At 68.9% G+C, this 57671-nt stretch carries 53 protein-coding genes (1 of these 53 running past the window's edge); 21 read left to right on the top strand and 32 right to left on the bottom strand.

The genetic code is table 11. The features are described from left to right. Nucleotides 1–38: 38 nt before the first annotated feature. A complete protein-coding gene (locus APZ21_RS25020) occupies nucleotides 39–1175 on the top strand; it encodes a serine/threonine-protein kinase (RefSeq protein WP_054815803.1) in 1137 nt (378 codons plus the stop codon). Between the two features lie 3 nt (nucleotides 1176–1178). On the opposite strand, the gene APZ21_RS25025 is transcribed toward APZ21_RS25020, so the two are convergent. Further along, complete coding sequence (locus APZ21_RS25025) at nucleotides 1179–1814, bottom strand: response regulator (protein ID WP_054815804.1); 636 nt, start codon at nucleotides 1812–1814, stop codon at nucleotides 1179–1181. A 140-nt stretch (nucleotides 1815–1954) separates the two neighbouring features. Next, on the bottom strand, nucleotides 1955–3331 hold the full coding sequence (locus APZ21_RS25030; RefSeq protein ID WP_082393440.1) for a PspC domain-containing protein: 1377 nt from the start codon (nucleotides 3329–3331) through the stop codon (nucleotides 1955–1957). Nucleotides 3332–3548: 217 nt separating this feature from the next. On the opposite strand from APZ21_RS25030, the gene APZ21_RS25035 reads away from it, so the two are divergent. From APZ21_RS25035 to APZ21_RS34400, 3 genes are all read left to right on the top strand, one after another. After that, complete coding sequence (locus tag APZ21_RS25035) at nucleotides 3549–5120, top strand: PspC domain-containing protein (RefSeq protein ID WP_054815735.1); 1572 nt, start codon at nucleotides 3549–3551, stop codon at nucleotides 5118–5120. Beyond that, a complete protein-coding gene (locus tag APZ21_RS25040) occupies nucleotides 5113–5307 on the top strand; it encodes a hypothetical protein (RefSeq protein WP_054815736.1) in 195 nt (64 codons plus the stop codon). The genes APZ21_RS25035 and APZ21_RS25040 overlap by 8 nt, the downstream gene beginning before the upstream one ends. 83 nt (nucleotides 5308–5390) lie before the next feature. Beyond that, a complete protein-coding gene (locus tag APZ21_RS34400) occupies nucleotides 5391–5549 on the top strand; it encodes a hypothetical protein (RefSeq protein ID WP_156371322.1) in 159 nt (52 codons plus the stop codon). Between the two features lie 40 nt (nucleotides 5550–5589). On the opposite strand, the gene guaA is transcribed toward APZ21_RS34400, so the two are convergent. After that, on the bottom strand, nucleotides 5590–7161 hold the full coding sequence (guaA, locus tag APZ21_RS25045) for a glutamine-hydrolyzing GMP synthase (protein ID WP_054815737.1): 1572 nt from the start codon (nucleotides 7159–7161) through the stop codon (nucleotides 5590–5592). A 133-nt stretch (nucleotides 7162–7294) separates the two neighbouring features. On the opposite strand from guaA, the gene APZ21_RS25050 reads away from it, so the two are divergent. Further along, nucleotides 7295–8155 carry an alpha/beta fold hydrolase gene (locus tag APZ21_RS25050; RefSeq protein ID WP_082393441.1) on the top strand — a complete coding sequence of 287 codons (861 nt, stop codon included), beginning with the start codon at nucleotides 7295–7297 and terminating at the stop codon, nucleotides 8153–8155. On the opposite strand, the gene APZ21_RS25055 is transcribed toward APZ21_RS25050, so the two are convergent. Both APZ21_RS25055 and guaB read right to left on the bottom strand, forming a co-directional pair. Next, complete coding sequence (locus tag APZ21_RS25055; protein ID WP_054815738.1) at nucleotides 8139–9326, bottom strand: GuaB3 family IMP dehydrogenase-related protein; 1188 nt, start codon at nucleotides 9324–9326, stop codon at nucleotides 8139–8141. The genes APZ21_RS25050 and APZ21_RS25055 overlap by 17 nt on opposite strands. A 406-nt stretch (nucleotides 9327–9732) precedes the next feature. Further along, the gene (gene guaB / locus APZ21_RS25060; RefSeq protein ID WP_082393442.1) at nucleotides 9733–11277 is read right to left on the bottom strand and encodes an IMP dehydrogenase; all 1545 of its coding nucleotides are present in this window, start codon (nucleotides 11275–11277) and stop codon (nucleotides 9733–9735) included. A gap of 239 nt (nucleotides 11278–11516) precedes the next feature. Between guaB and APZ21_RS25065 the strand changes: the two genes are divergently transcribed. Next, on the top strand, nucleotides 11517–11927 hold the full coding sequence (locus APZ21_RS25065; RefSeq protein WP_040704598.1) for a DUF5319 domain-containing protein: 411 nt from the start codon (nucleotides 11517–11519) through the stop codon (nucleotides 11925–11927). Between the two features lie 183 nt (nucleotides 11928–12110). On the opposite strand, the gene APZ21_RS25070 is transcribed toward APZ21_RS25065, so the two are convergent. The 3 genes from APZ21_RS25070 to APZ21_RS25080 form a co-directional block, all read right to left on the bottom strand. Next, nucleotides 12111–13190, bottom strand: a complete 1080-nt coding sequence (locus APZ21_RS25070) for an anti-sigma-D factor RsdA (RefSeq protein ID WP_082393443.1) — start codon at nucleotides 13188–13190, stop codon at nucleotides 12111–12113. Further along, entirely contained in the window at nucleotides 13183–13761 is a 579-nt protein-coding gene (locus tag APZ21_RS25075; protein ID WP_054815807.1) for a sigma-70 family RNA polymerase sigma factor, read from the bottom strand. Before APZ21_RS25075 ends, APZ21_RS25070 begins: the two co-directional genes overlap by 8 nt. 143 nt (nucleotides 13762–13904) lie before the next feature. Beyond that, nucleotides 13905–14828, bottom strand: a complete 924-nt coding sequence (locus APZ21_RS25080) for a hypothetical protein (RefSeq protein WP_054815740.1) — start codon at nucleotides 14826–14828, stop codon at nucleotides 13905–13907. 626 nt (nucleotides 14829–15454) lie between these two features. Here APZ21_RS25080 and APZ21_RS25085 point away from each other — a divergent pair. The 3 genes from APZ21_RS25085 to APZ21_RS25095 all read left to right on the top strand — a co-directional run bounded on the left by APZ21_RS25085 (nucleotide 15455) and on the right by APZ21_RS25095 (nucleotide 17032). Next, nucleotides 15455–15748, top strand: coding sequence for a WhiB family transcriptional regulator (locus APZ21_RS25085; RefSeq protein ID WP_054815741.1), 294 nt, complete (start codon nucleotides 15455–15457; stop codon nucleotides 15746–15748). A 482-nt stretch (nucleotides 15749–16230) separates the two neighbouring features. Continuing rightward, on the top strand, nucleotides 16231–16794 hold the full coding sequence (locus tag APZ21_RS25090) for a sigma-70 family RNA polymerase sigma factor (RefSeq protein WP_174553578.1): 564 nt from the start codon (nucleotides 16231–16233) through the stop codon (nucleotides 16792–16794). Between the two features lies 1 nt (nucleotide 16795). Continuing rightward, nucleotides 16796–17032, top strand: a complete 237-nt coding sequence (locus APZ21_RS25095) for a hypothetical protein (RefSeq protein WP_054815743.1) — start codon at nucleotides 16796–16798, stop codon at nucleotides 17030–17032. Between the two features lie 121 nt (nucleotides 17033–17153). Here the strand turns inward: APZ21_RS25095 and groL are convergent, their stop codons facing one another. Continuing rightward, nucleotides 17154–18764, bottom strand: coding sequence for a chaperonin GroEL (gene groL, locus APZ21_RS25100; protein WP_054815744.1), 1611 nt, complete (start codon nucleotides 18762–18764; stop codon nucleotides 17154–17156). A gap of 109 nt (nucleotides 18765–18873) precedes the next feature. Further along, nucleotides 18874–19176: a co-chaperone GroES gene (gene groES / locus APZ21_RS25105; RefSeq protein WP_040704586.1), complete on the bottom strand. Its 303-nt coding sequence runs from the start codon at nucleotides 19174–19176 to the stop codon at nucleotides 18874–18876. A 690-nt stretch (nucleotides 19177–19866) separates the two neighbouring features. On the opposite strand from groES, the gene APZ21_RS25110 reads away from it, so the two are divergent. Next, complete coding sequence (locus APZ21_RS25110) at nucleotides 19867–21462, top strand: DUF7159 family protein (protein ID WP_156371323.1); 1596 nt, start codon at nucleotides 19867–19869, stop codon at nucleotides 21460–21462. On the opposite strand, the gene tsaD is transcribed toward APZ21_RS25110, so the two are convergent. The 7 genes from tsaD to APZ21_RS25145 form a co-directional block, all read right to left on the bottom strand. Then, nucleotides 21450–22493 (bottom strand): tRNA (adenosine(37)-N6)-threonylcarbamoyltransferase complex transferase subunit TsaD, encoded by a 1044-nt coding sequence (gene tsaD / locus APZ21_RS25115; protein ID WP_054815745.1) that lies wholly within the window; start codon nucleotides 22491–22493, stop codon nucleotides 21450–21452. The genes APZ21_RS25110 and tsaD overlap by 13 nt on opposite strands. Beyond that, the gene (gene rimI, locus APZ21_RS25120) at nucleotides 22490–23014 is read right to left on the bottom strand and encodes a ribosomal protein S18-alanine N-acetyltransferase (RefSeq protein ID WP_054815746.1); all 525 of its coding nucleotides are present in this window, start codon (nucleotides 23012–23014) and stop codon (nucleotides 22490–22492) included. Before rimI ends, tsaD begins: the two co-directional genes overlap by 4 nt. A gap of 5 nt (nucleotides 23015–23019) precedes the next feature. Continuing rightward, entirely contained in the window at nucleotides 23020–23715 is a 696-nt protein-coding gene (gene tsaB / locus APZ21_RS25125; protein ID WP_054815747.1) for a tRNA (adenosine(37)-N6)-threonylcarbamoyltransferase complex dimerization subunit type 1 TsaB, read from the bottom strand. Between the two features lie 111 nt (nucleotides 23716–23826). Further along, nucleotides 23827–24270 (bottom strand): tRNA (adenosine(37)-N6)-threonylcarbamoyltransferase complex ATPase subunit type 1 TsaE, encoded by a 444-nt coding sequence (gene tsaE / locus APZ21_RS25130; protein ID WP_054815808.1) that lies wholly within the window; start codon nucleotides 24268–24270, stop codon nucleotides 23827–23829. Between the two features lie 78 nt (nucleotides 24271–24348). After that, nucleotides 24349–25440 (bottom strand): alpha/beta fold hydrolase, encoded by a 1092-nt coding sequence (locus APZ21_RS25135; RefSeq protein WP_054815748.1) that lies wholly within the window; start codon nucleotides 25438–25440, stop codon nucleotides 24349–24351. Between the two features lie 79 nt (nucleotides 25441–25519). After that, nucleotides 25520–26659, bottom strand: coding sequence for an alanine racemase (alr, locus tag APZ21_RS25140; protein WP_082393444.1), 1140 nt, complete (start codon nucleotides 26657–26659; stop codon nucleotides 25520–25522). Nucleotides 26660–27029: 370 nt separating this feature from the next. After that, complete coding sequence (locus APZ21_RS25145; protein ID WP_054815750.1) at nucleotides 27030–28487, bottom strand: NAD(P)H-hydrate dehydratase; 1458 nt, start codon at nucleotides 28485–28487, stop codon at nucleotides 27030–27032. Between the two features lie 115 nt (nucleotides 28488–28602). Between APZ21_RS25145 and APZ21_RS25150 the strand changes: the two genes are divergently transcribed. Beyond that, complete coding sequence (locus tag APZ21_RS25150) at nucleotides 28603–29037, top strand: plastocyanin/azurin family copper-binding protein (RefSeq protein ID WP_054815751.1); 435 nt, start codon at nucleotides 28603–28605, stop codon at nucleotides 29035–29037. Between the two features lie 301 nt (nucleotides 29038–29338). Continuing rightward, on the top strand, nucleotides 29339–30196 hold the full coding sequence (locus tag APZ21_RS25155; RefSeq protein ID WP_054815752.1) for a dienelactone hydrolase family protein: 858 nt from the start codon (nucleotides 29339–29341) through the stop codon (nucleotides 30194–30196). Between the two features lie 10 nt (nucleotides 30197–30206). Here APZ21_RS25155 and APZ21_RS25160 read toward each other — a convergent pair whose 3' ends face one another. The 5 genes from APZ21_RS25160 to APZ21_RS25180 all read right to left on the bottom strand — a co-directional run bounded on the left by APZ21_RS25160 (nucleotide 30207) and on the right by APZ21_RS25180 (nucleotide 33718). Then, on the bottom strand, nucleotides 30207–30590 hold the full coding sequence (locus APZ21_RS25160; protein WP_054815753.1) for a hypothetical protein: 384 nt from the start codon (nucleotides 30588–30590) through the stop codon (nucleotides 30207–30209). Nucleotides 30591–30630: 40 nt separating this feature from the next. Next, entirely contained in the window at nucleotides 30631–32478 is a 1848-nt protein-coding gene (locus APZ21_RS25165) for a hypothetical protein (protein WP_054815754.1), read from the bottom strand. 49 nt (nucleotides 32479–32527) lie between these two features. Continuing rightward, nucleotides 32528–32860, bottom strand: a complete 333-nt coding sequence (locus APZ21_RS25170) for a hypothetical protein (RefSeq protein WP_156371324.1) — start codon at nucleotides 32858–32860, stop codon at nucleotides 32528–32530. Between the two features lie 246 nt (nucleotides 32861–33106). Continuing rightward, the gene (locus APZ21_RS25175; protein WP_054815756.1) at nucleotides 33107–33412 is read right to left on the bottom strand and encodes a DUF6802 family protein; all 306 of its coding nucleotides are present in this window, start codon (nucleotides 33410–33412) and stop codon (nucleotides 33107–33109) included. A gap of 114 nt (nucleotides 33413–33526) precedes the next feature. Beyond that, nucleotides 33527–33718, bottom strand: coding sequence for a PspC domain-containing protein (locus tag APZ21_RS25180; protein ID WP_054815757.1), 192 nt, complete (start codon nucleotides 33716–33718; stop codon nucleotides 33527–33529). 175 nt (nucleotides 33719–33893) lie between these two features. On the opposite strand from APZ21_RS25180, the gene APZ21_RS25185 reads away from it, so the two are divergent. After that, the gene (locus APZ21_RS25185; RefSeq protein ID WP_054815809.1) at nucleotides 33894–35534 is read left to right on the top strand and encodes an ABC-F family ATP-binding cassette domain-containing protein; all 1641 of its coding nucleotides are present in this window, start codon (nucleotides 33894–33896) and stop codon (nucleotides 35532–35534) included. Here APZ21_RS25185 and APZ21_RS25190 read toward each other — a convergent pair. The 7 genes from APZ21_RS25190 to APZ21_RS25220 all read right to left on the bottom strand — a co-directional run bounded on the left by APZ21_RS25190 (nucleotide 35452) and on the right by APZ21_RS25220 (nucleotide 45053). Continuing rightward, entirely contained in the window at nucleotides 35452–36255 is an 804-nt protein-coding gene (locus tag APZ21_RS25190; RefSeq protein ID WP_054815758.1) for a hypothetical protein, read from the bottom strand. The genes APZ21_RS25185 and APZ21_RS25190 overlap by 83 nt on opposite strands. Before the next feature lie 100 nt (nucleotides 36256–36355). After that, nucleotides 36356–37678 (bottom strand): cryptochrome/photolyase family protein, encoded by a 1323-nt coding sequence (locus tag APZ21_RS25195; RefSeq protein WP_054815759.1) that lies wholly within the window; start codon nucleotides 37676–37678, stop codon nucleotides 36356–36358. A gap of 394 nt (nucleotides 37679–38072) precedes the next feature. Further along, entirely contained in the window at nucleotides 38073–39449 is a 1377-nt protein-coding gene (glmM, locus tag APZ21_RS25200) for a phosphoglucosamine mutase (RefSeq protein WP_054815760.1), read from the bottom strand. 153 nt (nucleotides 39450–39602) lie between these two features. Continuing rightward, a complete protein-coding gene (gene rpsI, locus APZ21_RS25205) occupies nucleotides 39603–40118 on the bottom strand; it encodes a 30S ribosomal protein S9 (RefSeq protein ID WP_054815761.1) in 516 nt (171 codons plus the stop codon). Beyond that, complete coding sequence (rplM, locus tag APZ21_RS25210; protein ID WP_054815810.1) at nucleotides 40115–40558, bottom strand: 50S ribosomal protein L13; 444 nt, start codon at nucleotides 40556–40558, stop codon at nucleotides 40115–40117. Before rplM ends, rpsI begins: the two co-directional genes overlap by 4 nt. Before the next feature lie 144 nt (nucleotides 40559–40702). Then, entirely contained in the window at nucleotides 40703–42331 is a 1629-nt protein-coding gene (locus APZ21_RS35795) for a hypothetical protein (protein WP_054815762.1), read from the bottom strand. Nucleotides 42332–42404: 73 nt separating this feature from the next. After that, a complete protein-coding gene (locus APZ21_RS25220) occupies nucleotides 42405–45053 on the bottom strand; it encodes an FHA domain-containing protein (RefSeq protein WP_054815763.1) in 2649 nt (882 codons plus the stop codon). 109 nt (nucleotides 45054–45162) lie between these two features. On the opposite strand from APZ21_RS25220, the gene APZ21_RS25225 reads away from it, so the two are divergent. Continuing rightward, the gene (locus APZ21_RS25225; RefSeq protein ID WP_054815764.1) at nucleotides 45163–46608 is read left to right on the top strand and encodes a neutral zinc metallopeptidase; all 1446 of its coding nucleotides are present in this window, start codon (nucleotides 45163–45165) and stop codon (nucleotides 46606–46608) included. Nucleotides 46609–46620: 12 nt separating this feature from the next. Here APZ21_RS25225 and APZ21_RS25230 read toward each other — a convergent pair whose 3' ends face one another. Beyond that, nucleotides 46621–47925, bottom strand: a complete 1305-nt coding sequence (locus tag APZ21_RS25230; protein ID WP_054815765.1) for an FHA domain-containing protein — start codon at nucleotides 47923–47925, stop codon at nucleotides 46621–46623. Nucleotides 47926–48105: 180 nt separating this feature from the next. On the opposite strand from APZ21_RS25230, the gene APZ21_RS25235 reads away from it, so the two are divergent. The 7 genes from APZ21_RS25235 (at nucleotide 48106) to APZ21_RS25265 (ending at nucleotide 55823) form a co-directional block, all read left to right on the top strand. Then, on the top strand, nucleotides 48106–49311 hold the full coding sequence (locus APZ21_RS25235; protein ID WP_054815766.1) for a DUF7373 family lipoprotein: 1206 nt from the start codon (nucleotides 48106–48108) through the stop codon (nucleotides 49309–49311). Between the two features lie 170 nt (nucleotides 49312–49481). Further along, on the top strand, nucleotides 49482–50678 hold the full coding sequence (locus APZ21_RS25240; RefSeq protein ID WP_156371325.1) for a DUF7373 family lipoprotein: 1197 nt from the start codon (nucleotides 49482–49484) through the stop codon (nucleotides 50676–50678). Further along, complete coding sequence (locus tag APZ21_RS25245) at nucleotides 50671–51870, top strand: DUF7373 family lipoprotein (protein WP_156371326.1); 1200 nt, start codon at nucleotides 50671–50673, stop codon at nucleotides 51868–51870. The genes APZ21_RS25240 and APZ21_RS25245 overlap by 8 nt, the downstream gene beginning before the upstream one ends. Nucleotides 51871–51911: 41 nt before the next feature. After that, nucleotides 51912–53129 (top strand): DUF7373 family lipoprotein, encoded by a 1218-nt coding sequence (locus APZ21_RS25250; protein ID WP_239476804.1) that lies wholly within the window; start codon nucleotides 51912–51914, stop codon nucleotides 53127–53129. 59 nt (nucleotides 53130–53188) lie between these two features. Continuing rightward, nucleotides 53189–54757, top strand: a complete 1569-nt coding sequence (locus tag APZ21_RS25255; protein ID WP_054815769.1) for a serine/threonine-protein kinase — start codon at nucleotides 53189–53191, stop codon at nucleotides 54755–54757. Nucleotides 54758–55163: 406 nt separating this feature from the next. Further along, a complete protein-coding gene (locus APZ21_RS25260; protein ID WP_054815770.1) occupies nucleotides 55164–55493 on the top strand; it encodes a WXG100 family type VII secretion target in 330 nt (109 codons plus the stop codon). Nucleotides 55494–55532: 39 nt separating this feature from the next. Beyond that, nucleotides 55533–55823 carry a WXG100 family type VII secretion target gene (locus APZ21_RS25265; RefSeq protein WP_054815771.1) on the top strand — a complete coding sequence of 97 codons (291 nt, stop codon included), beginning with the start codon at nucleotides 55533–55535 and terminating at the stop codon, nucleotides 55821–55823. A 65-nt stretch (nucleotides 55824–55888) separates the two neighbouring features. Here the strand turns inward: APZ21_RS25265 and APZ21_RS25270 are convergent, their stop codons facing one another. Both APZ21_RS25270 and eccCa read right to left on the bottom strand, forming a co-directional pair. Beyond that, the gene (locus APZ21_RS25270; RefSeq protein WP_054815772.1) at nucleotides 55889–57325 is read right to left on the bottom strand and encodes a type VII secretion-associated protein; all 1437 of its coding nucleotides are present in this window, start codon (nucleotides 57323–57325) and stop codon (nucleotides 55889–55891) included. Next, nucleotides 57325–57671, bottom strand: the 3' portion of a protein-coding gene (eccCa, locus tag APZ21_RS25275) for a type VII secretion protein EccCa (RefSeq protein WP_054815773.1). The gene runs 3697 nt beyond the window's last position; 347 of the gene's 4044 nt are visible here — the last part of the coding sequence; the start codon falls outside the window, past its right edge; its stop codon occupies nucleotides 57325–57327. The genes APZ21_RS25270 and eccCa overlap by 1 nt, the downstream gene beginning before the upstream one ends.

Consider the following 57671-nt stretch of genomic DNA (forward strand, 5'->3'; position numbering starts at 1 on the left):
GAGACACAGCCAATGCAGATTCCGATACCCTGCATGCCATGATCGATCGCCCTCGTCCCAATGTCGGCCCCGAATATCTGGTCGCAGGCCGCTACCGCCTGAAGTCCAAGCTCGGCGGCGGTGGTATGGGCGCGGTGTGGCTCGCGCACGACCGCCTGCTCGATCGCGAGGTCGCTATCAAACAGGTGCTGTCCACCGCCGATCTGCCCGAGGCCGAGGCGGCTCGGGTGCGCGATCAGATCATGCACGAGGGCCGGGTCGCGGCGAAGCTGTCGCACGATCACGCCATCGCCGTATACGACGTGGCGCTGGAGGCGGGTGAACCCTGGCTGGTCATGGAGCATTTACCGTCGCGAAGTGTGGCGCGGGCGCTGGGGCTGGTCGATACATTGCCCGTGATCGAGGTCGCCCAGATCGGGGCGCAGGTCGCGGACGCGCTGGCGGCGGCGCATTCGGTCGGCATCGTGCACCGCGACATCAAGCCGGGCAATATCCTTGTCGCCGACCGCGGTCCGGGTGTCGGTCTGGCCAAGCTGAGCGACTTCGGTATCTCCCGGGGTGCGGGCGATCTGTCGGAGGAGCCGGACGGCGTCATCACCGGTACGCCCGCCTATCTGCCGCCGGAGGTGGCGCGCGGGGGGCGGCCGACCGAGGCCAGCGACGTATTCTCCCTGGGCGCGACGCTGTACACCGCTATCGAGGGGCAGCCGCCGTTCGGGCTGGACGAGGACAGCGATGTCCTGGTGCAGCGGGCGGCCATGGCGCAGATCATCCCGCCGACCCGCAGCGGCGTGCTCACCAATGCGCTGCTGCACATGATGGAACCCGCGCCGCAGCGCAGGCCGACGATGGCCGAGGCGCGTGACGAGATCCTCACCGCCGCTTTCGGTCCCGGTACCGGGCCCTATATTCTCGGCGCGCCGGTGCGCACCGAGGACGGCACGATTCCGGCGTGGGCGGCCCGCAATTCGGCGTCCGGTCTGCGCAGCCCGCATTCCGCGCCGCTGCCACGCCCGCAGCGTCAGCAGCCCGCGCGCCCCGCCGCCGCGTCCGTCGCGCGGCAGCTCGGTCAACGCGCACAGGGCGATTCGTCGAGCAACGCGCCGTTGGCCATCGCCATCGGCCTGCTCATCGGACTGGTCATCGTCATCGCGATCCTGGTCGCGGTGATGTAGGGCTCAGTCGATTCGGCGGCGGTGTGCCCAGCGGGTCAGCGCATTTCGATTGGACTGCTGGGTCTTGCGCAGCACATTGGAGGCGTGGGTCTCCACGGTTTTGACCGAGATGTAGAGGTTCTCGGCGATCTCGCGGTAGGTGTAGCCGCGCGCGAGCAGCCGCAGCACCTCGAGTTCGCGGGGTGTGAGCGAATCGAGTTCGGGGTCGAGCGGCGGTTCCGGCGCCGGTGAGCGCCCGGTGAAGGAGTCGAGGACGAATCCGGCCAGGCGCGGACTGAACACCGCGTCACCGCCCGCGACGCGGCGGATGCCGTCGGCGAGTTCGGATCCCGAGATCGTCTTGGTGACGTAGCCGCGCGCGCCCGCGCGGATCACCGCGATCACGTCCTCGGCGGCGTCGGACACGCTCAGTGCCAGGCAGACCGGTCCGTCCTCGATTCCGTAGAGCACCGCGACCCCGCCGCCGTCGGGCATGTGCACATCCAGCAGCACCACATCGGGCCGCGCCGCCGCGATACCCGCGATGGCCTCGGCCACCCCGCCTGCTTCGCCGACCACCTCCATATCGGGTTCACGACTCAGCTCCGCTCGCACACCCGACCGGAACACGGCGTGATCATCGACGAGAAAGACCCGCACGCTCACCTACTTCTCCTTACTTCGGTGGATCTCGTCCACCCGGACCCGCGACCGCCCGCGGACGATCGCACACCATCGGTATCACACCCGACGCGCCCGCCGCCCGTCTCGATCCGCCTCCCGTCCCCCACGGGTCACGATCAGGGGCGAACCGGCTCCGGTTCCACCGCGGCGGTGTCGGCCGGGGCGGCGGCGTCGGCGGCGTCGGTGCGCGGCATGGTGATGCGCACCTCGGTGCCGCGGCCGGGGGTGGACAGGATCTCGACCTGTCCACCGCGGCGTTCGATGCGGCCGCGAATGGATTTGGACAGGCCCTGGCGGTCGTGGGGGACGGCGTCGAGGTCGAAACCCGCGCCGCGGTCGCGCACGAAGATGCTCACCTGATGCGGTTCGGCCTCGGCGAACAGGTCGATATTCGGCACGCCCGCGTGTTTGGCCGCGTTCACCATCGCCTCGCGACTCGCGCCGAGCAAGGCGGTGAAATGCTCCTTGGGTAGGCCGCTGCCGGTGTCACCGGTATCCATGGACACATCGCCCACGGTCACGGGCGTGACCTGCACGCCGTGCTGATCCTCGACCTCGCCCGCGATGGTGCGCAGCGCCGCGGCCAGACTCGACTGGGCCGGACCCGCGTCTTCGAACAGCCATTTGCGCAGTTCACGCTCCTGACTGCGGGCCAGCCTTGTCACCTCCTGCGGATCATCGGCCTGCCGCTGGATGAGCGCGAGCGTCTGGAGGACGGAATCGTGCAGGTGCGAGGCGATCTCCTCGCGCTCCTCGTTGCGGATGCGGGCGGCCCGTTCGGCGTTCAGCGCGCGCACCATGCGCAGCCACAGCGGCACCGTCAGCAGTCCCGCCCCGACCAGCGTGACACCCACCGCGACCAGCGCGGACCCGAGCGATCCCAGATCGATCCTGGCCAGCACCACCACGCCGAGTCCGAGCACGATCATGGTGGCGCCCGCGACGATGCGGGCCCATGTCACCACCGACGGCCGCGCGGGCAGACCGAGCAGCGACCGCGGGCCGTCGGCGTCGTATTCGCGCCAGACCAGCGCCGCGCCGAGAGCGACCACCACGATCGGGACGATGATCTTGGCCGCGACTGTCCCGCTCATCAGCCACGACACCGCCACGGCGAGTCCGAGTCCGAGCAGCGCCAGACCTACCGCCTGCCTGCGCTCGGCGGCCGAGGCGCGCGCCGAATCGGTGCCGCCCGGTGTGAAGATCCACAGCAGCGCGTAGGCGGCGATACCCGCGCCCGCCAGCGCCGATAGCAGCACGAAGACCATGCGGACGGTGAAGACGTCGAGTCCGAGATGGTCGGCGACACCGCCCGCGACACCGCCGACGATGCGCCCGCCCGATCGCCGGACCAGCCGCACCTGCGGCTGCGGACCCAGATCCAGCACCGGCGCCGTCCCGCGCGCGGGGCCGAACCCGAATATCGTCCCCGGATCGGGCCGCGGCCCCGCCGGCCCGCGGGCAGCGTCGGACACAGGAACAGTCGGGTACATATCTCCGATACTGGCACGTCCGGCATCCGGGGGGCATCAGGATTCACCCTGAACTCGCCGCGTGCCGCGACCCGCTGTCCTCGTCGCCGATCCGGTCGAGACTGGCCCTGACGTCCACGCCTGCGTCATCTCCTCCGACTCGGCCGGACCCCGCCGGGCGTATCGGGAGCGGAATCAGGGTTCCCCCCGATGCGCATCGGCGCGTTTTCGGCCGACCATGGAGACCATGACGAGAACGAGCTTCGGCGATCAACTCCAGCAGATGTGGCACACGCGGCCCGTCCGGTTGCCGCGGCAGGGACCGGTCGCGGGTGTCGCGGCCGGTTTCGGCAGGCGTTACCACATCGACCCGGTCCTGATCCGGGTCGCCTTCGTGGTCTCGACGCTGTTCGGCGGAGCCGGAATCGTCCTGTACCTGCTGGCGTGGCTGCTGCTGAGTCAGGCGGGCGACGAGAATTCGGCGGCGGAATCGCTGTTCGGCAAGGGCGGCAGTTCGCAGTCGCCGACCAAGACCATCGTGCTGATCGTGGCGCTGGCCATCGCGGTCACCACGATGGGCCCGGTCGGCATGGGTCTGGCCGGATCCGGCGCGATCAGCCTCGCGCTCATGCTCGCGGGCTGGTGGATGCTGCACATGCGCACACCTCAGCCGCCGCCCGGCACCAGTCAGCTCGACAACGACACGGGCTTCGGCGGCCTCGGCTCCGACAGCGGCAGCTTCGACGGCGGACTCACCGCCACCGGATATCCGGGCGCGGTCTTCCCGTCCGGCACCGCGGGCAGCTTCTACGCACCGGACAATCCGATCTCGCCCGTGTACACGCCCTATACGAAGTTGCCGGACACCTACGTCCCGGACCCCGCGCCCCCGGCGACCGAACCGGCCACCGATACCGCGGCGCACGCATCACAGCCGACCGTCGATCTACGGAAGGGCGACGCCGCCACCGTGCTCGAACCAGGAGACTCCGCTCCCACGGAAGCCGACGAGGACCGTTCTGCCGAATCCTCCGACTCCGCGGCGCGGACCGCCCCGCCGGACGACGGCCCCGGTGGCGCGCCGTCGGTGGTCGAGGCCGCACCGCCGCGCACCGGCCACATTCCCGTCATGGCGGGCACGACACCGCCGTCCTGGGATCCGCTCGGTGTCGCCCCGCTGGCCTGGGATCTGCCCGAACCGACCCCGGCGCGCACGGTCGTCGCGCCGCCACCCGAACGCCCCCGCTCCCGCTACACCCCGGTCGTCATCGGCCTGGCCATCCTCGCCGCGGCCTGCGCGGGCGCGGCGGCCGCGTCCGGCGTCGAATGGATGACACCCGCCCGGATCGCCGCGGTGGCGCTGGCGGTGGTCGGCGTCGGACTCGTCGCGGGCGTCTTCCTGCGCCGCGGCGGGGGTTTGCTCGTGGTCACCGCGCCGCTGGCCGCCTTCGCCGTCGCCGCCTCGCTCATCGGCCCCATCGAATTCGACCGGACCGCGATGGGCGACCGCACCTGGACCCCGGCCACGATGGCCGACCTCGAAACCGACTACCACCTGTCCATGGGATCGGGAACACTCGACCTGCGGTCACTGCGCCTCACCGAGAACCGCACGGTGGACCTGTCCATCCGCATGGGCGAGGCCAGGGTGCTGCTGCCCGCCGATATGACCGTGCGCACCGTCTGCACGGTGAGCATGGGCGATCAGACCTGCCCCACCGGCGTCAGCGGTCCGAACACACCGGGCGCGCCGGTACTCGACCTGAACGTCGACGTCCGCATGGGAGAAGTGAGGGTGGAACGTGGCTGAGAACAAGCGCGGCCTGTCGATCTCGCAGCTGATCATCGGGTTGCTCGCCGTAGGGGTGAGCGTCTGCGTCCTCGCCGGATCCGGCACCGTCTCCGCGGTCGCCGCCCTCCCGCTCGGCTGGATCGTCGTGGTCGTCGCCATCGTCATCGGCGGCGCACTGGTGATCTCGCCCCGCGGACGTCGTTGACCCACGCGATATTTCGCTTCGACCTGCCATGACCCGCCCGACGCCGGACGGGTCACCCGCATCCGACAGCACGGAGATCCACGATGGCCGCACCGCAATCCGACCGCGACGACACCGAACCCCGACCGCGGCGGCCGACACCGCCGCAGCCGCCCCGGCTCGGCGGCATCCTGCTCGGCCAACTGGTCCTCGGCGGGACGCGGTCGCCGCGCCGCGAACCGGTGCGGCCCGCGCCCGAATGAGCCTGCGGCACAATCTATCCCGGAGCGCGCCTGCCGCGTGTCACTCCCATTCGATGGTGCCCGGCGGCTTGCTGGTCACATCGAGCACCACGCGGTTCACCTCGGCCACCTCGTTGGTGATACGGGTGGAGATGCGCTCGAGCACGTCGTAGGGCAGGCGGGTCCAGTCCGCGGTCATGGCGTCCTCACTGGACACCGGACGCAGCACGATCGGGTGACCGTATGTGCGGCCGTCGCCCTGCACGCCGACACTGCGCACATCGGCCAGCAGCACCACCGGGCACTGCCAGATCTGGCCGTCCAGATTCGCCGCCGTCAACTCCTCGCGGGCGATGGCATCGGCCTGGCGCAGGGTCTCGAGCCGATCACCGGTCACCTCGCCGACGATGCGGATGGCCAGCCCCGGGCCAGGGAACGGCTGGCGCGCGACGATCTCCTCCGGCAGACCCAGCTCGCGGCCGACCGCGCGCACCTCGTCCTTGAACAGCAGCCGCAGCGGTTCGACGAGTTCGAACTCCAGATCCTCGGGCAGACCGCCGACATTGTGGTGCGACTTGATATTCGCCGTCCCGGCACCGCCGCCGGACTCGACCACATCCGGATACAGCGTGCCCTGCACCAGGAATTCCACCGATGCGGCGGCATCGCCTTGTTCGGCCACGACCTCGCTCACCGCGTCCTCGAAGGAACGGATGAACTCGCGGCCGATGATCTTGCGCTTCTCCTCGGGATCGGTGACGCCCTTCAATTCACCGAGGAACTTCTCCACCGCGTCGACGGTCACCAGCTTCGCGCCGGTCGCGGCGACGAAATCCTGCTGCACCTGCTCGCGCTCCCCCGCCCGCAACAGACCGTGGTCGACGAAGACGCAGGTCAAACGGTCGCCGATGGCGCGCTGCACCAGGGCCGCGGCGACCGCGCTGTCCACACCGCCGGACAGACCGCAGATCGCGAAACCGTCGCCGATCCGCGCGCGCACCGACTCGACCAGCGACTCGGCGATATTGGCCGGGGTCCAGGTGGCGGGAATGCCCGCGATCTCGTGCAGGAACCGGCTCAGCACCTGCTGACCGTGCGGCGAATGCAGCACCTCGGGGTGGTACTGCACACCCGCCAACCGCCGGGCGCGGTCCTCGAACGCGGCGACCGGGGCGCCCGCGGTGGTGCCGGTGACCTCGAACCCGGCGGGCGCGTCGGTGACCGCGTCACCGTGACTCATCCACACCGGCTGAATGGTCGGCAGACCACCGTGCAGCACACCGCCGTCGATATTGAGTTCGGTACGGCCGTATTCGCGGGTGCCGGTGTGCGCGACGGTGCCGCCGAGCGCCTGCGCCATCGCCTGGAATCCGTAACAGATGCCGAAGACCGGCACGTCGATATCGAAGAGCCGCTTATCCAGCTGCGGCGCGCCCTCGGCGTACACGCTGGCGGGACCGCCGGACAGAACAACCGCGAGCGGCTGTTTCTCCTCGATCTCCTCGACCGTCATGGTGTGCGGGATCACCTCGGAGTAGACACTCGCTTCACGAACCCGCCGAGCGATCAGCTGGGCGTATTGAGCGCCGAAGTCGATGACGAGGACCGGTCTCTGGGATTCTGCCACCGCCATAGTCTAGTGAGCCGACCCGGCGCTCGATCAGCGGGCACGAGCCCGGTGACCTGGGCGCGAACGCCGACGGAAAACCTGAGCGAGCCGGCGAATCCCGCGGCGCGCGCCCGCGCCGCTCGTTATCCTCGAGCACGTGCCATTCGCCCGCGCGATCGACGCCGACATCCACTTCGAGGACAGCGGCGGAGACGGCCCCCCGGTGCTACTGGCGCACGAATTCTTCATGGACCGCACCATGTTCGCCTCGCAGATGGCCGCGCTCGCGCCCGATTACCGCATCGTCACCTGGGACGCGCGCGGCCACGGCCGCACCAAGGACCAAGGGCTGCCTTTCACCTACTGGACCGCCGCCCGCGACGCGCTGACCATCCTCGACCACCTCGGCGCCGAACGCGCCGTCATCGGCGGCACCGCCCAGGGCGGATTCACCGCGCTGCGCGCCGCGCTCATCGCACCGGAACGGGTCTCGGCGCTCATCCTCATCGGCACCGAAGCACACGGCCCGACCAGCGAGCAATCCGCCGCGACCCAGGAATTCCTCGACGAGTGGTACGACGACGAATCCCGCCGCGACGCGGTGAAACGCTTGGCGCACTGGCTGATCGGCGACGACGATTGGTACTGCGGCATCTGGACCAGACGGTGGATGCGGCGCGAACCCGAGAGCATCGAAGTCGCGGCGGGCTGTCTGCTCAGCCGCGAATCCGTCCTCGACCGCCTGCGCGAGATCACCTGCCCCGCGCTGGTCATCCACGCCACCGACAGCGGCATACCGCATGAACGCGCCCACCGGCTGGCCCAGGGATTACGCGCGGCCACCTACGTGGAGATCGCGGGCGCGCGCCTGGCCGCGACCATGACCCACCCGGAACCGGTGAACCACGCCATCCGAGAATTCCTGCGCGACAACGTCGCATCCGACCGCCCCGCCGCCAAACGCGCGACGGTCAGCGCGCACCGGCGCGGCGACGATACCGTCAAGCGCGGACGCTGAGCCCCACCTTCTGGAACTCCTTCAGATCCGAATAGCCGGCCTTGGCCATCGAGCGCCGCAGTCCGCCAACCAGATTCAACGAACCGAACGGATCGTCGGACGGCCCGAACAGCACCCGCTCGAGATTCGGCCGTACCGGCTCACCGGCGCTCTCACCGCCAAGATCCCACGGATCATCGACATGCAGCATGGAACCGCGCGGCACCGACGGATGCGCCGCCGCCGAGGGCCAGTACCAACCCCGGCCCGGGGCCTCGGCCGCCACCGCCAGCGGCACGCCGAGCATTACCGCGTCCGCGCCGCAGGCGATCGACTTCGCCAGATGACCCGAAGTCGCGACATCGCCGTCCGCGATCACGTGCACGTAACGGCCACCGGTCTCGTCCAGGTAGTCGCGCCGCGCCGCCGCCGCATCCGCGATCGCCGTCGCCATCGGCACCCCGATACCCAGTACCTCACCGGTGGTCGTCGCACCCGGATACGAGCCGTAACCGACGATCACACCCGCCGCGCCGGTGCGCATCAGATGCAGCGCGGTGCGGTGATCGCTCACCCCGCCCGCCACCACCGGCACATCCAACTCGGCGATGAAGGTCTTCAGATTCAGCGGCTCGCCCTCGGCGCCCTCCGCGGCATTCGAGGCGCTCACATGTTCGGCCGAAATGATCGTGCCGTGCACCACCAGCAGGTCGATGCCCGCCTGCACCAGTGCCGGCGTCAAGGTGCGGGCATTCTGCGGACTCACCCGCACCGCCACCGTCACACCCGCGGCACGCACCTCCGCCACCGCGGCGGCCAGCAGATCCGGCTGCATCGGCGCGGCGTGCAACTCCTGTAGTAACGCGACCGCACGCTCGTAGCCACCCTTGCCGACCAATTCCAGCAACTGGTCGATCTTGCCCTCGACGTCGGCGTGCCGCGCCCACAGGCCCTCGCCGTTGATCACGCCCAAACCACCAAGACGTCCCAACTCCACGGCGAACCGAGGCGAAACCAGCGCGTCGGTCGGATGCGACAGGAACGGAATGTCGAACCGGTAGGCATCCAACTGCCAGGACAACGACACCTGCTTCGACGAGCGGGTACGCCGCGACGGAACGATATCGACATCGTCCAGTTCATAGGTCCGCCGAGCGGTCCGGCCCATGCCGATCTCGACCATGTCGCGCACAGTGTCCTCCTGTATCTATGGCGGCGCCTTCGGCGCCGCGGGTTCGCGGCCCCTTGTGTCTCGCGTCCGAGGGGCCGCGACTCGTGACTGCGTCACATGGTCGCGGCTCCTCGGACGCGAGACGGCCGCGAACGGTCGCTCGTAAGGCTCGCTCCGTGCGGGGCCGGGTTCGTGGGGGGATGTCGCGTGTTCGGTTACCCCGGGTGGGCGAGACGGTTGCTTGTCGTTCTCGCTCCGGGCGGGGCTCGGTTGGGGGCGCGCCGGAACGCACAGAGTCAATAATGCACCGGGCCGGGGTGCCTGTACACGCAGGTGAGCCGCTCGAGTGTCGCAAAGGGGCGACCGCGTGTACGGGCACCGAAGGATCGCCTCCTGGGCGTTCCGAGCGTGTTCGGAGGCGGACCCGTCAGCCTCGGCCGGTGTAGTTGGGGGCCTCCACCGTCATGGTGATGTCGTGGGGGTGGCTTTCCTTCAGGCCCGCGGCGGTGATCTGGACGAACTGGGCCTCTTGCAGATGGGGGATGTTCTGCGAGCCCGTGTAGCCCATGGCGGCGCGCAGACCGCCCACCAGCTGGTGGATCACCTGGTTGACGGGACCGCGGAAAGGCACGCGGCCCTCGATGCCCTCGGGGACGAGTTTGTCCTCGGCCAAGACGTCGTCCTGGAAGTACCTGTCCTTCGAATACGACTTGGCCTGGCCGCGGCCCTGCATGGCCCCGAGCGAGCCCATACCCCGGTAGCTCTTGAACTGCTTGCCGCCCACCAGGATCAATTCGCCCGGCGACTCCGCGGTGCCCGCCAGCAGGGAACCGAGCATGACGGTGGACGCGCCCGCGGCGATGGCCTTGGCGATATCGCCGGAGAACTGGATGCCGCCGTCGGCGATCACGGGGACGCCGTGCGGCTTACAGGCGGTCACGGCCTCGAGGATCGCGGTGATCTGGGGGGCTCCGACGCCGGCGACCACGCGGGTGGTGCAGATGGAGCCGGGGCCGACACCGACCTTCACCGCGTCCGCGCCCGCTTCTATCAGCGCGAGAGCGCCTTCGCGGGTGGCCACATTGCCGCCGACGATCTGGATACGGTCGCCGACCTCGGTCTTGACCTTGGTGACCATTTGCAGCACACCGACCTGATGGCCGTGGGCGGTATCGACGACCAGCACGTCCACGCCCGCGTCGGCCAGATTCATGGCCCGCGACCAGCTGTCCTCGCCGACGCCGATGGCCGCGCCGACCAAAAGACGCCCGTCGCGGTCCTTGGTGGCGTGGGGATACTGATCGGTCTTGACGAAATCCTTGACGGTGATGAGGCCGCGCAGCCTGCCGTTGCCGTCGACGATGGGCAGCTTCTCCACCTTGTGGCGACGCAGCAGGCCGAGGGCGGCCTCGGCGGTGACGCCCTCCTGAGCGGTGATCAACGGCGCCTTGGTCATCACGTCGGCGACGCGGCGGTTCTGGTCGACCTCGAAACGCATGTCGCGGTTGGTGATGATGCCGACAAGCGCGCCGGTCTCGTCGACCACGGGCAGACCCGAGATGCGGAACCGGGCGCACATCGCGTCGACCTCGGCGAGCGTGTCGGTGGGGCGGCAGGTCACCGGATCGGTGACCATACCCGCCTCGGAACGCTTCACCGTCTCGACCTGCGCGGCCTGATCCGCGGCGGCGAGATTGCGGTGCAGTACGCCCATACCGCCCGCGCGCGCCATGGAGATAGCCATCCTGGCCTCGGTGACGGTGTCCATCGCCGAACTCACCAGGGGGGTGCGCAAACGGATCTCCCTGGTCAGCTGACTCGAGGTGTCCACCGAACTGGGGATGAGATCCGACGCGGCGGGCAGCAGCAACACATCGTCGAACGTGAGGCCGAGCATGGCGATCTTGTTCGGATCGTCGCCACCCGTATGGGGGCGGACTGCGATTCGTTCGCCCGTTACGGGATTACTCATTCGGATCGACCCCTCCTGGACTTCCAAAGCGAGAGACGCCGGAAGGACCGGCGTCGCGCACGAACTGACGGGATGAAACGGCGGCGGCGACGACAAGTGTGTCGAACACTGGGCGGTGCCTGTGTCAATGGTATCTGGCCCGCAAACTCGGTCTCGACCGCGCCTCGGTGGCGCCCCGACGCGAAACTGGCACACCGCATCGCTGGCGCAGAGCGCCCTTTTCTGCGTACCGTGGGTGTGTGCGTGACCATCTACCACCTGGCTTGCCGCCGGATCCGTTCGCCGGAGACCCCTCCGACCCGTCCGCCGCGCTCGATGCCATCGAGCCCGGCGAACCGCTGGATCCCCACGAGCGCCTCGCGGTCGAGGAGGATCTCGCCGATCTCGCTGTCTACGAGGCGCTGCTGGCGCACCGCGGAATCCGCGGACTCGTGGTCAGCTGCGAGGACTGTAGGCAGGATCACTATCACGATTGGGACATGCTCCGGGCCAACCTGCTCCAATTGCTGGTCGACGGAACGGTCCGCCCACACGAGCCCGCCTATGATCCGACGCCGGAAGCCTATGTCACCTGGGATTACTGCCGGGGCTACGCGGACGCGTCGATGAACGAGGCGTTCCACGGCGACGGCTTCGACGGCTTCGACTGACATCTCCGCACCAGCGCGCTCTTCGGGCTTCGGGCTTCACTCCCGAACCCGGCGAACCCCGTGCAACCGGCGCGGCGTCCACCACGCACACCGAACCGCCGCCCCGAACGCGAGGGTTTCCCGTGACAAAGAAAAACCGATCGCCGTTACGGCGATCGGCGCTTTGTGCCCGCGAGCGTCGGTTCAGCTCGGCTTGCCGGGAAGGGTGAACGGGATCGACGGAATCGGAATCACGGTATTGGGAACCTGATTCGTGGGCGGGTTGGGAATCTCGGCACCACCGGTCGGCACGATCACCGTGGGCGACGTCACGGACGACGGCGGCTCCTGGGTGGGCGGTTCCTGGGTGACCGGCGTCTGCGTCGTGGCCGGTTCGGTGGGTTGCTGCTGTGTCGGGGACTGCGCGGAGGCCGTCGGCGGCTTGGGCGCCCCCGAGGTCTCGAGCGGAGCCTGCATGATCGACGGGCTCACCGTGGACTGACTCGCCGGTTGCGAACCGGGGGTGGTCGGCGTCGTGGTTCCGCCGCTGGAACCGGGAGTCGGCTTGGGTTCGGCGGTCTTGGTCATGGCCTCGATCTGATCGGCCAGTCCCGAATCCTTGGCGCGCAGCGCGGCGACCAGACGCTGCCAGTCGCTCTGCAACTTGGCGCGCTTGTCCTGATCGGTGACCTGGTCGACATTGGCCTGCGCCGCCTCGAGCTGCGCCTTCGCGGCGACCGGATCACCCTTGGCCAGCAACTGTTCGGCCTGGTCCATCTGAGTGTCGGCGCGGTTCACCACCGTGGTCTGGGCCTGTTCGCTGAACACGACCTCTTTGACCCGCCATAGCGGATTGCCGGGCTCGGCATTGTAGGAGAACGCCGTCAGGCCGCCGACGACCAAGGCCAACGCCGCGGCCGTGCCGAGGATCGGCCGGACCAGCCGCAATCGGCGGCTGCCATTGGCGCCCGCCCTGATATTGCGCGCGCCGATCTCCTGATTGACCGCGGCCACGACCGCGTCGAGATCGGGACCGCCCGGCAGCGCGGGTTCGATGAGTTCCGCACGCCAATCCGCGAGCAGTGCCGCGAGCTGGAACTCCTCGGAGGACTCGGTCTGCACCGGCCCGTCACTGGAGATGGCATCGATGAGCGCATCGTCACGACGAACCGCCGCGATGTCCACCGGCCCGGTATCACCGGAATCCCCGGCGTAGGGACCGCTGTTCCGCGATCCACGTTGCGCATTCCAGTCGCCTCGACCGCGCTCGCCATCCCTAGCCATACATTTCACCTGCCCTCGCCACTTGTGACTTGAGTTTCGCGAGTGCCCTGTGCTGGGCGACCCGTATCGCACCCGCCGTACTGCCCACGGCGACCGCGGTTTCTTCCGCTGACAGACCCATGACCAAGCGCAGAATCAAGATTTCCCGATGCTTTTCAGGAAGCGTGGCGAGCAGGCGATTCATCTGCCTGCTCGTTTCGGATTCGAGAGCTCTTTGTTCCGGCCCCTGGTCGGTGGATATGACATCTGGTACTTCGGACATCGCCTCCGCCTTGTTACGGGCGGCGTTTCGATGCGCGTCTGCGACCTTGTGCGATGCGATTCCGTATACGAAGGCCATGAAAGGCCTACCCTGGTCCTGATACCTGGGTAGGGCCGTCATCACGGCCAGACATACCTCCTGCGCAACGTCATCGGCGGAGAGCTGCCCACGCTCCGCCGCTCCGATTCGCGCGCGGCAGTATCGGACCACCAACGGGCGGATCAGCTCCAGTACCTGAGCTAAAGCGGATCTGTCGCCCTGCGCTGCGGCAGCGACGGCGAGGTCCAACTCTTCGCCCGTGTTCGTCATCGTCAGCGAGATTCCCGGCGTTACAAGTGACACAAGCCCGATGACCTGTGCTTCCGCCCGAGGACGGAACGGCTCTAACAATAGCGACACCGGCCACAACACTGGGCAAGACGGTCTGTTGTGGCTGCGACCTGCCCGTCCGCTCAGACAGAGCCCGCAGGTCGGAAGTGCCCGCCCCGTCCGGCAATCAATTCGCCACACGCCGCCGCCTCGGCCGCGGCGTCGGGGTCGGCGAGCCCGGCGCGCAGCATCGCGCACGCCCAGGCGAGCGGCATCAATTCGTGTTCCCGACACTGCCGGGCCACGCTGTCGGCGTATTCGGCCGCCTCGTCGAGGTCGCCACACGCCATCGCGGCCGCGGCGACGAGCAGGGCCGATTTGACGCGGTGCCGTACCGAGGGACAACGTTCGGCGAGATCCAGCGCGGCGCGGGCGCGCGGGCGCGCGTCCGCGGGTCTGCCCGCCGCCAAGGCGGTTTCGGCGCTCACCCAGTGCTCGCGGATCGTCGCGCGCGGACGTCCGACGGCGAACGGGCCGACACGGTCGAGCAGACGTTCGGCCAAGGCGATGCGGCCGGTGCCGATGGCGTCGGCCGCCAGACCCGTCAGCGCGTCGCACACCGCGTCGGTCGCGTCGGGCGGGGCGGCGAATTCGGCGAGGGTTACCGGTGACTCGGGTGCGCCGGGTGTCTTGGTTGAGACATCAGGGGCCGCGGGGGGCTCAGCAACCATCCGGTCGGTGAACGATCGGGGCGGCAACAAGGCCAGGGCGCGACCGTCGTACACTGCCGCCGCGGCGTGTCGCCCCAGTTGGCGCAACAACGATCCCTGGGCGCTGGCCGATAAGGACAACAGAACGGGATCGGCGGTCTCGGCCGGAATTCGCCGCAGTTGCGCTCGGGCGGCCGCGTAGAAACCCTGACCGCCCAGCACCACCGCCCGCAACCATCGATCGTGGGCGCCGCGCGCGGGCGGCAACTCGGCAGCGGCGATACCGGGCAGGTCCCCGAAGGCCGCCGCGAGCAGCGTCTCGCTACGGGCTTGTGGGAGCAGAGCTGGCACGAACACGGCGGCACTCTATACGGAGGCAGGCACCGCCGAGCCGGGACCCCGGGACCCCGAGACCGGCGAGCAACCTCGCAGCAGTTGTGGCGCGGATCGCGTGTTTCGATCAGGTAAATCTCGCGCGGGGATTGGCGGAGCTGCATCGATGCGAATTCACACGCGTTTCGCGCAATTAACCTGCACGCCCCGCTTCCGCCATCTGAGACGCACCAGATGGAAGCTTCCGCCGCGACCGCGGAGTAGCCCGACACCGCCCCGCTACCGCCCCAGCAATCGCGGTACTCGCCAGTATTGTCGCCACTACCTGCGGAAACACAATCAGGCTCAGGCCAGATTAGATCCCGCCGCCCATGAGTCAATCGACCAGTATTACCGGAGTCACCGTAAAAAGTAAACAGCAGGTAGGTTAAATCTCGCTGTTGAATATTTGGAAAACCGGTGCGTCGAACTATTGACGGAATTTCGCGGCCGGCCCTAACGTAGCTCATCGCCACGGTCGGCGCCGCGCGAAATTGCAGCGATCGAGAGGGGCGAGCCTCGGGCCGACCGCCGAACCGGCCGCGGTCCGATGATTTTGCAGAACCGACTGCTCGACAACGCTGACGAGCTCGCATCACGAGGAGTTCACCATGCCCATGCCGACCCACCTCCCCGGACCGAACGCCGATGTCTGGGATTGGCAGATGCGAGGCTCATGCCTCGGGCAGGATTCCGCGGTGTTCTTTCATCCCGACGGCGAGCGCGGCCGAGCCCGCACCGCCCGCGAGATGCGCGCCAAGGAGATCTGCCGCAGCTGCCCCGTACTCATGCAGTGCCGAAGCCACGCGCTGAAAGTCAGCGAGCCCTATGGCATCTGGGGCGGCATGTCGGAGACCGAGCGCGAGATGCACGCCCGGCGCAATCGGCGCCGCATGGCCGTGTAGAGCGCTTTTCGAGGAATCCGCCCATCCGTACGGAGCGGCGCGCCGAATGCCTAGCAAACAACCGGCCACTGAAATAACACCGAGCGAACACACCGGATAGCCCTCGAGAACATCACCGGCCGAACCTCCGGCGGCGCATCGGCGCCGGTTGTTCGAATCCGGCGCCGGCGCGCGAGCCACCACGGTCACCTCCGCGAACCCGCGCGTCGGCGGACACGAACCGCCGATATTCGATCCGACGTTCTCCACTGCCGTCAAGGCTTCACGGCGTGTCATCCGTGCCGCACACGGCGTGTCATCGATTCTCCAGGAAGTTGCTGAGCCACAGTCGGTTTGCTGACACCCCACCCGGAGGGAGGCGATAGCGGCGCGCTACGGTAGTGACCGATGACACAGAATGGAGCGTTGTGACAACGCGGTGGCCGGCCGCAGAGGGCGACTCGTTCCGTAGGGAAGCCATCCCACCGAGTGTGGATTCTGCGATGTCGGCTCGCGCCGCCGAAAGTATCGAGCTCGCCGCCCTCCTGCATCGTTGCGGTCGGGCCGACCAGCAAGCTTTCGCCGAACTGTACGACCGGACGTGCGCGCGCGTCTTCGGTCTGGTGCTCCGGGTCCTGCACGATCCGGGGTACGCGGAGGAGACCACCCAGGAGGTCTACCTCCAGATCTGGCGCACCGCGGCCAGCTTCGATCCCGCCAAGGGTTCCGCCGTGACGTGGCTGATGACCCTGGCCCACCGCCGCGCCGTCGACCGTGTCCGCGCCGAGCAGGCGCACACCCAGCGCGAGGTCGCCTATGGAATTCGGGTGCTTGGCAACGAATTCGACGAGGTCACCGAAGAAGTCGAGCGCAGACTCGAACAGGAGGCCGTCCTCGACGGTCTCGGAACCCTGACCCATACCCAGCGCGAGGCCATCTCGCTCGCCTATTACGGCGGGCGAACCTACGCTGAAGTAGCGACCTATTTGGGCGTTGGATTACCGACCGTTAAGTCCCGAATTCGGGACGGATTGACACGACTGAAGAAAAGTTTGGGGGTGACGTGAGATGAACGAAGCCATGATCGATCTCGCGCACGCCGTCGCGCTCGGATCGATCGGCGACGAAGACCATCACGCGGTACGAGAATTGCTCGACAGCGAGGACCCGGCGTTCGCCGAGGAGGTGCGGCGCACCGGCGACGTCCTGTCCGCACTCGCGGCGGTGACTGCCACACAGCCGCCCGCCGATCTGCGCGGCCGATTATTGACCGCCATCGCCGAGCAACCCCAGGTCGCGTCCTGACACTTCGCGCCACCGGCATTCGTCTCTCACGCAGCACCAGCGGCGGCCATCCATTTCCGGCAACCGCCACGGCAAAGGCCCCCGGATCACCGATCCGAGGGCCTTGTCCCGTTGGCGCGGGTCAGTGGCTGTGCCCGTGGTGGCCGTGATCGGCCTCCTGCTCGGCGGGCTTGTCCACGATGGCGCTCTCGGTGGTGAGCACCATGCGCGCGACCGAGGCCGCGTTCACGACGGCCGAGCGGGTCACCTTGACCGGGTCGACGACACCGTCGGTGAGCAGATCGCCGTAGGTGAGGGTGGCGGCGTTGAAGCCGTCCTTCCCCTCGGCGACCTTGCTGACCACGACCGAACCGTCGACGCCCGCGTTGGTGGCGATCCAGTACAGCGGCGCCTGCAACGCCACGCGCACCGCCTCGACGCCGACGGCCTTGTCGCCGGACAGCGAGTCGCGCAGTTCGACCAGCTTCGCCGCCGCCTGCACCAGCGCGGTGCCGCCGCCGGGGACGATGCCCTCCTCGACCGCCGCCTTGGCCGCGTTCACCGCGTCCTCGACCCGGTACTTGCGCTCCTTGAGCGCGGTCTCGGTGGCCGCGCCGACCTTGATCACCGCGACGCCGCCGGACAGCTTGGCCAGCCGCTCGGACAGCTTCTCGCGATCCCAGTCGGACTCGGTGGCCTCGATCTCACGGCGCAGCTGGTTGGCGCGCGCCTCGATGCCCTCGGTGGTGCCGCCACCGTCGATGATGGTGGTCTCGTCCTTGGTGACCACGACGCGGCGGGCCTTGCCGAGCACGTCGAGATCGGCCTCGCGCAGGCTGATGCCGAGATCGTTGTTGATCACGGTGGCCGCGGTGACGATGCCGAGGTCGTCGAGGAACGCCTTGCGGCGGTCACCGAAGAACGGCGCCTTGACCGCGACGGCCTTGATGGTCTTGCGGATGGAGTTGACCACAAGGGTGGACAGCGCCTCGCCTTCGACCTCCTCGGCGATGATCAGCACCGGCTTGCCGGATTCGGCGATCTTCTCCAGCAGCGGAAGCAGCTCGGGCAGCGAGCTGATCTTCTCCCGGTGCAGCAGGATGTAGGCGTCCTCGAGGACGGCCTGCTGGCTGTCGGCGTCGGTGATGAAGTACGGCGACAGGTAGCCCTTGTCGAACTGCACGCCCTCGGTGACGACGAGTTCGGTCTGCATCGTCGAGGATTCCTCGACGGTGACGACGCCGTCCTTGCCGACGGTGGTCAGCGCCTTGCCGACCATCGCGCCGATCTCCTCGTCACGCGAGGAGACGGTGGCGACCTGGGCGATGGCCTCCGCGCCGGAGACCGGGGTGGCCAGTCCGCGCAGCGTCTCGGAGACCGCGTCGGCGGCCAGCGCGATGCCCTGGCCGACCACGATGGGATTCGCGCCCGCCGCGACATTCTTCAGGCCGACCCGCACCAGCGCCTGGGCCAGCACGGTCGCGGTGGTGGTGCCGTCGCCCGCGACATCGTTGGTCTTGGTGGCGACGCTCTTGACCAGCTGGGCGCCGAGGTTCTCGAACGGATCCTCCAGCTCGATGTCGCGCGCGATGGTGACGCCGTCGTTGGTGACGGTCGGGCCGCCGAACGACTTCGCGAGCACGACATGCCTGCCGCGCGGGCCGAGGGTTACCTTGACGGCGTCGGCGAGCTTGTCGACACCGCGTTCCAGAGCCCGGCGAGCCTTCTCGTCGAACTCGATCTGCTTTGCCATAAGTCCTTTTCCTTGGATAGGCCTCGAACGACACTGCCCCGGCCCCGCTGTAGGGGAACCGGGGCAGTGTCGATACGACTCGATCCCGGCACGGCGGCCGGGACCACGGTCACTTGCTGACGACAGCCAGCACGTCGCGCGCGGAGAGGATCAGGTATTCCTCGCCCTGGTACTTGATCTCGGTGCCGCCGTACTTGCTGTAGATGACGGTGTCACCCTCCTGGACGTCCAGCGGGATGCGCTTCTCGCCCTCGTCGTCCCAGCGGCCGGGGCCGACGGCGACAACGGTGCCTTCCTGCGGCTTCTCCTTCGCCGTGTCCGGGATGACCAGGCCGGAGGCCGTCGTCGTCTCGGCCTCGTTGGCCTGGACGAGGATCTTGTCCTCGAGCGGCTTGATGTTCACGCTCGCCACGTTGAGCCCTCCACTTTCAGGGGATTTACGGTCGTCCGGAACTGTTGTCCCGGACCGTCGGTGTCGTGTTGTCTCGCGCGGCCGGAGGGCGTCGCCAACGGCCGTTCGATCTGACCCTGCGCATAGCCCCGTCGTCGCGGGTGCCGGGACCCCTGCTCAGTGGTCAAAGCTTGGCACCGCACATCTCGAGGTGCCAACTAGCACTCTATACAGGAGAGTGCCAGCGCTCAAGAGCGGGCGCTGCCAACACTCGAGGGGGCGAGTTGTCCACGGCACTGCGGACTTCCCATTGCCTCGGTAAATCTGTAACGTTCGGATAACAGATCGTGACAGTATGGACGACGGTCGCGGTCGGGCGGCGGTGCTCATCACGAGCAGGCATCAGGCGGGCGCGTTCGGATCACGAAATGAGACAACGACTGTCACGGGGCTTCTCCGGCCGCGCGTCCGGTGTCATCCCACCGAAGCACTACCAAGAACAGCACTACCGAGAACAGCAGTACCCAACAGCACAAACGAGCTTCACCAGAGAGCAACCGCATGTGATCGAAGGCCGTTCCCAGCGACCCACACGGACAACGGGTCGGCCGGATTGTGAGCCCGTGTACCACCGCCACCCGCGCGGCGGCCCGGCAGTCCGTTTCGAGATGGTCCGCGACACGATGACCGTCCGCTCGAAGGGAGGTGAATATGCGAACATCACTCGGCATCTCAGCCGGGAACGAGGTCGTGTGCTCGGCGCTCGTCTCCACCGCGCCCAACGGCGCCAAGAGTTTCGATTACCGGGTCGTATCCGCCGACGCCGCGCACTCCGACGTCGGTGATCTGGTCGCCTCGTCGATCGAGTTGATGACGACCCAGTTACCGACCAACCGCATCGGCTACGACATCGCCTTCCCCATCGACGTGCGCTCCGCGGCCGCCAAATCCGCCGGACGCGAAGCGGTTCCGACCAGCGTGGCCGTGGCCTACCGCGGCAAGGAACAGGCGCAGGTCATCCGCGCGGCCACCGGCAAACAGCGCGATCTGCGGCTGATCCCGGAAGGCGCCGCCGCACTCACCTACCTGCGCCACACCGGCCTGCTCGACCGGTACGACACCGTGGCCATCATCGACCTCGGCGCCACCGGACTCAGCGTCACCGTCGCAGATCACGTCGAGGGCGACATCCTTCGCTCCGAGCGCACCACCGCGATCAGCGGCAACGCCATCGACGACCTCATCTACCACCACCTCGTCGACCTGCACTACGCCCGGCGCGGCACGCGGCCGAACCGGGGCATGCTCACCAACCGCGGCCGCGCGGCCAAGGAGCACCTTTCGGTGGCGAACGCGGTCACCATCGACCACGTCGCCGGGCAGCCGCTCAAGCTCACGCGCGCCGACTTCGACGAACTCATCGCCGAATTGCTGCGCGACACCGCCGGATTCACCGCGGCGGTGTTCACGCGCGCGCCCACCTATCCCGAGGCGGCCGTGGTCATCGGCGGCGGCGCCAATATCCCGGCCGTCGTCTCCACACTGTGCAACCGCCTCGACCTGCCGGTGCACACCGTGCCGGACCCCGAGGCCGTCATCGCCAAAGGCGCCGCGCTGGTGGCGGATTCGGCCCAGCCCACGGCCTTCCCGGTCGCCAATCTGGCGCCCGCCGCGCCCGCGGGCACCATCACCAAGGTCATGGGCACCCTCGCGGGCGCCATCGTCGTGGTCGGCCTCGTGATCGGCTACGGCATCAAGACATTCGCGCCGACGGCCGACGACGAGGTCTCCCCCGCGGGCACCACCAGCAGCGCCCACCACGTGCCGAGTTCACCCGCCGCACCGCCCACGAGCGCGCCCACCGCGGACACCGGCCGCCCCGCCACCAGCGCGCCGGATACGACCGAGTCACCCGTGGCCCCGACCACCACGCGGGCGCCGATACCGTCCACACAGCCCACACTGCGTCCCGATCCCAATCTGCCGCCGATTCCCTTTCCCGAGATGCTCGGACCGGTCCTGGACAGTCGCCGGATGCCGACGGGTGAATCCGAATCGCGCACGCACGCACCAACCACGGCCCAGACCCCGGCGCCCGCGCAATCGCACATCCCGCTCTCGCTGCCGCCGGAATCGCCCGTGGGAATCCCGTCGTCGGCCCGGGAAACGCACAGTGCCGGTGACGCCCTGAGCGCGGCCGACAACCGAACATGGCTGTCGCACACCGCCGCCATCCTACTTCTCGCCGGCGCGCTCGCACCTGGCACCGACGCTCCGTCGGTCACCGGCGCCGCTCAGACCAGCTGACTCTCCGACACCGCGAGACCGGGGTCGGTGGCGACGGTCAGATCCGAGGGCGGCGCGCCGCCCGCGACGACATGCGCGCCCAGCGCCGCGATCATCACGCCGTTGTCGGTACACAGCCGGGGCTTGGGCACCCGCAGCGTGAGACCGGCCGCGGCGCACCGCTCCTGAGCCAGCGAGCGGATACGCGAGTTCGCGGTCGCGCCGCCGCCGAGGACGAGGGTGTCGACGCCGACATCGCGGGCGGCGCGCACCGCCTTCATGGTCAGCACGTCGGCGACGGACTCCTGGAAGGAGGCCGCGATATCCGGGATCGGAAGTTCGGCGGGAGCGACGCCGTCGCGGTGGGCCGCCTCCACGTACCGGGCGACCGCGGTCTTGAGTCCGGAGAAGGAGAAGTCGTAGCGCGGGTCACGCGGTCCGGTCATCCCGCGCGGGAAGGCGATGGCCCGCGGATCACCGGACCCGGCGGCCGCGTCGAGCGCGGGACCGCCCGGATAGCCGAGTCCGAGCAGCCTGGCGACCTTGTCGAAGGCCTCGCCCGCGGCATCGTCGACGGTGCTGCCGAGTTCCTCGATCGGACGGGCCAGATCGGTGACGTGCAGTAGATGGGTGTGCCCGCCGGAGACCAGCAGCGCCACGCACGGCGGCATCGGTCCGTGTTCGAGGGTGTCAACGGCGACGTGTCCGCCGAGATGGTTGAGCGCGTAGAACGGCACATCCCACGCCGCCGCATAGGCTTTCGCCGCCGCCACGCCCACCAGCAGCGCGCCCGCGAGGCCGGGGCCGATGGTGACCGCGAGCACGTCGGGTTTGGCGATACCCGCCGCGGACAGCGCCCGGCGCATTGCGGGGACGATGGCCTCGAGGTGGGCGCGGGAGGCGATCTCGGGTACCACGCCGCCGAAGCGGGCGTGCTGGTCGACGCTCGAGGCGACCTCGTCGGCGAGCAGTTCGCAGGTACCGTCGTCGTGCCTGCGCACGATGCCGACACCGGTTTCGTCGCAGGAACTCTCGATGCCCATGACGATCACGACAGCACCTCGTCCGATTCGCTCGCGCACCACGCCATCGGGTCGGCGGTCAGTTCCGGCCTGCGCATGGTGTAGGCGTCGGCGCCGCTGGGCTGGTAGTAGTTCTTGCGCAATCCGATGATGTGGAATCCGTGTTTGGCGTACAAGGCGATCGCGGGCTGATTGTCGGTGCGCACCTCGAGGAATACCGGGCCGCCGCGTTTGCCCGCCTCGGCCAGCATCGCCTCGAGCAGCAGGGTGCCGACGCCGCCGCGGTGGCGGGCCGGGTCGACGCCGATGGTGTGCACCTCGGCCTCCGGGTGTTCGGAGTCACCGAGCAGGGCCACCCCGGCGTAGCCGACGATGCGCCCCGCGGCGTCGCGCGCGGCGAAGTAGCGGTTGTGCGGTGCGGCCAATTCCGAGCGGAAAGCCACCGCATGCCACGGATCGTCCTCCGGGAACAGCAGTTGCTCCAACTCCACGCAGCGACCGATATCGGCCGGGCGCAACGGACCGACGTGTACGGCGTCCTCGGTATCCATCGACCTCACGCTCCCGTCCGGTCGAGGGTGCGGAAGCTGTTCTCCACGGCGTCGGGCCTGCGCAGATACAGCGGTGTCAGCGGTGCGGGCACGGCGCGCGCGAGCAGATCCCCGGTCGCGACGGCGACCAGGCCGGCCGGGGACGGCGTCTCGACGGGCAGTACCGGAAGATCGAAATAGTCCACGTGCGAAGCCGATCCGGCGATCACCTCCGACTGCGCCGGATCCAGCGCACCGGGTGCGACGACCTCGGGCCCGGCCACCCGGACGCCGTCGCGGTAGCGAGCCCAGTAGATCTCGCGGCGGCGCGCGTCGGTGACCACGAGCAGCTCACGGCCCGGGGTCAGGTCGGGGGCGGCGTCGGCGGCGATGGCGTCGAGGCTGCACACCCCGTACACCGGAATGCCCAGCGCGTCACCGAATGCGGCGGCGGTGGCCATGCCGACCCGCAGGCCGGTGAACGGGCCCGGTCCGATGCCGACCACGACCGCGTCGATCTCGGTCCTGGAACGGCTTGCCTCGGTGAGGCATTCGAGGATCTGCGGGGTCAATACCTCGGCATGCGCCCGGGGGTCGACCCGGACACGCGAGGCGACGGTCCGCGGGGACGCCGCGACGGCCGCATCCGTCGCGGCCTGCCCCAGTTCCACTAATCCCGCTGTAACGGCGGGTGTCGCGGTGTCGACAGCTAGTACAAGCATGATTGCCCCAACGATACCGGGTGGTAGCGGGCGACGGCGCGGAGCTACCCGGGAGCTACTTCACCGGAACCGGCGCGCCCGACCCGCGGCGGCTCGCGAGTGTGATCGAGACTACTCGACCCACTCCCAGACCGCGGTCCGCACATCGGAATCCGGTTCCCGCGACAATCGCACCCGCAGATGCCGGTCGGCGAGATGTTCGACGACGCCAAGACCCCATTCCACGACCACCACCGCGTGCTGGAGATCGGTGTCGAGGTCGAGGGCGTCCAACTCGTCGAGGTTCCCGCCCAGCCGATAGGCGTCGACATGCACCAACGGCACCGCGCCCGGTGCACTGCCCGCCCGGTGCTGGCGGGCGATGACGAATGTGGGCGAACTCACCCGTCCCTGGACGCCGAGTCCGGCGGCAATCCCCCGGGTGAGCGCCGTCTTGCCCGCGCCGAGCGGACCGTCGAGCACCACCAGGTCACCCGCGCCCAACTCCGCGGACAGCTCGCGGCCGAGGGCCTCGGTGTCCTCGACCGTTGGCAGCTCCCGCCGCTGTCGCGCCACCGCCGCCTCCGATCCACCCGCGTCCTGCCGAACCCGCACAGAGCGTACCGGCGTCGGATCGGCCGGCCACACGACGGTTCAGCTTCCGGCGGCTTCGGTATTCGACGCGGCCGACAGCGCATGGGCACGGACCAGCAGTTGGTCCAGCGCCTCGCAAACGACCTCGGGATATTGCAGATGCGGCATATGGGCGGCGTCGTCGATGCGCACCAGCGCGCTACCGGGCAGCGCGCGGTGCAGCGCCCGCGAGTTGCGGAACGGGATGACCAGATCGCGGGCACCGCCCAGGACCAGCACCGGGAGTTCGGCCAGGATCGGCAGTGCCGCCGACTCGTCGTGCAGTTCGAAGGTCCGCAGGAATTTGACCACGGTCTCCACGGGTGTGCGATCGATCATGAGGGTGGTGAACCGCGACAGGGTCGGGCTCACCGGGCCGTGGAAGGAACTCACGTGCAGGATGGGCGCGATGACGTGGCGGACCGTGCTGCGACCCGCCTGCACCAACGTCGGCGCGGTGTGCACGGCGAGCCGGAAACCGTCGATGGCCGGACTGCGCAGCAGCTGGGTGATCCCCGCCGCGGTGACCTCGGCCGCCGCCGTGGACAGCAGCCCAACCCCGATAACCCGCGCGGTGAAGATCGCCGGCGACTGCGCGGCCGCCGCCAGCACCGCCATACCGCCGAGCGAATGTCCGATCAGCAGCACCGGACCCGTCGGCGCGACCTGCTCGATGACCGCCACCACGTCACGTCCGAGCTGGGCGACGGTACAGCTCTCGGTGGTCGGGGTGCCGGAGCGCCCGTGTCCGCGCAGATCGAAGAACACCAGCCGAACCCCGTCACCCCAGCGCTTTTCCAGATCGCGGCGCTGGAAGTGGAAGGACTCCATGCTGTTACAGAAGCCGTGCACGAAGATCGCGGTGATCGGGGCGTCGGGCGGACCGCATTCGCGGGTGGCGAGCCGCACGCCGTCCTCGGTGAGCACCGCGCCCGCGCGGTCACGTTCGAGCAGGGTGAAATCCTCGTCGCGGTACTCGTCGCGCGTCGCGGGCCACAGCACCCGCGCACCGACCCGGCGCAGCGCGTGCGCGCCCGCCAGCGCGCCGACCACACCCGCGGTCGCCAGCCCGCCGCGCAGGACGGTTGAGCGATTCGAACGTCGCGATCCCATCGGAGCCCTTCCGGATGATGGCGTATCCCATGAGTCGACCACACGAGACGAGGCGCGGACAACCGCGGCGTCTCGACAGTCATCCGCCGGTATGCCGACGGGTCACCCGCCCTTTGGGCGCACACACGACCTCGTAGTGGATCGTGCCGAGCAGTTCCGCCCAGTCCTGTGCGCCGGGCGCGCCCGGGACGCCGCCGAACAGCACCGCGGTATCGCCCTCGGTGACATCGGCCGGATTGTCGCCGAGGTCGACCACGAACTGATCCATGCACACCCGGCCCACGTTCGGATGGCGCTGACCGCCGATCAGCACCTCGAAACGTCCGCTGAGGGCGCGGAAGACCCCGTCGGCGTATCCCGCGGGCACCAGCGCCACCGTGGTGTCGCGCGGCGCGATCCACTGGTGGCCATAGGACACGCCCTCACCCGCCGCGACCCACTTGACCAGCGTGACCTTGGCCTGGAAGGTCATCGCGGGACGCAGCCCGAAGTCGGGCAGGCCGGGTACCGGCGGCAGCCCGTATACCGCGATACCGGGGCGGACCATGTCGAAGGCCAGATCCGGGCGGGTCAGGGTCGCGGCCGAATTCGCCAGATGGGCGAGTTCCGTACGCAGCCCCGCGGCCTCGGCGGCGGCGATGGCGGCGACGAAACGCTCCCGCTGCACGTCGAGGAAGGGGTGGTCGGGTTCGTCGGCGTGCGCGAGATGGGAGAAGATGGCGCGCAAGCGCACGACGCCCTCGTCGACCAGCATGTGCAGTGCGGCGAGGACGGTCGGGTATTCGTCGGAGGCGATGCCGTTGCGGTTGAGTCCGGTGTCGACCTTGAGCGTCACGATCGCGGTGCGTCGGATACCGCGGGCCGCGGCGGCGACCGCGCGCAGGTGGGACAGGGAGGAGACGCCGATCTCGATATCGGCCGCGATGGCGGCGGCGTAATCGGCGTCGGCGGTATTGAGCCAGCACAGGATCGGCGCGGTGATGCCCGCGCGGCGTAATCGCAGCGCCTCGGCGATCGTCGTCACGCCGAGTTCCGCGGCTCCCGCGGCCAGCGCGGCGCGCGCCACCTCGACCGCCCCGTGGTTGTATCCGTCACCCTTCACCACCACCATCACCGCCGCGCCCCGCGCGTACTCGCGCAGGACCCGCACGTTATGGGCGATGGCCTCCAGGTCGATGACGGCTTCCACTTGGGCGTTCACGACTTCCGATCCTGCCATCCCGCGCAGACGCGAAGCACCCGCCACCGTCCGGCGTACCGCCGAGGCGCCGTGACAGCGCCTCCCAGCGGGGGCGACACGCGCCCGGCATCGTGCCGGCGGCGGCTCGCGCTGGTGCGGGCGGCGGCGAAGCTGGTCGAACTGCGCGACTCGCTGTCCGGCGACAAGGCCGCGTTCACCGCATCCTCGACCCGGTACTTGCGCTCCTCGAGCGCGGTCAGGTGGCCGCGCCGACCTTGATCACCGCGGCGCCGCCGGACAGCTTTGCCGGCCGCTCGGACAGCTTCTCGCGAATCGACGCCGCCTTCACCCGAAACCGACACCGCCCCGACAGTGCGCGGCACGACGGCCGCCCATCACACCCCGTCGATCACACCGCCGCGACGGGTGGTTCGGCGAGAGCGCGCAGGGTGCGGATGGCGGGGCGTAGGTGATCGAGCAGGGGGTGCGCCGAGATCGGTGCGGCGGTCGGGTGACCGCCGTGTGCCGCGAGGTTGGCGGCCAGACTGTGCGCCCGCGCCGCGGCCGCGGCCGCCCAGGCGGGTTCGGCGCCCGCGGCCAGCAGTGCGCCGATGACGCCGGACAGGACATCGCCCGCGCCCGCGGTCGCCGCCCAGGAGCCGCCCGCCTCGTTGACCAGCGTCGCCCGGCCCGGCGCGGCGACCAGGGTGGCGCGGCCCTTCAACAGGACGGTCAGCCCCCAGGATTCGGCCAGTTCGCGGACCGCGGCCACCCGATCCGGGCCGACCTCGTGACCGGTGAGCCTCGCGAACTCCCCGGCGTGCGGGGTAAGCACCGTTGGCGCGGCGCGGCCCCGGACCAGGGCCGGTTCCTCGGCGAGCATGGTCAGGCCGTCGGCGTCGACGATCACGGGCAGGTCGGTCGCGAGGATCTGCGCCAGCCGTTCGTGTGCGTCCGTGTCGGTGCCTGCCCCCGGACCGAAGACCCAGGACTGCACCCGGCCGGTCGTCGGAATCGACGGCGCCGCAACCACTTCGGGGAAATGTGACAGCACCTGCGCCGCCGCGCCGCCCGCGTACCGCACCATGCCCGATGTCGCCGCCACGGCCGCGCCGGTGCACAGCACGGCCGCGCCGGGATAGGTCGCGCCGCCCGCGCAGATACCCGTCACGCCCTGGGTGTACTTGTCGTCGACTGCTCCGGGCACCGGCCACCGGGCGCCGATCGAGGCCGGGTCCAGGGCCGCGAGATCCGGTTCGGGCAGACGTAAACCGATGGGCACCAACTCGATTCGTCCGCACCACGGCGCGGCGAGCGCGTGCACCGGCTTGTACGCGCCGAAGGCCACGGTGACCTGCGCGCGTACCGCGGGTCCCGCGACCGCGCCGGTATCCGGGTCCACCCCGCTGGGCAGATCCACCGCCACGACCGGCACGTCCAGTCCCGCGACGATTTCGGCGGCGTGCGGGCGCAGCGGGCCGCGACCGGAGATGCCGACGATCCCGTCGATCACCAGATCCGCGAACCCGACCTCCGAACGCACCCGGCCGCCCGCCGCGCGCAACGCGGCCAGCCCTTTCGCGTGCGCGCGTTCGGGATTCAGCAGCACCGCGGTCACCGCGACACCGCGACGGCGCAGGAACGCACCCGCCCACAGGGCGTCGCCGCCGTTGTCGCCCGACCCGACCAGCAACGCCACCGACCGTCCGGCCACCCCGCCGGTCCGCGCGCGCAGTTCACCGGCCACGATCGTGGCCAGCCCGTGCGCGGCCCGCCGCATGGGCACACCGTCGGGTACCCGGGTGAACAGTTCGGCCTCGGCCGCGCGTACGCCGTCGGCGGTGAAATAGCCACGCTGAGTCGACATCCGCGTATCGCCTCCCTGACTCGGTCGAGTGTGTCCGGCGGCCCGATCCGACCCTACCCGCGCCCGCGCGATTCCGACGGCGGTGGCGCGGAGCCGGATGACTAGGCTTGGGACCATGTCGATCGGGAGCCACGTCACCTCCGCCCGGGTCGCGACCGGATTCGTCGTGGCCGTCACCGTCGCGCTCTCGAGCGCCCTGCTGACCGGCTGCGGATCCGATGATTCCGGGACCGCCGCCACACCGTCGGCCGGCGCGACCGCCTCCCGCACCGCGTCGCCCGGCCCGACGAAGCGGGCCGCGGTCACGGTGCGGGTCGACGATATGGCGTTCAGCCCGGCCGATGTGACCGTCAAGGTCGGCGACACCGTGACCTGGAAGTTCAGCGACCGCTTTCCGCATTCGGTGCAGGGCATGGGCGACAAGGCGATGGGTATCAACAGCCCCATCCATACCTCGGGCGAATGGAGTTACACCTTCATCGCGCCCGGCACGTACCGCTACCTGTGCTCGCTGCACCCGGAGATGCGCGGCACCGTCACCGTCGAATGACCGCGCCGCGCACGACCACTCGACCGTGACGGACTCGGCCGGATCGTAGTAGCCGCGTAATCGGGCGGATCGCCCTCGAGCAGCGCGATCGGGTCGTGCTCGAGCTCACACAGTGGACCGGCCTTCGATTCCGCCGCGACCGCGCCCGAACCGCCGAGGGTGGCAACGCCCGCGGCGTCGCGCCTTGATATTCCATGCGGCGCAACGCGTCGACGGCTATGCCGAGTGTGTCCCGGTATCCGACGTAGCCAACGATTGCGCACATGGCTCCCCGGACCACTTATCGGATAACGTTCTCGTCGTGTCGGCGTCTGTGAAATCTCTTTTGAGCACCCTGACCAGCCGTGGCCCGCACCGGGTACTGCGCGGAAACCTGGCCATAGCGGGGCAGCCCGGGGTTGTCTACACGCCCGAGTCCGGTAAGAACCTGCCCGCGATCGCCTTCGCGCACGGCTGGCTGACCGGCGTGTCGCACTACCGACAGCTACTCGAACACCTGGCCTCCTGGGGTTTCGTGATCGCGGCACCCGACACCGAGCGCGGGCCGATTCCGTCACATCTGGATCTGGCGACCGATCTGCTCACCACCCTCGACATCTGCACGGGCGTCCGCCTCGGCGACGGACAGATCAGCGTGCATCCGGACCGGCTCGTTCTGGCCGGGCACGCCATGGGCGCGGGCGCGGCCGTGATCGCGGCCGGGCAGCGCGATGTCGCCGCCGTGGCCGCGCTGTTCCCGTCTCCCACCGCGCCTTCCTCGGAGCGGATCGCCGCCGATATCGACCGCCCCGCGCTCATCCTCGCCGGCGCCGCCGATCTCGAATCGGTGAGTTCCAACGCCGTACCGCTGGCAGGCGCGTGGGCGGGTCCCACCATCCTGCGCGTGCTCGACGGCGCCTCGCACAACGGCATCATCGAGGGCCGCCGGGCACTGGCCGCCTTCGGTGTGGGCAAGTACCAGGCCAAGATCGCCAGGACCACCCGCGGGCTGCTCACCGGCTATCTGCTGCACACCCTGCTCGGCGAGGAGAAGTACCAGCCCTTCGCCGATCCCGAGACCGTCATCCCGCACAGCGAGGTGGTCGATCCGCACGCGCCGCGCGAGGAGGAGAAGCCCAAGATCTCCCTCAGCACGATCGTGAGCCTGTTGCGCAAATAGCCTGGTCGGCTCAGATGAGCCAGCTCTTGCGCCGGTAGTACGCGCCCTCGGGATCGTCGTCCTCGTCGATCGGGGTGACGATGTCGTTGGCCCGGCGCGCGGCGATCGATCGCGCGATCGCCGCGCGCTGCTCGCGGGAGTGCTCCTCCAGCCGTTCCCGCTCGGCGCGCGCCTCGGCCTCCTCGCGCTCCCGCGCCTGTGCCTGCGCCACCGCCTCGGCGTAGTCGTCGGCCCTGTCCTCGAAGAACCGGGCCATATCGGCGGCGGACTCCTCGGCGAGCCGGTGGGCCGTCTCCTCGGTGCGACGGTGGATATCGGCCAATTCGGCGCGCAGTAGCGCCGAGCGTCTGCGGGTCTCGGCCGCCACCCGCTCGATCTCCGCCGCGTAGTTCACACCCGCTCCCCTTCCGCGCGCGCCGCGGCGGACTTCCCGCTCACAGCGGTCCCGCCTCGGCCAGTCGCGCACCGCTGTCGGGGACCTGCCGCTGATTCTCCACACCCGTGGCAGGCATCGGCGCGGGTTTGTGCTCGCCGTCCTCCTCCCCACGGGGCACAGGCGGAACCTTCGGGATCGAGGAGGCGCCCTGGTCACCGTCCGACGCGCCGCCGCCGGTGTGGGAACCGGAGCCGCCCGTCGGATTCTGGTGCTTCGGCTGCTCCGACGACTTCGGCGCGGCGTCGCCGCCCTTGTCTTCCGACCCGTTCTCGGACGCGCCGCTGTCGCTTCCGTCCTTGGCGGGCTCGCCCGCGCCGTGCTCGGATTTCACGCTGTCCACGAGGGTCGGGATGCCGTGCTCGTCCAGCTTCACGCTGTATTCGTGTTTCGTGCCGTCGGCATCGGTGGCCAGCAGTTTCGGCTGTCCGTCCGCACCGACCTCGAGGGTGAGATGCTTTCCGGCGATATCGAATTCGGCCAGGGGCCGGTCGGCCTGGTTCTTGCCGGTCGCCTGCTCCACCTTCTCCAGCGCGTCATCGATGCCGTCCTTGATCGTGGCGCCAAGCGAGCTCAGGTTGGCGCCGATTGTCTGGGCCGCACTGTTCGCCGCGCCGGTCAGGGTCGAGGCGATCTGGTTGATCGAGGCCAGACCCTGCAAGGAACTCAGCGAGTTCGTCGTGCCGGTATTCAGGTTGGTCGACGGGGTATTCGCCGTGGAGGGGGCACTGGCCGTGGAGGGGGTATCGGCCGTGGAAGGGGTACTTGCCGTGGAGGGAGTATTGGCCGTCGGAGTGTTCGTGGACGACGGATTCGTCTTGGTCGACTGGTCGGTCGTACCGGAGGGGTTACCGGCGCCCGACGCATTATCGGCGCCGGACGGACTGCCCGCGCCCGAGGGGGTATTCCCCGACGGACTGTTCTGCGACGGACTGTTCTGCGAATTGTCTTGCGACGGCTCGGTATCCGCACCTCCCACGGGCGCCGGATACGGATCGTCATCGAGTTGCGCGAATACCGCTGCCAGGGTGGTGTATTGGGTCTCGAAGGCGGTATCGGTCGCCTGACATTGCGTCAGGTACGTGGTGACCGTGTCGTCGTATTGGACCTTGAAGACCTTCTCGAGCCACACCCGGCAGCGATCCCTGATTCTCTCGACGTAGTTCGGATCCGAGACCATCGACGTGAGATCGGCCGAACCCATGCCTTGTACGAAGTCCACCGGGCTGTTGGTCGCGGCCAGATCGGGGAAGAGCTGGATCAACTTCCCGGCGAGGGTGTTTCCATCGGCGAGCCGGCTCACCATCGACTCGGTCCGCGCGCCGGCGATGATGGCGTCGATGTCCTCGGGGGCCTTACCGTCGACCCGCACATCCGCCTGCCCGTGCAGCAGTCCGAGGGTGAGTTCGGCCTTGGCGACGACCGCGTCGCGGAAGGGGGTGATGGTCGCGCGTATGGTGTCGACCGCCGCCCGCACCTTCTCGCGATCGTCGGCGGCGAGGGTGTTCTGCCTGTTCAGCAGCTGGATACCCGCGTCGGCGGCGGCGCCCTGCCACAGCGACGGCAGCCTGCGCGCGATCTGTTCCTGTGTCGTACCCTGTTCGCTCGCGACGGTCAGCATCTCGTTCATGCTGTCGGCGGCGGCCTCGAGCTTCGCCAGGTTCATGCCCCGCTGCTCGTCGTAGAGCGCTTCGATCCGTTGGAGGGAATTGCCGCCGTCGCCATCGAAAGCCCGGCTGTAACGCGGCGCGAGCTGAATCCAGTACTGCATGCCCGCCGCGCCCTGGTCGAGGATCTCGTCGACCGACCTGTCGCGCATGCGCTCCGAGAAGCCTTCCACCGCACCCATTTACGCGCAACCCCTTCCGATCGACGAGTTCATTACTCCCCCGGCGCCGTCAGATCCTGTCGGTCTTCCTGGCGTTGTTCTCATCGACATCGATGAGTTCGATGGTCGCCTTGCCGATCGCGCTCGCCGCGTCCTCGGTGGCCGTGGTCCAGATATTCAGCCAGTTGACCACGCGTTCCATCCCCGCGTGCACCTTCTGACCGTGCGCGGCGTATGCGCGTCCCGCCTCGCTCTCGACGCCATTGCGTCCCGCGCCGAACAGGGTGGCCGAGATACTGCCGACGCAGTTGCGCACGGTGCTCGCCGTCGCGGTCAATTCGTTCACGGCCACTGTCATTCCGGCCTGGTCGACGACGATTCCCCCCGACACCGTCTGCCCCATTGCGCCCCTCCGTGTCCTGTATGTGCCTAATACCTTCGACGTGCGAGGCGGGACCACGGTTCCGCCGAATTCCGCAGGTTCCAATGATCCGCGTGATTTCCACGCGGATCATTGCAGCCTGCGGCCGATCATTCCCCTCGAAGGGGCGGGCGTTCGGGGGCCGTTGCCGGACAGTCTAGCCCGGTGCTCACGGCCCGGAAACCCCTGCCGGGAACAGTGATTGCGCGGTGAATCGCCTGGCGGCACCTACTTGCCGAGTTCACCGTGGTCGGTGCGGACCCACCCCGAGGTGCCGTCGGGGTGGTGGTGGAATTCCCAGGCGGCGTAATCGCCGTCCTTCTCGACCACGGTGAGGTGGTCGGCGATACCGTCGTGGTCGTAATCGGTCCAGACCTGCATGGCGTCGTCACCGACGGTGGTCTCGGTGTCGAGGATGCCGTCGCCGTCGATGTCCTGGGTCGGGTGGTTCAATTCGACGGGGCCGAACCCCTCGAGCGGCGAGGAGGCGTCGATATCGGGCAGGTCCAGCGGAAACTCACCCGAATGGATCATGACTCCTCCTCGGCGGGACTCGTGTCTGACGGTGCGCGGCCGGTGAATTCGGCGGGTTAATCCCATCCTGACATCCGCTCGGCCCCGACGCAGCAGCTTATCGGGTCGGGCGGCTCACTTCTTCGGGATGATCAGCCACAACGCGATGTAGATGATGAACTGCGGACCGGGCAGCAGGCAGGACAGGACGAACAGCAGTCGGATCACGGTGGCGTTCCAGCCGAAGTATTCGGCGAGGCCACCGCAGACCCCGGCGATCCAACTGTCGGTGCTGGAACGGGTGAGGCGGCGAACGGGCGCGGTCATCGGATTCCCCTCTCGGAGTCGGCTGGTATGCCATCGACTCTCCTCGCGCGGACGCCTCGGCGCATCGGTCCCGAGCCCGATTCCGACCCTGAACTTCCCGGGCACGCGGGTCAGGGTGAACCCCGGCCCGACCGCGGATGCGGGTGCGCGGCGCGCACACGGCAGACTTCATCGGGTGAGCACTACATTGCACGCGCGCGGACTGTCGGCCGGACACGGTGAACGCGTCCTGTTCGACGACCTCGACCTGACCCTCGCACCGGGCGATGTGATCGGCCTGGTCGGGGTGAACGGCGCGGGCAAGTCCACGCTGCTGCGCATGCTCGCGCACGGCGCGGCGACCACCGGCGCCATCACGCTCAGCCCGCCCGACGCCACCATCGGCTATCTGGCTCAGGAGCCCGAACGGGTCCCCGGCGAGAGCGTCTTGGACTTTTTGGGCCGCCGGACCGGAGTCACGGCGGCGCAGCACGCCATGGACGCGGCGGCCGAGCGGCTGGCCGAGGGCGGGGACGATGACTACACCCCGGCGCTGGAACGTTGGCTGGCGCTGGGCGGCGCCGATCTGGACCAGCGCGCGCACGAGGTGGCCGACGACCTCGGGTTGAGCACCTCGCTCGCCGACGGGCTGGATACCCCGATGACGGGTCTGTCCGGTGGTCAGGCGGCGCGGGCCGGACTGGCCTCCGTCCTGCTCTCGCGTTTCGACATCCTGCTGCTCGACGAGCCGACCAACGATCTGGATCTGGCCGGACTCGAGACGCTCGAACGCTTCGTCACCTCGGTGCGGGTGCCGCTCATGGTGATCAGCCACGACCGGGAGTTCCTCGCGCGCACCGTGAACCGCGTCATCGAACTGGATCTGGCGCAGCAGCAGGTGGGCACCTACGACGGCGGCTACGAGGCGTACCTGGCCGAACGGGCTATCGCGCGCAAGCACGCGCGCGCCGCGTACGAGGAATATGCCGACACCAAGGCAGAACTCGAGGCCCGCGCGCAGATGCAGCGCAACTGGCTCGAACACGGTGTACGCAACGCGCGGCGCAAAGCCAAGACCGATTCGGACAAGGCGGGCCGCAAGATGCGCGCCGAATCCACCGAGAAGCAGGCCGCCAAGGCCCGCCAGACCCAGCGCCGCATCGAACGACTGGATGCGGTGGAGGAACCGCGCAAGGAATGGGAACTGCATATGTCCATCGCCGCGGCCCCGCGCAGCGGCGCGGTGGTCGCCACGCTGACCGAAGCCGTCATCACCCGCGGCGATTTCACACTCGGCCCGGTGACCACGCAGGTGGACTGGGCCGACCGCATCGTGCTCACCGGTGCGAACGGTTCGGGCAAGTCGACGCTGCTGGCCCTGCTGCTCGGCCGCCTCGCGCCGGACAGCGGTACCGCCACGGTGGGTTCGGGTGTCGCGATCGGCGAGGTCGACCAAGCGCGCGGCCTGTTCCGCGGACCCGGCCCGCTCGCCGACACCTTCGGCGCCGAGATGCCGGACTGGCCCGACGCCGATGTGCGGACGCTGCTGGCGAAATTCGGCCTGCGCGGACCGCATGTCAACCGCGCCTGCGCCACCCTGTCGCCCGGCGAGCGCACCCGAGCCGCACTCGCGCTCTTGCAGGCGCGCGGGGTGAATCTGCTGGTGCTGGACGAACCCACCAACCATCTCGACCTGCCCGCGATCGAACAACTGGAACAGGCGGTGGATTCCTTCACCGGCACGCTGCTGCTGGTCACCCATGATCGGCGCATGCTCGACGCGGTCCGTTCCACGCGCCGTTGGCGCATGGACGAAGGCAGGCTGCTCGAGGACTGACTCCCCGGGAACAGAAACCCGGGACGGTCCGCTCCGCGACGCCACCGGCCGGTTCCGCGACGATATCCCCGGCGCACTCGGACCGGGGATGTGGGCGTTCACGGCCGGTGAGATCGACGCAATCCCGTTGCTGTTCAACGGATTCGCACGCTACCGGGTCCGACTCGCAGCGCGCGATCAGGGCCAACGCCTGCGCGTGACCGCGCCTGCCACGGTGCCGCAGTGCCTCCCGCCACAGCTGTTCGGCGCTGAGGCCGTGTGCGACGGCGGCTTCGAGTACGGCCGCGGCCGCGACGGGACTCGCCGTGCGGGCGATATCGACCGCGGTGCGCGCGGCGGTGGTGGTCAGCGTGCCACGGATGAGCTCCGATTCCGTGGTGTCGACGCGCTCGCGGTGCACGCACAGCTGGCCCGAGCGCGCCGCACGGGCGCCGAACACATGGGTCACCGTCGTCGCGGGCACCGCGAGACCGTGCAGTTCGGCGGCGGTGCTATAGGCGGCGATCACCGAGGTCAGGCCGGTCGAGAGCCGCGCGGCCTCGACCCGGAGTTCGGGTACCGGCGGTGTCGACGCCTCCCGGTACACACCGCGGAACACGCGCACCCATTCGCCGCTCTCGACCCGCGTTCGCATTTCGCCCCGGGTGTACTCGCACAACACCTGCCAGGCGGCGAACGCGCCGAATTGTCTGTCCCGTGCCTGCTGCAGTCCTGGTCGCATGGTTCGAGTCTCGCCGCGACGCACACCGGGCGGATTCGACCGTCCTGCGGAAACAGTCGTCCTGTGGACAACCGAACCGCTGTGGACAACCACGCCTCCGCTACATGCCCGCGACGTCGATGATCGGAGCGGGATAGCCCGCGACACCGCCCTTTTCGCGCCACGGACGATGCGCGGCCACGCCCTCGAGGTGCGCCACCTCCGGCACCCACCGGCGCACGTACGTACCGTCCGGGTCGAATCGTTCGGCCTGCCGCAGCGGATTCAGCACCCGGTTGGGCCGGGTATCGGTGCCGGTGCCCGCCGCCCACTGCCAATTCAGCTGGTTATTGGCGATATCTGCGTCCACCAGCCAGTGCAGGAAGTGCTCGGCGCCCGTCCGCCAGTCGACCCGCAGCGTCTTCGCCAGGAAACTCGCGGCGATCAAACGCGCGCGCCCCGGCATCCAGCCCTCGGCGCGCAATTGACGCATTCCGGCGTCGATGATGGGATAGCCGGTCCTGCCCTCGCACCACGCCCGCGCCGCGTTCGGATCGTCACGCCAGGTGATCGACCGATCGTGATAGTCGCGCCATGCCGCCTCGGGCCGGGCGGCGAGCAGCTGATGGTTGAAATCGCGCCAGGCCAGCTGCCGCGCGTATGCCAGTCCGCCCTCGTCGTCGGTATCGGTGCGGTGCAGGATCTCCGCCGCCGACAGACACCCGAAATGCAGATACGGCGACAGATGCGAAGTGGCGTCCGCGGGCAGGTCGTCACCGCGCGCGGCGTATTGCCCGATCGGCCCGGACAGCCACTCCCGCAGCAGTTCACGGCCGGTCCGCTCACCGCCGACCGACAGTTTCGGCGAGGGTTCGCCCGCGCAGATGTCCGCGGCCAGGGGCAGCTCGCCCGCCGCGATCGGCGGCAGGGCCGGACCGGTCGGCCGTGACAGCGGTGCGCGCCGGTGCACCTGCTGCCAGCGGCGGAAATACGGGGTGAAGACGGCGAAATGGTCGCGACCAGTGGACGGTGTCACGGCATCGGGCGCGACGGTCATCACCGCGGATTCGTGCACCCGCAGTTCGCGTCCGCGCTCACCGAGGCGCAGTCGCAGCGCGCTCTCGCGCCGCCGACTGTAGGCGCTCACATCGGCCGCGAGGTGCACGGTATTCGCGCCGACCTGCTCGGCGACCCGGTCTACCTCCGCCACGACCGACCCGCGGCGCACCACCAGCCGCGTGCCCATCGCGCGTAACTCACCGTCGAGTTCGGCCAGCGCGGCGGCCAGAAAGGCGGCTCGGTTCGGGGTGGCCGAGCGGCCCGACAGAATGGCGTCGTCGAGGACGAACAGCGGCACCGTCGCGCCGGCGCGACATCCGGCGCTCAGCGCGGGATTGTCGCGGACCCGCAGGTCACGGGTGAACAGCACGACACTGACGTTCATCGGTCGCCGACCACCGCGACCGGCTCCGCATCGGCCGCATCCGGCCGCACCGCCGACGAATTCACCGCCTATCGATCCACCTTCCCCAGAAGAAAGTGCCTCAACGGATCGACCGCGAGCGACGTCCGTGAGGGCCGCGCCCCGCGACAGGGGGCGGCTCAGAGCCATATCGGCGGGACGCGGTCCTCACGGGCGTCGCTGAGCGATCGAAATCTTCTCGACATAGTCATGGTAACGGATAAACGATGCGAATTCGATGCGTTCGCGTGGATGCGGGGTAGACCCGCGGGTCGCACGGAGTCATCGGACTCACCGATGCGCCCATTCGGAGTCCGGGAAGTACGCCGAGTACGAGATAGAGCGCCACGAAGACGCATCGATTTACCGGCGGTTATTACACCGCGGCGACGCGCTTGGCGAGATCGTCGGCCAACTGCTCGGCCTGCACCGGATCGGTCGCCTCGACCATCACCCTGACCAGTTGCTCGGTACCGCTCGGCCGCAACAACACCCGCCCGGTATCGCCGAGAACCCGCTCGGCCTCGCGCACCGCGTCGCGCACTTCGGGTGCCTGCGCCACCGCGACCTTATCGCTGACCCGCACGTTCACCAGCACCTGCGGCACCGCGCGCAGGACGGCGGCCAGCTCGCTCAGCGCGCGCCCGGTCTGCGCCATGCGCGCCATCAGCCGCAGGCCGGTCAACACGCCGTCACCGGTGGTGCCGTACCTCGGCAGCACGGTGTGGCCGGACTGTTCACCGCCGAGGGTGAACCGTCCGCGCCGCAACTCCTCGAGAACGTAACGGTCGCCGACGGCCGTGGTGCGCAAGGTGATTCCGGCCTCGCGCATGGCAATGTGCAGACCGAGATTGCTCATCACGGTGGCGACCAAGGTGTTCTGCGCGAGTTCGCCCGCCTCGCGCATGGCGATCGCCAGAATCGCCATGATGGCGTCACCGTCGACGACTCGGCCCGCGGCGTCCACCGCCAGACAGCGATCCGCGTCGCCGTCGAGGGCGAGCCCGAGATCGGCGCCGTGTTCGACCACTGCGGCGCGCACATGCTCGAGATGCGTCGAACCGCAACCGTCGTTGATATTGAGACCGTCGGGTTCGGCGTTGGTGGCGATCACCGTCGCGCCCGCCTCGCGCAATGCCGCGGGCCCCACCTCCGAGGCCGCGCCGTGCGCACAGTCCAGCACCACCGTGAGCCCCGTCAGATCCTGACCGGTCGCCTCGACGAGATGCTCCACGTAGCGCTCATGCGTGCCCTCGACGCTGTACTGATCCGGAATGACCAGACCGTGGTCGCGCGCGCCGGAAGCGTTGAGCACCCGGCCGACACCCGCGCCGGTCGGCCGCTCGGCCGCGCCCGCGCCGATCATCGCCTCGATCTTGTCCTCGATGGCGTCATCGAGTTTGTGCCCGCCCGCGGCGAAGATCTTGATGCCGTTGTCCGGCATGGGATTGTGCGAGGCGGAGATCATCACGCCGAGGCACGCGTCGTAGAGACCGGTGAGATAGGCGATGGCCGGCGTCGGCAGAACCCCGACCGCGAGCACATCCACCCCGGACGCGGTCAGTCCCGCGGTCACCGCGGCCTCGAGCATCTCACCGGAGGCGCGCGGATCGCGGCCCACCACGGCGAGCGCGCGCTTCTTGCCGCGACTGAGAATCTGCGCCGCGGCGCCGGAGACAGCCATCGCGAGTTCAGGACTCAGCGAGTCATTGGCCAGTCCACGGACTCCGTCGGTACCGAACAAACGTCCCATTGTCGTTCCTCGTCACCCTTTCTTCGGGAACACAGCACGAGAGCAGGCGACCAGCGGTGCTGGAAGCCTGCTCTCGAACAGCTGCCGCGCCGACCATACCCTGCCACCGGCCCCCATAAGGGTGCCGGATGGCGACGGCCGACACTGCCGAAATCAGCGCTTCGAGTACTGAGGCGCCTTACGCGCCTTCTTCAGACCGTACTTCTTGCGCTCGGTGGCACGCGGGTCACGGGTGAGGAAGCCCGCCCGCTTCAGCGCGGGGCGGTCGTCCGGGGTGACCTCGATCAGCGCCCGGGCGATGGCAAGGCGCAGCGCGCCCGCCTGACCCGAGGGACCGCCGCCGACCAGGCGAGCGTGGATATCGAAGGACTCGGTGCGCTCGACGGTGACCAGCGGGGACTTGACCAGCTGCTGATGCACCTTGTTCGGGAAGTAGTCCTCGATGGTGCGGCCGTTGAGCACGAAGTTGCCGCTGCCCGGCAGCAGGCGCACGCGGACCACGGCCTCCTTGCGGCGGCCGACGGTCTGCACCGGACGGTCGATCACGACCGGGGCGAAGGTGGCGGGCTCGGCCTCGTAGCCGTACTCCTCATCGACGACCTCGACATTGCCGTCGGCGTCGAAGGTCTCCTCAACGGCCTCTTCGGTGTATTCCTCGGGAGCGGTCACTGGGCCACCTGCTTGATCTCGAACGGGATGGGCTGCTGAGCGGTGTGCGGATGCGTCGGGCCCGCGTAGACCTTCAGCTTGCCCGCGATCGCGTTGCCGAGCTTGTTCTTCGGGATCATGCCCTTGACGGCCTTCTCGACCAGCCGGTCGGGACGGCTCTCCAACACCTGACCGACAGTGCGGGACTTGAGGCCGCCCGGGTGCCCGGAGTGGTGGTGGATCAGCTTGTCCGACTTCTTGTTGCCGGAGATGGCGACCTTGTCGGCATTGATGATGATGACGAAATCGCCACCATCGAAGTTCGGGGCGTAGGTCGGCTTCGTCTTGCCACGCAGCAGATTCGCTGCCTGGACGGCGAGACGGCCGAGCACTACGTCAGTGGCGTCGATGACGTACCACTTACGGGTCACGTCACCCGCCTTGGGGCTGTACGTAGGCACAGTGGTTCCCTGTCTGTCGTCGGTGTTGCCAGCCGGTGGCGCGCGTTCGAGGTGTTCCCGGCGGCCGGTGGAGACCCGGGCCTCGGTGCTGCCGCACGCCAACGGGTCACGATACCAGGAGGGTATCGCCACCGAAGAATCGGCTCAGATCTCGACCGGCGGCCCTGGGTCGACGGCGCCGGGCGGACCGGGAACCACGAAGCGCAGGGTGTCGATGCTCGGTTGCGGGCATTCACCGTCGGCCCCGTGCTTGCGGACCGAGGTGATCCCGGACCCGCGTTCGGAATCCACCTGCGGGGTGAGCGCGCACGCGATCGTCTCCCACGAACCCGCCAGTTCGACCCGCGGCGACTCGTGCGGCAGCGCGACCGCGGCCAGCACGATGAAGCCCGCCACGGTGTGCGCGCCGAACAGGTTGTCCTTGATTCGATTCCACCGCTTGCCCTTGCGCGACGGATCGTCCTCGTCGTCCTCGCCCCGGGGCGCCCACGGCGGTGGCGGTCCCTGGGGCGGGGCCTGCGGATACGGCGAGGACGGTCCGGCGGGCGGACCGGTCGGCGGCGCGGGACGGCCGAGGACGGTGGTCTGCTCGTCGGGCGAACCGGGCGGGCGGGTGAATCGGCTGCCGAGTTCGGCGAGGTTGGGCGGCAAGGCGCGCTGCACGTCCTCCCGGGTGACCCGGGTGGTCGGTTCCTCGCCGGTCGGGGGCTCCGCATGGACGGTCGGATAGCCCGGACCGTAGGACACCACCTGGCTCCCGGGCGATTCCGGTCCCCGCCGCGCGGGCGGCGCGGGCGGGGGGACCTGCCGGGGTTCCGGCGGCTGTGGCTGGGCGACCTGTCCGCGGACCAGGTGCGCGGGCGCGGCGTCCTGCCGCGCCGGAACGGGCGGCACCTCGGGATAGGGGCCGGGCTCGCCCTCGGTCGCCTCGGCGTCGGTCACCAGCAGATGGGTGGCGCCGAGCACCAGGGCGTGCATGGGATGGTCGGCCACCCGCAGGCGGTGACCCAGGTGGTTCTGGAAGGCCAGGCGCAGCGGATCGTTGAAGCACACATTGCCGCACAGCAGCACCGTCGAGGTGTCCGCGCCGATGGCGCGGGCCGCGGCCATGACCTCGATCACCACGTTGTCGGCCGAATGCGCGTCGCGCATGGCCTCGCCGGTGACGGGGACGTCCACCGATTCGGTCGGCTGCTCGTCGTCGCCGTGTACGGCCACCACCAGCACGGTACGGCCATCGGAATACACCCCGGTCGCGCCGACGCCGCGCGGATCGCGCGCGCTCGGCGCCCGGACCAGACCGAGGGCGCGCACATAGCCCGACAGCGCGACGCTCTCCGGCAGCGGCTCGACCGTCACGTCGAGCTGTTCCACGAGTTCGGCGAACAGATCGACCTTGTCCTCGGGCCAGCCGTCCGGGTACGGCAGCGCGACCACATCGGGTTTGCCGCGCAGGTATTTGCCGACCGCGGCCAGCGGGTTGTACATGCGGGCGCGGAAGACCAGTTCGGCGGGCCAGGTGGCCCCGGCGATCACGATCTGGGAGTGCCCGAGGATGTCACGCACGTCGGCGATGGCCATACCGAGGTCGGGGCGCTGCCTGTCGACGCCGGCGGTGTGCAGCCGACCCGAGGAGTCGGCCAGCAGATACGCCGGCGGCGTATACGTCCCCTCCACCTGTACTGGGCGGATCGGTGTCCCCGCGCCGCCCGCCGCCACGGACACCACATCCCATCCGAGATGCACCGCCCCTACTCGCACCGTCACAGGCATAAGTGTGCCTGGTACCCGGGCGCGACGCTCGCGATACCCGCCATCGCGAGGTCGCGGCGCCGCGGTAGCCCGTTCACGCGGCGGACTTCTTCAATCGCAGTCTGGACCAAGTGATGACGGCGAGGATCACGGTGATCACCACCAGCAACGAGATGTCGAGCGCCCAGACCCCCGGTTCGTGATTCCACAGTGAGTCGTCCTCGGCCTTACGGAACAGCAACTTGATATCCACCGTAGACGCGGCCGCGGCATATCCCCACCGGGAGGGGAACAGCCACGACAGCTGTTCCAGGCCCGGGCGGCCGGTGACCGGAATCAGACCGCCCGCCATGACCAGCTGGATCATGATCATCACCACCAGCATGGGCATGACCTGCTCGTTGGATTTCGCCAGACTCGACAGCAGCAGACCGAACACCACACAACACACCGCGGTCAGCGCGATGTCGACATACAGTTCGGCCGGACCCGACGGTATGACCGAGCCACCCGCCGGCGGCTTCTTGCCGACCAGGGTGATGGCGACCAGAACCGCCGCCTGGAGGAACGCCGTCACGCTGAAGACCGCGATCTTGGCCATCAGATATGCCGAGGGCAGTAGTCCGACCGCGCGTTCGCGATGGAAGATGGTGCGTTCGCCGACCAGATCGCGCACGGTCAGCGTCGCGCCCATGAAGCAGGCGCCGAGGATGAGCACCACCAGCAGCTGCTGCGCCTCGGAGGTGACGATCGGGACCGGCTGGTTGGTCTCGGGGTCGAGGCGTAGTCCGCTTTCGGTGAAGCCGTACTTGCCCGGAACCACCAATGAGAGCGCGCCGAGGATGAACGGCAGCACGACAAGGAAGGAGAGATAGCCGCGATCGGCGAAGATCAGGCGGATCTGTCTGCGCGCAAGCGTGGAGAACTGCTTGAAACCGCCCGCGTGCGGCGGACTGCCCGAAGTGCCCGGCCGGGACGGGGCGGGTGGCGGCGGTGGCGGCGTGAACGCCTGCCGGGAGCGGTAGGCGGCGAACGCCTGATCCGGGTTGGCCGCGACATTCGCGAAGATCTCGGCCCAGTCGCTGGTGCCGAGCGCGCCGCCGACGCCGGCGGGATGACCGCAGAAGGCGGTCTTACCACCCGGCGCGAGCAGCAGCACCTGATCGCACATGTCGAGGCAGGCGACCGAGTGGGTCACCACGATCACCACGCGACCCGCGTCGGCCAGTTCCCGCAGCATGACCATGACCTGGCGATCCAGGGCGGGATCCAGACCCGAGGTCGGCTCGTCCAGGATCAGCAGCGACGGGCCGGTCAGCAGTTCCAGCGCCACCGACGCGCGCTTGCGCTGACCGCCGGAGAGCCGGTCGACCCTGGTGTCGGCGTGCTCGGTGAGCGAGAGTTCCTGGAGCACCCCGTCGATCACCTTCTGGCGGTCGGCCTTGGTGTTGTCGGGGGGCAGTCGCAGTTCGGCGGCGTAGCCGAGGGCCTGGCGCACCGTGAGCTGGCGGTGCAATACGTCGTCCTGGGGCACCATGCCGATACGGGAGCGCAGCGCCTCGTATTCGGCGTGCAGATTGCGGCCCTCGAAGGTGACCACGCCCGCCGAGGGCTGGGTGCTGCCCGCGATGAGCCGCGACAGCGTGGACTTGCCCGCGCCGGAGGGGCCGATCAGCGCCGTCAGCGAGCCGCGGCCCGCCTGCATGTTCACATCGACGAGCAGTTGTTTGTTGCCCTCGACGGTGAAGCCGACGCCGTGCACGTGCAGACCCTGTTCGGCGACCGGCTTCTGCCGGTGCACCAGCGCGCCCTGCTGTACGACGAAATCGACGTTGCCGATGGTGACGATGTCGCGTTCGCGCAGCACGGTGCGCTGCTGACGGGTGCCGTTGACGAAGGTGCCGTTGGCCGAACCGAGGTCCTCGATGGTCAGACCCTCGGGCGCCGCGATCAGGCGCGCGTGTTTGCGCGAGGCCAGCGGGTCGTTGACGACGATTTGGTTGTCACTGGTGCGGCCGATGGCGAGCCCGCCCGCGGGCAGGCGATCGGCGCGCGCGATCGCCGCGGTCGATGCCCGCGCGCGCAGCGGGGGCAGCGCCGAGGTGTCCGCGCGCGTGGTCATGTTGACATTCGGCTGCTGCGGCGGCACGGGCTGGGGCGGCACCGGCTGGGGCAGCACCGACTGGGGCGGAATCTGATGCTGCTGACCGGACTGCTGTGGCACCTGGTGCTGCTGACCCGACTGCTGCGGCACCTGGTGCTGGGGCCCCGATTGCTGGGGAATGGGCGGTGGCGTCGGGGGCGGAGCGGGCCGCGGCGGCGTCTGGCGGAGGGCCTGCGCGGGGGCCGGGCGATTGGGGTGCTGATAGTTCGGCCGCTGCGCCTGCGGCTGGGGTTGCGACACCGGCGGGCGGGCGGGGTGACCCTGCGGCACCGACGGCAGCAGATGCAGCAGCGGTCCGCTGATCGCGTCGCCGAGGCGAACCTGGGTTGGGCGGTCGATCGTCACGGGCTGACTCAGCCTGCGCGCGTCGACGAAGACGCCGTTGGTGCTTCCGTTGTCGGTCAGTACCCAGCCGCTCCCCTGCCAGGCGAGAGTCGCGTGCACCCGAGAGACCAGCGGGCTGTCCACGAACAGCGTGACCTCGGGCGCGCGACCCATGGTGACCTTCTGGCTCGAATCGAACACCCGTTCGGTTCCATCATGGCGCACGGTGATGGTCTGCGCCCCCGGTGAAGACATGCAGCGGATACTATGCCATCACCCGGACATCGGCGGGGCCCCCGACGCGCCTCTTGTCCCGATCCGGCGACCGACGCGAACGATTCTTCCGGCCGACCGAGGGGGAGCCTTGCCGAAACGCCGAGCTACCGCGGTCATTACGGCGCTGCTATGCGCGACGGTGCTGCTGGCGGGGTGTACGCGTTCGATATCGGGGCGGGCGGTCTCGGTCTACGACGATCCGTTCAAGGTCGCGGGGCTGCCAACAACCAGCGGTCCCAGCGGACCGCGAGCGAACGTTCCCGACAGCACGCTCACGGCCACCGACGGCGACGGCGGCGGCACCGACACCCTCGCGCTCAACGCCATCGACGATATCCAGACCTACTGGCGCGGGGAGTACGCGCACTATTTCGACGGCCAGTTCACCCCCGTCGACCGGCTGCTGTCCTGGAATGCCAAGGCGCCGCGCAACCAAGCCAGGGAATTCTGCAAGGAGACCACCTACCACCTGGTCAACGCCGCCTACTGCCGACTCGACAACTCCATCGGCTGGGACCGCGAGGTCCTGTTGCCGACGATGGAGGAGACCTTCGGGAAGATGGCGGTTGTCATGGTGCTCGCCCACGAATACGGCCACGCCATCCAGAACATGGGCAAGATCGTCGACGCCGAGGACCCGGTGATCGTCAAGGAGCAGCAGGCCGACTGCTTCGCCGGAGCGTTCATGCGGCACGCGGCCGAGGGCAAGGCCGCGCACTTCACCATCAACACCTCCGACGGCCTGAATTCGGTGCTGGCCGCCACCGTCGCCATCCGCGATTCCGATCCCGACGATCCCGAGAGCGTGCACGGCTCGGCCTTCGAACGCGTCACCGCGGTGCAGATCGGGTTCACCGACGGTCCGGGGGCATGTAAGAGAATCGACATCGACGAGATCAACCAGCGGCGCGGCAATCTGCCGCAGTCGTTCGAGGGCGACGACCGGCGCGGGGAGTACCCGATCACCAAGGACAGTCTGATCGAACTCGGCAAGGCGCTGAACGCGATACTGCCGGTGCCGAAGTCACCCAGCTTCAGCTATTCCGGAGCGAATATCGATTGCCGTGACGGCGCGGTGACGCCACCGGTGACCTACTGCCCCTCGACCAATACCATCGCCACCGATGTGGGCGAACTGGCCGATCGCGGTGTCGCCGACACCGACGTGGACAATCCGTTGCCGCTGAAGGTCACCGGCGACTACAACGGCTACGTGGTGTTCATCTCCCGCTACACCCTGTCCGTCCAGCAGAGCCACGGCCAGAAGCTCGTCGGCGCCAAGACGGGTCTGCGCGCCGCGTGCCTGGCGGGCGTGGTCACCGGCAAGCTCTCCGATCCGAACCGCTCCAGGACCGAGGGCGATATCACCCTCGCCGCGGGCGATCTCGACGAGGCGGTGTCGGGTCTGCTCAACGACGGACTCGCGGCCAGCGACGTACAGGGCAAGACCGTGCCGAGCGGATTCTCCCGGGTGGACGCCTTCCGCGCGGGCGTGCTGAACGGCGAGAACACCTGTATGTCCCGCTACTCCTGAGCCGTTCGCGCGCTAACCGCCGAAGGGCGGCGGCGCCGCGGGTTCGTAGCGCAGCACCCGATTGCCGATCATGACCTCGGTGCCCTGCACCAGGATCATCGGCTGATTCGGGGTGAGCCGGACCCAGTCGCGATATCCGGGCAGCCGGGTGCGGGTGCCGTTGGTGGAACCGCGGTCGATCACGGTGACATCCCAGTTCACCAGGTGGATCTCGGCGTGGGCCCTGGACATGCCGCCGGAGGAGTCGTCCACCTTGAGCGGGACGAGTCCGCGCTGGGCGGCCTCGGAGTGTTCGGGGTCGCGGCCGAGGATCGCGTCCGCGGCGAGCATGTAGGTCATGCCGTCGTCGAGGACCAGCATGCCCAACGGCGGCCGGACCACTTCGATGAGCGCCTGGGTCTGATCCACCGGCATACCGCACACCGTGCAGAACGCCGAGCGTGGATCGCTGGGATGGGCTCGGGCGCATTTGAATCCGAGAACCTTCACGGTGAGCGCGGTGGCCTTGGCGGTGGCCTCGAGCCTGCGTTGCAGATCCGGGTCGGGACGCGGCGCCGGATTGGTTCCGCCGAGCTGGGTCACCGCCTGATGCGGATCCTGGTGTTCCACGGGGGAATCCAGCATCGATGTCGGCACCTGATTCGCCGTGACCTGCGGTCGCGGCATCGACTCGGCCTCTCGCGGTGCGCGCACGGGCTCGGGGTCGATCCGCGCGGTCGGCAGCGGTGTGCGCTCGATACGGGCGGCGGTGCGCCCGTTGTGAATCGCCGCGGCGCGGCCCCGCGGCGACCACACGATCGCGCCGCCCGCCTCCGCGATGCCCTCCACGAGACTGCCGATTCCCCGCCGCGGCGGCAGATCCGGTACGAGGCCGTCGGCCCCGTCGACGTAGAGGGCGGCGGCCAGCGACGGAATCGGAGCCACCCGGTCGACGGTGAATGCCGCGTCACCGCCGCGGAACAGCTCGATCCGGTCGTCGTCGGCGAGCACGGCCGTCACCGCGCCGTGCAGGAAGATCGCCAGTCCCCCGCCCTCGGCCTCGGACAGGATGCCGAAATCGATCGGCACCCCGGGACTGATCTGCTCGGCGACCTTCATCAGCCAGCGGGTCGCCTGGCGAGCCACCACCGCGCCGGGCGCGTCGGGTTGTTGTTCGACGGCCTCGACGACAAGTTCGGCCAATGACTCGAGGGCGAGGACCGCGGGCGAATCCGGGGTGAGCCGGCGCGGACCCGGGTGCCCGACCAGGATCAGCGCACCCGCCACACTGGCCACGGCGTGCTCGCCCGCGACGACCTCGACCTGCCGATCCTTCACCGGTATCGGCCTCCGCCGCGAGCCGGGTCCAGGGTCGTCGTCATACCCAACAGGGTAGTGGTCCGGCGCCTTCGGCGACGACTCTCCCACCACCGGGTGACCACCCGGATAGCGGTCGCTGAGCCCGGCATCTGTCCGGTAACTTCGAATGGCACATACGGGAGGAACGAGGGCCCTGTCATGGTTCGGATTTCGCGCATCGCACTCGTCGCGGTCTGCGCGCTGGTCGCCGGGGTCGCCAGCGCCTGCGGGGGCATCTCGGGGACAGCCGTGCCGGGCGAGATGGACGTGCGCAAACTCGAGGTCGGCACCTATCCGGTCGACGCCTACCACTACGACCAGGAATCCTCGGGCAAGGGGTCGCTGCTCGAAGGTATGCGGATGTCGGAAGCCGTGGTGCCCGCCATCTCCGTCGACTCATCGCTGAAGTACGGCCGCGGCTCCACCGTGGTCGGCGACAGCACCGCGGCACTGGACTTCGTCGCCAACGTCTCCAAACCGGTGCTCGACAACCGCAAATTCGTGGTCGGATTCGTCGCGGGCGGCGCCGACAAACCCGATCCCAAGGGCGAAACGAAGCCGCCCGCGGACGCCACCGCCATCACCAATCTGGTGATGCGATTCCCGGACGAGGCTTCGGCGAAACTGGCCGCGCGCGAACTCGAGGACGCCGACCTCGGCGTCTCCCCCGACAACCGCAAATTGCCCTCCACCAAATATCCGGACGCCTATGTGCACTGGCGTCCCGGCATCGCCACCGTCGGCGCTTTCCACGCCTACCGGGAATTCGTGATCTCGCTGTTCATCCAGCGTCCCCGGGCCGACAGCACCGACCTGCTCAACTGGGTCGACCGCACGCTCGCCGCCCAGGTGCCCGCGCTCGACGGCTTCCGCGCGACGCCGGTGAACCAACTCGACACACTGAAGGTCGATCCCGACGGCCTGCTGGCACGGGTCGCGGTGGCCGAGCGCAAGGGGCACTCCCCCGATCCCGACACCTTCGCCGTCTACGGCCCCGAGCACCAGATACACGCCGCCGACGACGAATCCGTCACCAAGAAGCTGCTGGCCGACACCGGGGTGGACAAGATCGCGATCGTCGACGCGAGTTCGGTGTTCCGCGCCCGCGACGCCGATGCCGCGCACGCCCTGCTCGACGGATTGGTCGGCACCGTCGGCAGTTACTTCGACCCGATCACCGCGCCCAAGGACGTCCCCGGCGCGAAATGCCTGCAACTCAACAGCAGCGGCGATCAGGAACGCGATTACAAGTACCGGTGCTATGTGCCCTACAAGCGCTATATCGGAATCGTGACCAGCGACAAGGAGCCCGACGTTCGCCAGAAGGTGGCGGCGCAGTACGCCCTGCTGGCCAATAGCCTCTAGCCCGTCGACGGCATCGGCCGGATCACGGTGACCGCGACGGGCTCACGACGGTGCAGTACCATGCCGCGGGTACGCGACGGCGGGGGAGCGTGCGGCTTGCCGGAGTGATTCCCGGCGCTGCGGTTTCGTCCGAGGCGTACCGAACGCCGACGATTCCGAACGGGGGCAGCATGAGATTTCGCCGCGGTCTACTCGCGCTGTTCGTCGCCGCGACGGTGACGGGCTGCTCGGCCACCATCTCCGGCACCGCGAATCCGGGGCTCACACCGGTGGACCCGGCGACGCTGCGGACCGGCGCGTATGTGCCGCAACCCACCGCCTACACACCGAAGCTGTACACGATCAACGACATGCGCCTGATCGAGGCCCGGCGCATGCTCGGCTACCTGGTGCATCCGGCCTCGATCGACGCCGATCTGACCCAGGTCGGCGACGTGCGATTCTTCGATGCCGCCGACTCCCCGTTCACCCAGAAGACGCTGCCGGACGAATACCGCCCGGCCACGATCGACAACAACATGCTCGCGGGCGTCTACGTCTCGCGGATCAACGAGAATCTGCGCAGCCGCAAGAAGTTGATCGTCTCGGTGCTGCGATTCCCGACCGATGCCACCGCCGCGAAGGCCGCCGAGGACTTCGGCCGGATCGCCGCGAATCCGCAGACGCACCCGCTCACCCTCGACGGACATCCCGAGGTGCGCGCGAGTTCGCGTGACGACTCCGCCGGACTGGCCTTCCTCAGCCGCGGGCCCTACGTGATTCTCGTCAACGCCGGCGTCCCACAGCCGGATCGGGCCGCGGTGACCCAGGTCCTGCTGACCACCGTCGAACGCCAGCTCACGCTGCTCGACCAGCTGAAACCCACACCGTGGGACGATGTGCTCGATCTGCCCCTCGACACGGACAGCATCATGCGCCGCGCATTGCCGAAGGCGCCCGACTACAGCGACCCGTTCACGACCGACAGCGATTTCGGCGTGTACACCCCCGCCGCCGAGCTGCACTTCGAACGCAATCCGGTGCAGGTGAAGAAGGCATTCGACGACGGCGGCGTCGATCTGGTCGGCCGTCGCGCCGCGGTCGTCTACCGTGCCCGGGATCTGCCCGCCGCCTTCGCACTGCAATCGGCGCTGATGATCGCGGGCCGCAACGACGAGATACTAGATTCACCGCCTGGCCTGCCCGATGTGCGCTGTCTGCGTCTCGACACCCGTGATTTCGTGCGCAATTACGACGAGTTCTGCACGGTGATCCGCGGCCGGTACGTCGCCGTGGTGGTCGCCGAAACGCCGATCGCCGCGCGCGTTGACATCAACCTGTACCAGCGCGCCGCCGCCCAATACGCGATCCTCGCCAACAGTGAGTAGGGCCGTCATGCGAATCCGCTATCCACTGCTGTTCCTCGTCGCGGCGCTCGCGCTGGTGTCGGGCTGCTCCGAGCCTGCCGAGCCCGCGGCGCCGATCATCGACTACGAGGCACTGGATTCGGGGAACTACCCCACGACGCCGCGCGACCTGAGCGCGCTGGACGATCCGAAGTACGGGCCGCTGCGCGAGGCGATCCGCATCGGCGCGACGGTGCCGTTGGTATTCGAGACGGATCCGAGATTCACCTTCCAGCGGCTCACCGGACCGCAACGCCGGGTGATCCCTGGGGTCGCGCCCGCGGTGTACGGCATGGAGGAAGCTGAATTCAACGAACTGACAACGGGTCTGGTGGCGGGCTGGTGGACCAGTGCCGAACGCCGTGCGAACTATTTCCTCGGCAGGTCGGTCACCGCCGACGCCCTGCGCTTCGGCGACGCCGCGGCGGCGGAGGCCGCGGGTGCGCGCCTGGCCGATCGGGTGGTCCGCAACGTGGCGAGCGGCGAGACGGTGACGATCCCGAACTTTCCGGCGGCTCGGGCGTATTTCTCCCCCGCCAAGCGCTACCTCGACATCTGGATGCCGCATCAGTCGATGCTGCTGTACGTGCACGTGGACGATCCGGTGTCCGAACCGCTCATCGCCGATCCGCTGGTCGAGATCGCCCAGCGCGTATTCGCCGCCGTGATCGATGGATTGCGGAACTACGACCCGACGCCGGTGGACCGGATCGCGGCGCTGCCCGCCGACGTCGACGGTATGCTCGCCCGCACACTGCCGCCCGCGAAGATCGCCGAGGCCAAATCCGACACCCGCTCGATGCTGCTGCCGTCGCGGGCCGCGCTGCACTACGCCAACAGCCCGGCGACCACGAAGTCGGCCTACGACGACGCGGGCGTCGACCTGGTCGCGGCATCGGACGCCGAGGTCTACCGCGCCCGCGACGCCGACGGCGCCGCCCGGCTGCTCGCCGCCCTCGCCACGGAGCTCTCCGACGACGGCAAGGCCGCCCCCGCGCCCGCGGGGATGCCGAACGCGCGCTGCTTCGAGTCCAAGGACGACAAGCGCGCCACGCGAATCACGCCGACCTGCCTACTGACCTACGAACGGTTCGTCGCCCGCGTCACCGGCGCGAACACCCAAGAGCTGCACCAGAAGGCCGCGGCCCAGTACAAGTTGCTCGCCGCCCGGTGATCGGCCGCCCGAGCACGCGCATACCGGACAGGAGTGCCACGATGCGATCGAGACCGGCCCACCCGGGCCTCGCCATGTTGACCACGGTGCTGCTGACGCTGGGCCTCGCGGGCTGCGGCACGGTGGTCGAGGGTGTCCCGACGCGCGTTCGGCCCGACATCTCCGCGCTCGACGTGGGCAACTACCAGACGGTTCCGCGCACCGTCGGCAATGCCAAGAACCAGCGGCAGGCCCGAGCGCGCGAGTCACAGCGCCTGGGCGACTACGTCATCCAACCCGCGGAGGCCGACCCCTCCTACACCGAGGACGCATGGCTGCTGCGCTCCCATATCGTGCTCGACCGCAAGGCGCTGGGTTCACTGGTCATCAACGACACCTTCAACGATGTCGCCAAGGATCTGGTAGCGGGCTGGGTCAATGCCGAGGCGACGCGCGCCGACGGCGACGCACCGCAGCGCACCGCGAATATCGCCGTGCTGATGTTCCCGACCCCGGAGATCGCGAAAGCGGTGGGGCCTACCCTGGAACACGACGACTTCACCTACAACCGGGACAACCAGCCGCTGACCATCACCGACTTCTCCGACACCACGGCGCACTGGCGGCCCGGCGTCTCCTCGATCGGCTCGTGGACCGTGCACGGCCGGTATGTCATCTATATCAAGGTCGTCGACGACACCGCCGCTCCCGACGCGGCCGCGCTCATCGGCCATGTCGTGCGGCTGCTCGGCAAACAGATCCCCGCGCTCGACCAGTTCGCGCCGACACCCGACGCGGATCTGCCGCGCATTCCGCTCGATACGGACGGATTGCTCGGCCGGACGCTGCCGAGTTCCCCCGACGCGCCCTTCCGCCCGGAGCCGGACGGAATCTACACCGGCCGCGGCATATTGACGCTGCTGCTGCACAGCGGCCCGGAGACGCTGGCCAGACTGCGCGGCCACGACGTGGACCTGGTCGCCTTCGGCAATGCCGTTGTCTTCCGCAGCCGCACGGCCGCGGGCGCGGAGGGGCTGTGGCGCGATTGGCAGCTGTCCAAGGATCTCGATGACGATCAGCGGCTGGTGGATCCGCCCGACCGCGTCGGCGACGCGATCGAATGTATCGCCCAGTACGGCGGAACCACCGCGAACAAGGTCCTCGCGGGTCACCTGTGCATCATGCGCGTCGACCGCTACGTGGTGCAGTCGCGCAGTAAGCAGCTGCCCGATCTGTACCAGCGGATGTCGGCGCAGTACGCCCTGCTGACCAGCGGATGACGCCGCGGTGATGGAGTATGGACGCGGCCGGAACGACCGCGATCGTTGAGGAGGACCGAATGGCGTTGCGACCCGGCGCGATCGTCGGCGGCTACCGGGTGCTCGATGTGCTCGGCAGCGGCGGCATGGGCACCGTATACCTGGCACAGAATCCGATTCTGCCGCGGCGCGACGCGCTGAAGGTCCTCAGCGCGGACCTGTCCACCGACGCCGAATTCCGCGCACGCTTCGAACGTGAGGCCAATCTCGCCGCCGCGCTGGACCATCCGAATCTGGTCGCGGTGTACAACCGCGGCGAGGAGGACGGTCAGCTGTGGATCGCCATGCAGTACGTGGATGGCACCGACGCGGCCGACGAGGTCGCCAAGGGTCCGGCGGTCATGACCCCGCGGCGCGCCCTGCGCATCGTCACCGAGGTCGGCAAGGGGCTGGACTACGCGCACCGGCGCGGCCTGCTGCACCGCGACGTCAAACCGGCCAACTTCCTGCTCGCCACCGCCGACGCCGACGACGAGGAGCGCGTGCTGCTGACCGACTTCGGCGTGGCCAAGGTCGCCGAGGACGGCCAAGACCTCACGGCCACAGGAAATTTCATGGCCACGGTGGCGTACGCGCCGCCCGAACAGCTCATGGGCTCGCACCTGGACCCGCGCGCCGACATCTACAGCCTCGGCTGCGCCTTCTTCAAACTGTTGACCGGCCGCAATCCCTATCCCTCGCCCCTGCCCGCGGTGGTCATGATGGGACATCTGCACGAGCCGCCGCCGAAGCCGACCGCGGTGCGCCCGGATCTACCGCCCGCGCTCGACGCCGTGTTCGAGAAGGTCATGGCGAAGAATCCGGCGCATCGCTACGCCACCTGCCGCGAATTCGCGCAGGCCGCCGAGGCGGCGCTCTTCGGTGTGCCGCAGCGGTTCCGCGCGCCCACCGATCCCCGGATGCCGTACGCCGGCGCGCAGGTGAGCGATCCGCGCACCGCGATCACCGGTCCCAGTGGTCCGCGGGCGTACCACCCGACATATCCGATCGAGCCCACCGACCAGCATCTGGTCGACACCCTGCGCAACGACAACGGCGCGCGCTCACGCACCCGAAAGCTGATCGGCGCGGCGGTGCTCGCCGTGGTCGCCGCGGTCGCCGTCGCGGCGGGGACCTATTTCGTGGCCTCCGGCGAGGATTCCGGCGGCGCGGGCGGGGATCGGATGGCCGCCGTCCGCAATTCCTATCCCGAATTCGACGGAAAGACGGTCACCGCGATGAATTTCGGCAACTCGACGCTCTCGGCGGTACTCACGCCGAGTCCGCAGGCGAAGTTCCTCCAGGACATCGGATTCCGCTACGACTCCGATTACAAGGCGGTCGGCGACGAGAAGTCACCGCGTCCGCTGTCGGTCACCCTGTCCTCGCTACGGATCGATTCCGAAGTCCTTGTCGTACTGCGCACCGACAAGGACGCCGGAAAGGGCGGATTCCGCGGTCTGCCCACCGGCATCTCGAATAGTTCGGCCCGCATCGTCGTCGTCGACGACGTCGCCACCGTACAGGCGTTCCAGGTGTGGACGGAGCAGTCCGACGGGGTGCTGATCGACAAGATGGTGCCGGTCATCGCGAAGGCGCTCCGCAAGTGAGATCGCGCGAAATCCGGCGCGGCAGACCGAAGTCCGACGTTGTCAGGGCGGCGCGGCTTACACTGAAAGGCCAGTAGCGCTGGTTCTCGCCATTGGGTAGGGTGAGGCCCAGCCAGCCCACTCGCCAGTTCAGGTGGAAGCAGCAGGGGGAAGGAGGGGAGCGATCGCGCTGGCGGCGACCGATGCGAGACGGCACCGCGGTCGAGACCGTTCGGGGGGAACGCATCCAGACCCTCCCGTCCTCGGTGTTGCCGGTCGACAACGCGCACGCTTCGAGCCGCGATGAAACTCCAGCGAGATTCCTCTCGAACTGGGTGGAACCGATTCGGCACGGCGAGCGTCCAACCATATGAACAGGGTCAGCTCAGACTTCGGGCCTTGACCACGAGCAGGAGGAGGAGCCGCCATGGCGGACAATTTGAAGGCCGATAGTACAGTCATCGCGCAAAAGGCCAAGGAGTTCCAGGAGCAGCACAACAACCTGATGATCGCCATCAGGACGCTGAAGGCCGACGAGGACAATGTCACGAACGGCGCCAACTGGCAGGGCCAGGCCCGCGATGCGTTCAACGCGTTCATGGAGCGCTACTACTTCCAGGCCGACAAGATGAACGACAAGCTGATGGAGACCGCCGAGAAGCTGGTCAAGATGAGCGGTTCCTTCCAGGACCAGGACGATTCCTTCTCCTCGAAGGTGAACTCCCAGATGTCCAGCCTCGATCTCCCGCCGGTCTAAATCTCCGAATCTTTCGTTCCTTCGTAAGGAGTCTGAACAATGAGCAAGCCCATCTCCGCCAATTTCTCGGGTGTCGAGGCCGGCGCACAGCAGATCATCAAGCGCGCCGAAGGCATCGGCCAGGAACTCGAGTCCTTCCACAAGAAGGTCGAAGAGTACGTCGCCACCTACGGCGCCGGTGCCGCCAACGATGCGTTCAGCGAGTTGCAGCGCAGCTGGCAGAACCACGTTATGCAGCTGAACACCACCCTGAGCGGCGCGGCCCAGCTGGTGAGCACGGGCAACTCGGAGCTCCAGAGCACCGACTCCGCGCTCGCGGGCCTCTTCTGAGCTCACCTCGATCCTGTTCGGGCCCCGGCGAATTCGCCGGGGCCCGAAGTATTCCGGTACGAATCTCAGGGCATGACCCGCACCGAGGCCGCGAACCTGTCGCAGGTGGTCGCGAGGGCTTCCCAGGCGTCACCCAGATATTGGCAGCCGATACTCACCTGTGTGCCGTGTTCGACGAGAACATGCCATTTCACGGTGGAACCGCCTTCGGGGCGTTCGGTATACGCGAGCATCGATCGCCCACCGAACACCACATCGCGACGCAGATCGCTCATCGCGGGCCGCTGCCTCATCTGCGCCTCCAGATTCGCCGCGACCTGCTCGTATCCGGCATTCGCCGCCACCGTGTTCTGGGTGAGGACGATGCGCTGTTTCGCGCCGTCCACCGGTGACAGTTCGATCCGGGCATTGCCCGGCGCGGGCGCGGCCATCCAATCCTCGGGCACCTGAAAACGTGTGCGACCGAGGACTTCCGGGGCCGCGGACACCGAAGGAGCGGGAAGGTCCGCAGTCGGGGAGACGGCCGCGGGCGCCGAGGACGGCGCGGCTGACATCTCGGCACCCTCCTCGCCCGATCCACCCGTCACCATCGCCGTGCCGATGGCCGCGGCGGCGATGACGACCGCGGCGGCGGCACCGCCCAGGAGGTAAGCGGCTCGGCGCTCACGCGGATCTCGTTGCGCCGCAGCGCGTTCGCGCAGGGGCCGCAACCACTCCGTGGCGGGGGCCGCCGCGGGCGCGGGGCGGAGTTCCGGCTCCGGCCGCACCGGACGCACCAGGTCGGAGCCCGACATCGGACGAAGCGCGGTCTCGGAACCGCAGATCAGGCGGACCTCCGCGCGCACGACATCCAGCGCGACGGAATCCGTGAGGCCGAGCACCAGTACGACATCCACCGGACGGCCCAACAGCAGTCCGCCGAGCAGCGTGCCGAGCGTTCGCGCGGCCTCGGGATCGTCCGCCAGATCCGAACCCGCCAGATCCGGTTCGAATTCGCAGGATTCGAGTTCGAGACCGTGCGGAGCGGGCGCCACCGAACTGGCGGTGGTGGTGATCGCGCCGAATTCCAGCACGACCGCCCGCCGCCCGCGCGCGGCCTCCTCGTCGGCGGCGACGGCACGTACGGCCGTGTCCTCGAAGCTCACTTCGGCCGCCACCCGGCGCAGGGCCCGGTCGACCACGGCGCGTCGGTAACCGCCCCATTCGGTGGGGCACACCACCGTCACGCGGGCGGCCGGAATCGGCACTCGGAGGTTCTCCAGCACCGTCGCGGCCACCATGGACAGCGCCTCCACCACCGTCGGCACTGTCGGCACGAGCGCGATCCGATCGGCGGACACATACTGCACCACCGAGCTGACCTGGGTGGGCGGGGTCAGCGACGCCCCCACCACCAGACCGCCGTCACCGCCGAGTACCACCGACGGGGGAACATCCCAGTGGGTCGCCGGTCCCACTGCCCAGATGCGGGCCTCGGTCACGACCAGTTCGACGGCCGACATCACTCGGCCGGTGGCATCCAGGCCAGCTGGACGAGTTCCTGGGCGCTGCGGGTGATGAAGTGACCGCGACCGGGCGGCAGCGGACTCGGCCGCACCGTGCCCAGCATCACACCCTCGTCCTTCGGGCAGCTCATGATGAGACCGGTGGAGCCGAGATCCTTCATGCGCGCCAGTGTCGCCTCGTACATGGCGCGGGCCGCGCCGCCGGAACGCCGCGCGATGATCAGGTGGAATCCGAGATCGCGGGCGTGCGGCAGATGTTCGACCAGGACCGAGGTCGGATTGCCCATCGAGGTGGCGACCAGGTCGTAATCGTCGATGATCACGTACAGTTCGGGACCGCTCC

The sequence above is a fragment of the Nocardia arizonensis genome (assembly GCF_001310275.1).
GTDB classification, from domain to species: domain Bacteria; phylum Actinomycetota; class Actinomycetes; order Mycobacteriales; family Mycobacteriaceae; genus Nocardia; species Nocardia arizonensis.

Bases quoted from the DNA above. Each gene is read 5' to 3' on its own strand.
- APZ21_RS25020 (WP_054815803.1), top strand. From the start codon at position 39: ATGATCGATCGCCCTCGTCCCAATGTCGGCCCCGAATATCTGGTCGCA.
- APZ21_RS25030 (WP_082393440.1), bottom strand. From the start codon at position 3,331: ATGTACCCGACTGTTCCTGTGTCCGACGCTGCCCGCGGGCCGGCGGGG.
- APZ21_RS25035 (WP_054815735.1), top strand. From the start codon at position 3,549: ATGGAGACCATGACGAGAACGAGCTTCGGCGATCAACTCCAGCAGATG.
- APZ21_RS34400 (WP_156371322.1), top strand. From the start codon at position 5,391: ATGGCCGCACCGCAATCCGACCGCGACGACACCGAACCCCGACCGCGG.
- guaA (WP_054815737.1), bottom strand. From the start codon at position 7,161: ATGGCGGTGGCAGAATCCCAGAGACCGGTCCTCGTCATCGACTTCGGC.
- guaB (WP_082393442.1), bottom strand. From the start codon at position 11,277: ATGAGTAATCCCGTAACGGGCGAACGAATCGCAGTCCGCCCCCATACG.
- APZ21_RS25070 (WP_082393443.1), bottom strand. From the start codon at position 13,190: ATGGCTAGGGATGGCGAGCGCGGTCGAGGCGACTGGAATGCGCAACGT.
- APZ21_RS25075 (WP_054815807.1), bottom strand. From the start codon at position 13,761: ATGACGAACACGGGCGAAGAGTTGGACCTCGCCGTCGCTGCCGCAGCG.
- APZ21_RS25085 (WP_054815741.1), top strand. From the start codon at position 15,455: ATGCCCATGCCGACCCACCTCCCCGGACCGAACGCCGATGTCTGGGAT.
- APZ21_RS25090 (WP_174553578.1), top strand. From the start codon at position 16,231: ATGTCGGCTCGCGCCGCCGAAAGTATCGAGCTCGCCGCCCTCCTGCAT.
- APZ21_RS25095 (WP_054815743.1), top strand. From the start codon at position 16,796: ATGAACGAAGCCATGATCGATCTCGCGCACGCCGTCGCGCTCGGATCG.
- groL (WP_054815744.1), bottom strand. From the start codon at position 18,764: ATGGCAAAGCAGATCGAGTTCGACGAGAAGGCTCGCCGGGCTCTGGAA.
- APZ21_RS25110 (WP_156371323.1), top strand. From the start codon at position 19,867: ATGCGAACATCACTCGGCATCTCAGCCGGGAACGAGGTCGTGTGCTCG.
- rimI (WP_054815746.1), bottom strand. From the start codon at position 23,014: ATGGATACCGAGGACGCCGTACACGTCGGTCCGTTGCGCCCGGCCGAT.
- tsaB (WP_054815747.1), bottom strand. From the start codon at position 23,715: ATGCTTGTACTAGCTGTCGACACCGCGACACCCGCCGTTACAGCGGGA.
- APZ21_RS25135 (WP_054815748.1), bottom strand. From the start codon at position 25,440: ATGGGATCGCGACGTTCGAATCGCTCAACCGTCCTGCGCGGCGGGCTG.
- alr (WP_082393444.1), bottom strand. From the start codon at position 26,659: ATGGCAGGATCGGAAGTCGTGAACGCCCAAGTGGAAGCCGTCATCGAC.
- APZ21_RS25145 (WP_054815750.1), bottom strand. From the start codon at position 28,487: ATGTCGACTCAGCGTGGCTATTTCACCGCCGACGGCGTACGCGCGGCC.
- APZ21_RS25150 (WP_054815751.1), top strand. From the start codon at position 28,603: ATGTCGATCGGGAGCCACGTCACCTCCGCCCGGGTCGCGACCGGATTC.
- APZ21_RS25165 (WP_054815754.1), bottom strand. From the start codon at position 32,478: ATGGGTGCGGTGGAAGGCTTCTCGGAGCGCATGCGCGACAGGTCGGTC.
- APZ21_RS25170 (WP_156371324.1), bottom strand. From the start codon at position 32,860: ATGGGGCAGACGGTGTCGGGGGGAATCGTCGTCGACCAGGCCGGAATG.
- APZ21_RS25175 (WP_054815756.1), bottom strand. From the start codon at position 33,412: ATGATCCATTCGGGTGAGTTTCCGCTGGACCTGCCCGATATCGACGCC.
- APZ21_RS25180 (WP_054815757.1), bottom strand. From the start codon at position 33,718: ATGACCGCGCCCGTTCGCCGCCTCACCCGTTCCAGCACCGACAGTTGG.
- APZ21_RS25190 (WP_054815758.1), bottom strand. From the start codon at position 36,255: ATGCGACCAGGACTGCAGCAGGCACGGGACAGACAATTCGGCGCGTTC.
- APZ21_RS25195 (WP_054815759.1), bottom strand. From the start codon at position 37,678: ATGAACGTCAGTGTCGTGCTGTTCACCCGTGACCTGCGGGTCCGCGAC.
- glmM (WP_054815760.1), bottom strand. From the start codon at position 39,449: ATGGGACGTTTGTTCGGTACCGACGGAGTCCGTGGACTGGCCAATGAC.
- APZ21_RS35795 (WP_054815762.1), bottom strand. From the start codon at position 42,331: ATGCCTGTGACGGTGCGAGTAGGGGCGGTGCATCTCGGATGGGATGTG.
- APZ21_RS25220 (WP_054815763.1), bottom strand. From the start codon at position 45,053: ATGTCTTCACCGGGGGCGCAGACCATCACCGTGCGCCATGATGGAACC.
- APZ21_RS25235 (WP_054815766.1), top strand. From the start codon at position 48,106: ATGGTTCGGATTTCGCGCATCGCACTCGTCGCGGTCTGCGCGCTGGTC.
- APZ21_RS25240 (WP_156371325.1), top strand. From the start codon at position 49,482: ATGAGATTTCGCCGCGGTCTACTCGCGCTGTTCGTCGCCGCGACGGTG.
- APZ21_RS25250 (WP_239476804.1), top strand. From the start codon at position 51,912: ATGCGATCGAGACCGGCCCACCCGGGCCTCGCCATGTTGACCACGGTG.
- APZ21_RS25255 (WP_054815769.1), top strand. From the start codon at position 53,189: ATGGCGTTGCGACCCGGCGCGATCGTCGGCGGCTACCGGGTGCTCGAT.
- APZ21_RS25260 (WP_054815770.1), top strand. From the start codon at position 55,164: ATGGCGGACAATTTGAAGGCCGATAGTACAGTCATCGCGCAAAAGGCC.
- APZ21_RS25265 (WP_054815771.1), top strand. From the start codon at position 55,533: ATGAGCAAGCCCATCTCCGCCAATTTCTCGGGTGTCGAGGCCGGCGCA.
- APZ21_RS25270 (WP_054815772.1), bottom strand. From the start codon at position 57,325: ATGTCGGCCGTCGAACTGGTCGTGACCGAGGCCCGCATCTGGGCAGTG.